Source organism: Faecalibacterium sp. An58, assembly GCF_002161515.1.
Classification (GTDB): Bacteria; Bacillota; Clostridia; order Oscillospirales; family Ruminococcaceae; genus Faecalibacterium; species Faecalibacterium avium.
Map to the genome: position 1 here is coordinate 56631 of NZ_NFHX01000002.1, position 56320 is coordinate 112950.

Consider the following 56320-nt stretch of genomic DNA (forward strand, 5'->3'; position numbering starts at 1 on the left):
AATATGTACTGAGAGCGTTCTGAAAGGAGAAGGGCAATGGATTATCCGAGCTTTTACACCGAACAGATCACCCTGCAGGAGGGAGACGTGGATTACCGGGGCCTGATGCGGCCTTCGGCCCTGCTGCGCCATGCCGAGCATATGGCCACAGCCCACGCCGTCACCCTGGGGATGGACAAGGCCTTTTACAGCCAGCGGAACCTGGTCTATCTGGTGGGGCGGCAGGCCTTCCGGTTTGTGCGGGTGCCCGCCATGTATGACAAGGTGGTCCTGGTCACTTACCCCGAGCGCAACCGTCGGGGCGCCAACAAGCGCGTGATGGTGATGCGCACACCGGAAGGGGAGGAACTGGCCTGGGTGGATACCCGCTGGACCCTGGTGGATACCACCTGCGCCAAGATCGTCCGCCATGTCCCCGAGGAGATCGACCGCCACTGGAACCCCGAGGTGGAGTGGGAGCTGTCCCAGCTGGTGCCCAAGGCCGAGACCCTGACCCCGGCCGGGATACGGAAGGCGGGCTACTCCGTCTGTGACACCAACCGCCATATCAACAACGCCGCCTATCTGGATGTGGCCTGCGACGCGCTCCCCCTTGCGCTGCTGGACCAGGGCCCGATCCGCAGTGCGGCCATCAAGTACCACCGCCAGGTGCCGATGGGGGAGGAAATGGAGCTGTTCTATGGCCCCGCCGCCGGCAAAGACGGGGATGGCTGGTATGTGATGGGCCGCCGGGAGGACAAGGCCGCCTTTGAGCTGTTCTGCCAGTTCTGACCGGGGTGGGGAGGGGCGCAGAAAGTTTTTTGAAAAATTACAAAAAAATTACAAAAAGGTATTGCAAAATGGAGACAAAAGAGTTACAATACAGTTACAGCAGGGAAACGACCCGGCGACTGTGAAATCTTTTTCTTCTTGCTTCTGAGGTATCGGGCGCCTGCCTGCCCCTCCTCCGGCTGTTCTCCTTCTCAGCTGTTGGCAGACGCCACACAGGCGATACCTCACTTCGTGTACAAAAAAGCTCGTCCTTTGGGATGGGCTTTTTTGTTTTGCCGGCCGGCGGGCACAAGGGAAGGATGTTGCAGCTTTTTCATGCTTGGACTATACAAAGTGACTGTTTTTTCAGATCACTTTTTGGAAAAGTTTGTCGGCTGAATATTTTGTATTCCATCTGCAAATGTGGTATTATTATATCCAAGCATCAGTGACCTCTGGCCGCGGCCGCAGGCCCCCGCACAGGCCGGGACAATCCACACGGGCCCTGAAGAAAAGGAGATTGTGCAATGGCGTATTATTATGAAGAACCCTCCCGCACCTTTGGCGAATATCTGCTGATTCCCGGCTATTCCTCGGCTGAGAATGTGCCTGCTGCGGTCAGCCTCAAGACCCCGCTGGTCAAATACCGCAAAGGGGAGGAAAAGTGCCCCCTTGAAATGAACATCCCCATGGTCAGCGCCATCATGCAGTCAGTCTCGGGTGATAAGCTGGCCATTGCCCTGGCCCGCCAGGGGGGCGTCTCCTTCATCTACGGCTCCCAGAGCATCGAGGATGAGGCCGCCATGGTCCGCCGTGTCAAGACCTACAAGGCCGGCTATGTGGTTTCCGATTCCAACCTCTCTCCCAGCGCCACCCTCCACGACGTGCTGGAGCTGAAGGCCCGGACCGGCCACTCCACCATCGCCATCACCGACGACGGCACCGCCAGCGGCCGCCTGATGGGCATTGTGGCTTCCCGCGATTACCGGATCAACCACACCCCCGATGACGCCCCGGTCACCGATTTCATGACCCCCATGAGCAAGCTGGTCACCGCCCCCGAGAATACCTCCCTGCATGACTGCAACAACATCATCTGGGACAACAAGATCAATACCCTGCCTCTGGTGGACGAAGAAGGCCATCTGAAATACTTTGTGTTCCGCAAGGACTACAACTCCCACAAGGAGAACGCCAACGAGCTGCTGGACGCCCGCAAGAGCTATGTGGTGGGCGCCGGCATCAACACCCGCGACTATGCCCAGCGGGTGCCTGCTCTGGTGGAAGCCGGCGTGGATGTGCTGTGCATCGACTCCTCCGAGGGCTACTCGGAGTGGCAGAGCCGCACCCTGGGCTGGATCCGCGAGCACTATGGCGACAAGGTGAAGGTGGGCGCCGGCAACGTGGTGGACCGGGACGGCTTCCGCTTCCTGGCGGAGGCCGGGGCCGACTTTGTCAAGATCGGCATCGGCGGCGGCTCCATCTGCATCACCCGCGAGACCAAGGGCATCGGCCGCGGCCAGGCCACCGCAGTCATCGAGGTAGCCAAGGCCCGGGATGAGTACTACAAGGAGACCGGCGTTTACATCCCCATCTGCTCGGATGGCGGCATCGTCCACGATTACCACATCACCCTGGCTCTGGCCATGGGCGCGGATTTTGTGATGCTGGGCCGCTACTTTGCCCGCTTTGATGAGAGCCCCTCCAACCGGGTGCGCATCAACGGCCAGTACATGAAGGAGTACTGGGGCGAGGGTTCCAACCGCGCCCGCAACTGGCAGCGGTATGACCTGGGCGGCGCCACCAAGCTCTCCTTTGAGGAAGGCGTGGACAGCTATGTGCCCTATGCAGGCCCCCTGGCCGACGGCGTCCAGACCACCCTGTACAAAGTCAAGAGTACCATGTGCAACTGCGGCGCTCTGACCATCCCGGAGCTGCAGCAGAAGGCAAAGCTGACGGTGGTCTCCTCCACCTCCATTGTGGAGGGCGGCAGCCACGATGTCCTCCTCAAGAACTCCACCCCCAATATCATGAACGGCTAAAGCTGTTTTGGAATGCAACAGGGCCCCGGCACTTTTGCCGGGGCCTTTTCTGCACACAGGGTCCGAGAGGGGAGGGTGTTGCAAGATGCTGTCGTCGATCCTGGATGTTTTGGTCACGGCCGGCCTGCTTGTCGTGCTGGTCGGCATGATTTTCCGCGGCATTCGCCGGTTTTTCCGCAAGTTCCGCGGCTGAACCATATCCCAAGAGGCTGGCAATGGTTGTGCCGGCCTCTTTGTGGTTTATCCGGAGAGGCGCCGGAACAGCCGGACCCAAAAGGGTACCGAGAAAAGGATACAGCCAAGCGCCACAAAAAGCAGCGTGACCCAAATGCCCGGAGGCTGGGGCTTGATGTGGGGCTGCCCGGTGTGGATGTCCAGATAAAGGGTCAGGGTCTCGGCGCGGGTGGTGGCGGGGCCTACATAACGCTGCTGCCGGCTGCCGTCCCAATACTGGTAATAGGGATAATAGACGATGTCGCCCTCCGTGTCCCGGGTGCGGCAGAACCCGATCTTTTGGGCAGTGACGGTGCGGTACTGCCCCTGCCGGAAGGCGGCGCTGGTCTGGATAAAGTCATGCCAGATGCCGATGGGCGCGCCGACGGCAAAGGCCAGCCCGGCCAGAAAGAACAGCCCTGCAAAAAGATGGTTGACCAGGAACGGCCCCAGCCTGGGAAAGAGCTTGCAGGCACAGGCCAGACAGAAAAGCAGGATCAGCAGCAGGGCAAAGCTCAGGATGACCGCCTTCCGGCTTTGCAGGGCCGAGACCGGGTACCAGTGCTCGGTTTCCGGGTCGAACAGGATCTGTACCTGTCCCCAGGGCCGGTCGGTGAGGGGGCCCCACGGCTTGACATAGCTGCGGCCCTCGCAGCGGAAGGCGAGCTGTGCCTGGTATTGGGGCATTTCCCAGGTGGAAGGGCCGATCTGCTGCTCCAGGACCTCCACCCGCACCGTCTGGGCGGTGACGAGCTGGTAGTGTCCGCCGGGCCTGCCCAGGCGGCTGCTCCAGAGGGCGTAGGCAAAAAAGGCGGCGAATGCCAGGACGATGAGGAACAACTGCATGGCGCGACTCCTTTCCGGCGGTGTGGGATCTGCTATGTTTATTGTACCGTGCCGGGGGCAGATGGACAACAAAATCGGGGTAAAGGAAAGGTAAAACCTGCATGGAGACAGCGCCTTTCCCAAAAATCCGGAAATGACGGGCACCTGTCATGACAGATGGTCGGATTTGACCTGAATTTTTCAAAAAAACTTGCGCCCAGGCCCAAATGATGATATCATTACGGTAATGTGCCGGCCTGTCCTGTGGGAGGCCAGGAGAGCCTGAGCTTTTTGAGAAAAGAGAGGGACTGTTCCAATGGAGAATAAGATCGAAGTCATTCCTTATATACCCGACGAAGATTATGACAACCCTGCCATGGTGGTGGATTTTTATGAGTTCACCATGGCCAACTGCCTGTTCCTGCATGGCTACAAGGATACCCGGCTGGTTTTTGATATGTTTTTCCGCAAGAATCCGGATGGCCAGGGGTATTCCATCAGCGCCGGCCAGCGCAAGCTGACCCGCTTTTTGATGAACTACCATTTCAATGCGCAGGACATCTGGTGGCTGCGCACCAAGGGCATGAGCGAGGAGTTCTGCGAGTACCTGCGCACCTATCAGTGGAAGGGAGATATGTACGCCCTGCCCGAAGGCACGGTCTGCTATCCCAATGTGCAGATGGTGCGGATCGAGTGCGATATGGTGGGGGCCATCCTCATTGAGACCTATCTGCTCCAGACCATCAATTTCCACAGCCTGATCGCCACCAAGGCCACCCGGGTGGTGGGCCTGAATACCCACACGCCCCGCAGCGTCATGGAATTTGGCACCCGGCGGGCCCAGGGGGAGAGCGCCGGCAACGATGGCGCCTACGCCGCTGTGCTGGGCGGCTGCATCGGTACCGCCAACTGCCTGGCCGAAATGAAGTTCGGTGCCGAGGTCAAGGCCGTGGGTACGGTAGCCCACAGCTTCATTGAGTTTTTCCCCACCGAATTTGAGGCCTTCAAAGCCTATGCCGACACCTATCCCGACTCGGTCAGCCTGCTGCTGGATACCTACAACATCATGGAGAGCGGCCTGCCCAACCTCATCAAGCTGGATGATTACCTGATCGAAAAATATCCCGACGATCCTGGCAAGCGGGTCAAATCCGCGCGCATCGACTCGGGCGACCTGGCCCGGGGTTCCAAGCGGCTGCGCAAAGCGCTGGACGCCGCAGGCAAGCCCTACATCAAGCTGGTGGCCTCCAATGCGCTGGACGAGAAAAAGATCGCCAATATGGAGCTGTATGAACACGCCCACTTTGACTCCTACGGCGTGGGTGAAAACCTGATCACATCTGCCTCCGATCCTGTGTTCGGGGGTGTGTACAAGCTGGTGGCGGTCAAACTGGCGGACGGCAGCTATCAGCCCAAGATGAAGATCTCGGACAGCGTCAGCAAGGCCATTATCCCGGGCAAAAAGATGCCCTGGCGTCTTTACGATGCCAACGGCCAGGCTCAGTGCGACCTGATCGCAATGGACGGCGAGGTGATCGAGGCAGGCAAGCCGGTCACCATGGTCAACCTGGACCCCGACGCAGTGGAACGGGTCATCACCTTCACCCCCACCCAGGTCAAACAGCTGCTGGTGCCCTATATTCTGGACGGGCAGCTGGTCATTGACCTGCCCAGCATCAGCCAGCGCCGGGAATACGTGGCCCGGCAGCTGACCAGCGAGGTATGGGAGAGCGAACTGCGGGTGGAGTGCCCCCACAAGCACTACGTCAACATGACCCCGGCCGTGGCCGAATGCCGGGAGAAGATGTACGCCGAGTACCACGGCGGCCGGGCCTGACCGGGCCGGCAGGTTGACAAAAAGCCGGATCTATTGTATTATAGAATGCGTCCTGAGCCGCCGGGCTGCAAGTTCTGCCCGGCGGCCTGACGGGCCGCTGTGGTGAAATTGGCAGACACGAGGGACTTAAAATCCCTTTCTGGAGACAGAGTACGGGTTCGACCCCCGTCGGCGGCATTGCAAAGCCTGTGGAGCGCGCTGCGCTTCGCAGGTTTTTTATTTGGCTTTGCGGGGGCATTTGGGGCGGCCGGCCGCTGGAACGGCGCGCCGGTGCACAGCGATTTCACAAAATGTTCGCTTGCTTTACAACAGTAAAGAATCTATACTGAAGAAGTACGGATTCCAAATTTTTCTTGCCATGCAAAGGGGGAAAGCTGCAACGATGGATGCAACGAAAAAAAGCGGCGGGCGGTACGCTCTGCTGGATGAACTGCGGGGATTGAGTCTGATCGCCATGATCGGCTACCACGGGATGTGGGATCTGGTCTATCTTGCCGGTATACGGGCCGCCTGGTATGAGGGTCTGCCGGGCCGCCTCTGGCAGCAGACCGTCTGCTGTATCTTTATCCTGCTGTCCGGATTCTGTCTGGCCCTGGGCCATGCGCCGGTGCGCCGGGGACTGATCGTGTTTGGGGGCGGCGCGCTGGTCACCCTGGTGACCTGGGCTGTTTTGCCGGAGGACATCGTCCTGTTCGGTGTGCTGACCTTTTTGGGCAGCGCCATGATCTTTACCGGCTTGCTGCGGCCCTGGCTGGACCGTGTGCCCGGCTGGGCCGGCCTGGCAGGCAGCATCCTGCTGTTTTTGCTGGCCTACCATGTAAACGCAGGCTATCTGAGCTTGGGGGGCCTGTACCTGGGGCAGCTGCCCGACAGCCTCTACGCCAATCTGCTCACCGCCTATCTGGGCTTTCCGGGTCCGGGCTTTTACTCCACCGACTATTTCTCCCTGATCCCCTGGCTGTTTTTGTTCTGGGCAGGGTTTTATCTATACAAGGTGGTGGGCCGGCCCCGGATGGAGCCGCTGCGCCGTTCCATCTGTCCGCCTTTGGGCTGGATCGGCCGCCATTCGCTGGTGATCTATATGCTGCACCAGCCGGTGCTCTATGGGCTGCTGATGGTCTGGAACGCCCTGCACTGAACAAAAAGCCCTTGACAACCTGCCCGCCGGGTGGTATCATGTTGATGCTGGTTATAAATAACTAACCACTTGCTGCTGCGCTGGAAGTCCAGCGCATTTTCAGGGGATCGAAATTAGTTATAACTAACTTTGTTCCCCATCAACATTCAGAAAGAAGGTTACATCGCATGAACAAGGTTGCAATCGTATACTGGAGCTCCACCGGCAACACCGAGACCATGGCCAACTGCATTGCGGAGGGCGCAGGCGCCAGCGCTACCCTCCTCAGCTGCGCCGATGTGACGCCCGATGTGCTGTCGGGCTATGACGTGGTGGCCTTCGGCTGCCCGGCCATGGGGGCGGAACAGCTGGAGGAGGGGGAGTTTGAGCCCATGTTCTCCTCTGTGGAGGGGGCGCTGAACGGCAGGAAGGTGGCCCTGTTCGGCTCGTATGGCTGGGGCGACGGCCAGTGGATGCGGGACTGGTGCGAGCGGGCCAAGAGCGACGGCGCCGTCCTGTACAGTGAGGAGGGCCTGATCTGCAACGAGGCCCCCGACGAGGACGCGCAGGCTGACTGCCGCAAACTGGGCGCCGCCCTGGCCGCCTGGTAAAAACCAGAAGTGCGGCTTGTGTATAAGCGCCTTTCTTTGCGGGCATACTGCTTGCAAAGAGAGGTGATAAACGATGGAGAACAAAGGTGTTATCTGTGATGTCAGCGAGTGCCGCTATAATGTGGACTGCTGCAAGTGCAATCTGCCCCAGATCAAGGTGACCGAGCACTGCACCTGCGGCACCCAGCAGATGGACAACCCGCACTTCTGCCAGAGCTACGAGAAAAAGTAACGCCTGCGGATCGTAACTCCTGCAAAAAAGCTCCCCCGCTGCCAGCCTGTTATGGGCCGACGGCAGGGGAGCTTTCCTTTGGGCTGTCAGCGCAGGGTCACATTGCAGGTGGCCAGGCTGCGCACCAGGGTGTCCACGCTGTCTTTCATCTGGATGCTGTTCATCCCCAGCTGGAAGGCAGTCTGGACATTGGCCCGGCTGTCATCGATGAAAATGCATTCACTGGCATTCAGGCCATACTGGTCCAGCAGACATTTGTAGATGCGGGGGTCAGGCTTGTTGATGTGCACATGGCAGGAGGCGACCCCTCCGTCAAAGACCCCTTCCAGACCGCGGCTCATCAAAAGGTCCAGGGTGTCTTCGGGAATGTTGCTGAGATAGTATACGCAGTAGCCGTGGTTTTTCAGCCGGCGCACCAGCTCCACCATCCGGCGGCGCAGATGCAGGATGCTGGTCCAGTTCTCCAGCACTTCCTGGACCTCGAATACACAGTGCTCGGCCTGGGCGGCGGTCAGCATAGCGTGATTGCCCTCGCTGCGGGTGCACAGCCCTGCGTCCAGCTGCTGCCAGGTCTTGCTGCCAAAGGTCAGGCGGTAGACTTTTTCTTCGACGGCCGTGTTGCAGAACCGCTCCAGCAGAAAATCCTTGGGCGCAAAATCCACCATCACGCCGCCCAGATCGAAAATAACGTTCTTATACATACGATGCTCTCCATCAAGCCCGGCGGGACCGGGCGCAATACACATTTTACTTCGTACTGCATAGTATAACACATCGGGACCAGGGATTTCCACTGGTTTTTCTTGCGGGGTCTCCGCAGGCGGGAAGGGGGAGCATGGTATGACATTTCGTGAACTGAGCAAAAAAGAAGTCGTGCAGGTAGATGAAGGGCAGTGCCTGGGCAAGATCGACGATCTGGTCATCGACGACAAGAGCGCCCGGGTGGAAAAACTGCTGATGCTGGGCAGGCCCAAACTGTTCGGCCTGCTGGGCAGGGGAGAGTCCCTGGTGATCGACTGGGACGAGATCCAGAAGATCGGGGCCAATGCCATTCTGGTCAACACCCCTCTGCCCGAGGAAAACGCACAGGAGGTGAAAAAGCCGGGTCTGTTGGGCAGGCTGCTGGGGCAGGGCTGACCCTGCGGGAGCCTGCGCGGCAAACAGGCCGGTCAGCGTGTAAATTTTCACAGTAAAACAGGTAGACTTTATGTCAAATCGCGCTATAATAAAAAGCGTATCTGTCCCGGCGGGGGATACGACCAACCCTAGAAACAGGAAGTGAACTGCAATGAATCCTAGACAGAAGGCGGCCTCCCTGGCCGTCCAGCTGGCCCGGGGCCTGTTCCCTGCGGCGGCGACCCTGGTGCTGCTGATTTTGACCGAATGGGTGGCCCGGGGTGAGCTGACAGGGGAGACCTGGGCCGAATACATCCACCCGCACATCGAATCCTATCTGCTGTCCTGGCTGTTCCTGCTTTTGATCTGGATCGCGGCCGATACCCTCACCCGGCTGGCCCCCCTGGCTACTTTGGCGGCGGGGGCGGCGGGCCTGGTGCCGGCTGCGGTCAACTTTTACACCTTGCAGCTGCGGGGAGAACCGTTCCTCCCCTGGGACTTGACCCAGATCAAAGAGGCGGCAGGGGTGGCTTCCGCTGCGGGTCTCAAGATCCAGACCAGCATGGTCTGGTCCATCGTACTGCTGCTCATCCTGCTGGCGCTCTCGTTTGTGCTGTACCACAGGCGGCCCCGCCTGCCGGTGCCCATGCGGCTGGCGGCCATTGCTGCGGCCATCGCCGCGCTTCTGGGGCTGGTGTTCGGCGTTTACCTGCAGCCTGCGGTGACCCAGCGGCTGGGCATCTACTCCGACGCATGGATGCAGGACCGCTACTACCGCTGGTATGGGGTCATCACCGGCTTTATGACAAACCTCACCAACCTGGAGATCGACCAGCCGGAGGGGTATTCCCAGGAGGCGGTGGACGCTGTCCTGGATCAGGTGGAGGCGGCCGGCCGGTTTGAGACCGGCCCCAACTTCTCGGAAAGCTACGGGGCGGTGACAGACCCCAGGGAGATCCACAAAACGCCCACCATCATCTATGTGATGGACGAATCCTATTGGGATGTCAGCCAGCTGGAGCAGTATGGCGTCACCTTTGACACCGATATCTCGCCCAACCTCCACGCTCTGCAGCAAACCAGCGCCTATGGCAGGGTGTACAGCCCCAGCTTCGGGGGCGGGACCTGCGATGTGGAATTTGAGGCGCTGACCGGCCATTCGGTGGGCTTTCTGCCCTCGGGCTGCAAACCCTATCAGCAGCACGTGACACGCCCCATGTTCGCCCTGCCCTCCTACCTCAGGAGCAAGGGCTACCAGACGGCGGCGGTCCACTGCTACTATGCCAAGTACTGGAGCCGGAACACCGCCTATCCCAACCTGGGCTTTGATGATTTCATCAGTCTGGAGGATATGCACGGGGTGGACAAGGTGCGGGACTATTACTGGGCCGGCGGGCTGGTCACCGATGCGTCGATGGGCCAGCAGATCATCCAGGAATACGAGGCGCTGAAGGCGCAGTCGGACGCGCCGGTCTTTCTGCATGCGGTGACCATGCAGAACCACACCAACTACAACGCGGCCAACTATCCCGACGAACGGCGGGTGCACATCACCAGCTCCCCGGCTGGGCTGTCCCAGAGCACCATCGGCGCTCTGGAGGACTTCGCCACCGGTGTCCGGGATGCCGACGCGCTGCTGGGACAGCTGGTCAGTTACTTTTCCCAGGTGGAAGAACCGGTGATCCTGGTCTTTTGGGGAGATCACTACAATCCCATCGATTCAAGCTACGACGTCTACACTGCCACCGGCTATGCCAGCGCCAACAGCGCCGATCCGGCCCTGCACCAGACCACCCTGCTGATGTGGTCCAATTACAGTAGCATCCCGGTGGACCTGGGCACCATTGCAGCCTATGAGGTGTCGCCGGTGATGATGGACATTTTCGGTCTGGAGCAGCCCCTCTACTTCCAGTATCTCAACCGGCAGCTGCGCTATGGATACCGCAGTTTCACCGGCGGGGTGGCGGTCAACTGGGACGGGTCGATGGCCGGCAGCCTGACGGCCCGTCAGGAGACCTGGCGGCAGGACCACTGGCTGCTGCAATACGACCTGATGTTCGGGGACGGATACGCCGCACAGCGTATGGGCCTGGACTTCGACGAAGAAGGATAAAAACCGCCCCGGAAAGTAAAAATCGGTCTTGCATCCGGGCTGCGGCTGTGGTATTATAACAAGGGTGTGTCCGACCTGGCTCAAAATGGGCGGCCGGATGCGCCGAAGAAACATCACACACGCATCACTATGCTCTTTTGTGCCCCTGCGGGGGTGGAGAGCAGTCTGCACGCCTGTACCATGCGGGCGGTGCGGATCACGGTGTGCGGAGGTAAAAACAATTTGGAGGTAACAATCATGGCAGTCATTTCTATGAAGCAGCTTCTCGAAGCAGGCGTGCACTTCGGTCATCAGACCCGCCGCTGGAACCCCAAGATGGCGAAGTATATCTTCACCGAGCGCAACGGCATCTATATCATCGACCTGCAGAAGACCGTCAAGAAGCTGGATGAGGCTTACAACTACGTGAAGGAAGTCGCAGCCGAGGGCGGCGAGATCCTGTTCGTGGGCACCAAGAAGCAGGCTCAGGAGTCCATCCGCGACGAGGCTACCCGCTGCGGCATGCACTATGTCAACGCCCGGTGGCTGGGCGGCATGCTGACCAACTTCCGCACCATCCGCAAGCGCATCGACCGCATGGAGCAGCTGAAGAAGATGCAGGAGAACGGCACCTTCGAGCTGCTGCCCAAGAAGGAAGTTGCCAAGCTGGAGCTGGAGATGGAGAAGCTGGACAAGTACCTGGGCGGCGTGAAGAACATGAAGACCCTGCCCAAGGCCCTGTTCATCGTTGATCCCCACAAGGAGCGCATCGCCGTGTCCGAGGCCCGCAAGCTGCACATCCCCATCATCGCCATCGTGGATACCAACTGCAACCCCGATGAGATCGACTGGGTCATCCCCGGCAATGACGACGCCATCCGCGCTGTCAAGCTGATCGCCGGCGCCATGGCTGACGCTGTGCTGGAGGGCAAGCAGGGCAACCAGGAAGCTGTCCCCGCTGAGGAAGCAGCCAACGCCTGAGTTCTCCGCCCGATACCCAACGATAGAATAGGAGAGGATTAAAATGGCTATTTCTGCAAAGGACGTTATGGAGCTGCGCAAGCAGACCGACTGCGGCATGATGGAGTGCAAGAAGGCACTGACCGACGCTGAGGGCGATTTCGCCAAGGCTGTCGAGCTGCTGCGCGAGCGCGGCCTGGCCACTGCCGCCAAGAAGGCCAGCCGTGTGGCTGCCGAGGGTATGGTCTACGCCGATTACTGCTCCGCCTGCAAGGTGGGCGTGGTCATCGAGGTCAACGCCGAAACTGACTTCGTCGCCAAGAACGAGAAGTTCGTTGAGTTCGTCAAGGAAGCCGCCAAGGTCATCATGCAGCAGAACCCCGCCGATGTGGATGCTCTGATGAACTGCAAGATGGGCGACAGCACCGTGGATGATGCGCTCAAGCAGCTGATCCTGGTCATCAAGGAGAACATCAAGGTCCGCCGTTTCGTCCGCTACGAGGGCCCCTGCGCCGCTTACGTGCACGGCGGCGGCACCCATGCCGTCCTGGTCAACTTCGAGACCTCCGACGAGATCGCTGCAAAGCCTGAGTTCACCACTTACGGCAAGGATATCGCCATGCAGATCGCCGCTGCCAACCCCAGCTATCTGGATGAGGCCAGCGTCCCCGCCGAGGTCGTCGCCAAGGAGAAGGAGATCATGCTGGTGCAGATGTCCAGCGATCCCAAGACTGCCAACAAGCCCGAGGCAGTCAAGGCCAAGATGATCGAGGGCAAGATGAAGAAGTACTACAAGGAGAACTGCCTGGTAGACCAGGAGTTCGTCAAGGACAGCGACCTGACCGTGGCTCAGTACACCGCCAAGGTTGCCAAGGAGCTGGGCGGCGATATCAAGATCGTCAAGTTTGCCCGCTTCCAGAAGGGCGAGGGCCTGGAGAAGCGTGCCGACGACTTCGCATCCGAAGTGGCCAGCATGGTGAAGTAAGCTCTTTGCCCAGCAAAGTCTGACTTGTTAAGAAGAGCGCGGCGTCCGGTGGGATGCCGCGTTCTTTTTGCCTGGAGCAGACCTGGAGCAGAAAAGAGGAAAATGCCTCTTGACTTTCGCGCTTTTAGGTGCTAAAGTGGATAGGTAACCACCCGCCAGGAAGTACAGGAGGCATTTATGTTTGAAAAGAACCCCAGACACAACGCTATGACCGACGCGCTCTTTGACGCCATCCTCAGCCTCGAGACGCGGGAGGAATGCTATCAGTTTTTCGATGACCTGTGCACGGTGAAAGAGATCGCCGATATGTCCCAGCGGCTGGAAGCCGCCAAGCTGCTGCTGCAGGGCAAGACCTATGAGCAGATCGTCAAGTCTGCCGAGATCAGCACCGCCACCATCAGCCGGATCAACCGCTGCATCCAGTACGGCTCGGGAGGCTACCAGGCCATCATTGAGCGCGTCCAGGAGAAGGAAAGGAACGGCCGGTGACGCACATCCGGGCGGCGGGCGGCATAGATTGACGTATCCCACGAGAGGAAAGGAAGGGTACCCGCCTATGAACACCACCCCGACCGCCCCGTATCCCGGCAGCCAGGCCGCCTCGATGGACCAGGTCGTTTTGGATCTGCTGGAGGGCATCGCCATGCAGGAGATGGCCCTGAGCGGAATCCTCAACGCCGAGAGCCAGAAGATGGTCACATCCTTCACCATGGAGGGCATGGACCTGAACCGGCTGCTGGAGCTGAACGATTCGGCTGCCAACATGATCCACGCCGCTGCAAATCTTGGCCTGGTGCTCAAGGATAAGCTGGAGTTCGTCACCAACAACCTGCCCTATACGGGCAACAGCGGCATTGCCGACGGTGGCAACCCTGCCGGCTGACCGCCCGCTTGGCGCCGCAAGTGCCCGCCCCATGTGCTGGGACGGGCGCTTTGTGTTGCTTGAAGGCGTGTAAACAGGCGGATTTTGGAGGCGAATCAGGGTAAAAATGGAAAATTCGTTAAATCATACGCTTGGAATTGCCCCCCGGGGCAAATTGTGCTATACTACCTACTGTATATCTATGCAATAAAGGAGGAGCGCCGTTTGTTATCTTACGATGCTGTCCTGTTTGATGTGGACGGGACGTTGCTGGATTCGGCCCCGGGCATCCTTTCCACCTTGCGGGAAGTCTTTTGCAAGATGGGCACAGACATCTCGGGCGTGGATCTGATGCGCTATGTGGGGCCGCCCCTGCGCAGGACCTTCGGTGAGTATTCCACAGACGAGGCCTGGATCGAGCGCGCCACCGACCTTTACCGCGACAGTTATGCGGTCCGGGGCTGCCATATGTGCAAGCCCTATCCCGGCGCGGCAGAAATGCTGCGCCGTTTGAAGGACGCAGGGCTGATCCTGTGTACGGCCACATCCAAGCCCACGCAGGTGGTGACTCCCATTTTGGAGGAACAGGGACTGGCGCCCTGGTTCGACCTGATCGCCGGCGCCTCGATGGACAAAAGCCGGGATACCAAGACGGAAGTGATCCAGTATGTGCTGGACCAGCCTCTGCTGCAGGGCAAACGGGTCCTGATGGTCGGGGACCGGCACGATGACATGAGGGGCGCGGCGGCCTGCGGTTTGGACGCGGCGGCGGTGCTCTATGGCTATGGCAGCCGGGAAGAGCTGGCGCCCTTCAAGCCCAGACTGTATGCCGAAAGCTGCCAACAACTGGCGGACCTCCTGCTGGGGGCGCCGCTTTGACGGAGAGATGGGGAAGATAGCATGAGTCGAAATTCACAGTCAATGACACCGATCCAGAAGCAGGCGGTGCTGGTGTGCGCCATCTGTGCTCTGGCTATTTTGATCACGGCCAGCGTCACCTATGTGCTGCTGGCCACCAAGGGCAGCGGTGCTTCCAGCACGGTCACCCAGGTTGAGGAGCCCAGCGACCTGGCGACCCATTACCAGGTGGACACCCAGTCGGCCGCCCTGTTGACCGAGACCGCCGACGCAGGGGAAGCCTATCTCAACGACACCCTGTTTCTGGGCGATTCCAACACGGTGCGCCTGTACAACAACGGCCTGATCTCGCTGCAGCAGTTCTGCGCCAAGGAAGGCATCGGCATCCAGAGCGCCATTTCGGAGCAGCTGGTCACCTTCAAAGGCACCGATCAGCGTTATACCATGGCGGAGGCGGTGGCCATGATGAAGCCCCGCCGGGTGGTCATCACCCTGGGCACCAACGACAACGGGATGGATGTGGATACCTTCATCAACTACTACACCCAGTTTGTTCAGAGCATCCAGGCCAGCTATCCCTACACCGATATCATCGTCAATACCGTTCCGCCGGTGCCGGAGAACCACTCCAACTACCCGGACACTTCCCAGGAAAAGATCGACGACTTCAACATGGCCCTGCTGACCATGTGCGAGAATCTGGGGGTCAAGTTCCTCAACAGCGCCGAGGTGCTCAAGGATCCCTCCAGCGGTTTTGGACTGAGCGATTATTTTATCGACGGGGACATCCATCTCAAGAGCAGCGGCCTCAAGGCAGTGCTGAACTATCTGACCACGCATGCCTATGAGACAGAAGACCGCCGCCCGGATACCAGCAACATCCCCACCCGTACCCTGGAGTACACCAGCAACCCCAGCGACCCCGTAGCGCCCAGTTCTTCGCAGGCAGAGGCCGGCGAGACCTTCCAGGCCCGCTACCGCATCGACCAGACCGGCGGTACCCTGACCAGCGGGGATGTGTCGGGCGAGACCTCCCTCAGCTTTGACGTCACGGCGGACGATTCGGTCACCGTGACGGCGGTGCCTGCGGAGGGCTACTTCTTCGTCAACTGGAGCGACGGTGTCACCACCCCGACCCGTACCGACAGCGGCTTCAAACAGAATCTGGATGTGACCGCTGTTTTCTCCCGGGCCTCTGTGGAGATCACCGGCGAGGGCAGCGGCATCCTGGGGATGAACTATACCTTCCGTGCCAAGCTCAGCGGCCAGTATGCAAATGCCGAGAACCTGCGCTGGTATGTCAACGGCGTGGAGTCCAGGGACGCGGCCGGCAGGACCTCCATCACCTTTATCGTGGACCCCATCCTGGCCAATCAGACCTATACGGTCTACGCGACGGTCAGCTACAACGGCAGCCAGGTGGTCAGCAATACCTTGACCGTCTCTTTTGAGGGCGGAGTTTCCTCCGGTTCCTCCAGCTCTTCCAGTTCCTCGGAGAGTTCTTCCAGTGAGAGCGCTTCCGGATCTTCCAGCTCTGCCGTCAGTTCGTCCGGCGCTTCTTCGGAGGACGGTTCGCAGGAAGTTTCGGCTTCGTCCAGCAGCTCGGCTTCCACAAGCCGTCCCAGCTCTGGATCTTCCAGCAGCAGGCCGTCCTCTTCCGGCAGCTCTTCGGGAAGCTCCTCCAGTTCTTCGGGCAGTTCCTCCAGTGCCAGCAACTCCTCCAGCAGCCGTCCCGCTTCTTCGGGCAGTTCCTCTGCTTCGGGCAGCTCTTCCAGCTCCCGTCCGAGCAGCTCTTCCAGTGAGGCGCCAGCCTCCTCCTCCAGCTCTTCCAGCGAGGAAACAGGCAGAGGCCAGGCGCTGGACTCTCTGATGGATACCATCTACGGCACAGGCGACTGACGAGGGAACCTTCTCCCGCCGACTGCATAAGCTGGAAAGAGAGGAGGAGAGAGCGATGCATGTTCCTGAAATGCATGAATACACCCTCTCCCTGCCAGGCGCAGGCGACGTGACCAATGGCAGCGTCGATTACTACGACATGGACTGGGAGATCACCGGAGGGCCCGGACCTCTGGAAGAGAAAGGCTGGATGGCAGACAGCCATCCGGAAAGCGCGCCGCGCCCCGCCGGCAGCGGCACAGATCCAAAAGAATGAAGGACAGGGCCAGCTCTGCACGGGCGGGGCTGGCTTTGTCTTGTATACGTTGAGGGAAAGGGAAGGACCATGGCAAAATACTATTGCATTTTGTTTGACGCAGACAACACTCTGCTGGACTTTGATGCCGCCGAGAGCAAGGCCCTGGCTGAAACGCTGGTCCAGTATCACATCGAGCCGTCCAACGAGACGGTGCATAAGTACCGCGAGATCAATGAGGCCCTGTGGCGGCAGCTGGAAAAAGGCCAGATCCGCCGGGAGAAGCTGGTGAACGAGCGCTTCACCCGGTTTTTGAAGGAGATCGGGGTTTCGGGCAACGGTGCGGAGATGAACCGCTATTACCTGAACCAGCTGTCCAGCCACCCGGACCTGATGGCGGGCAATGTGCTGGATGTGCTGCATGAGCTGGCCGAGGTGGCCACCATGGCCATCGTGACCAACGGCTTTGACCGGGTCCAGAGCCGCCGGGTGAAGGAATCGGGCATCGCCGCCTACATGGAAGATGTCTTTGTGTCCGAGCGGCTGGACAGCGAAAAGCCCAACCGCAAGATCTTCGACACCGCGCTGCGCACCCTGGGCGTTGAGAACCGGGAGCACGTGCTGGTGGTGGGGGACAGCCTGACCAGCGACATCCAGGGCGGCATCAACGCCGGTCTGGATACCTGCTGGCTCAACCGGGATCATGCGGAGAACCCGGGCCAGGTGAACCCGACCTATGAGATCGACCAGCTGGAGCAGCTGTACCAGATCGTGATGGAACCGGACGAGCTGGCCCGCGTGGGCCAGAAGAACCGGCGGCATCAGGTCTGAACCGAGCTGCCCCGGCCATGAATACAGTGTGGGGAAAAGAATATGTTGATGAACCTGGAACAGATCGGCAAGAGCTTTGGGGAGAAAGTGGTGCTGCAAAACGTAACGGCCAGCGTCGAGCGGGAGGACCGCATCGGCATCGTGGGCCAGAACGGTGCAGGCAAGACCACGCTGCTCAAGATCCTGACCGGTGAATATACCGATTATGCCGGCGAGTTCAGCCTGACCCACGGGGTCACCCTGGGGTATCTGGCCCAGAACGCCAAGCTGGACGTGACCCTGGACGTATACGGGGAGATGCGCTCTACCTTTGCACCGGTGCTGGATGCAATGGCACAGATGCAGGTGGTGGAGAAAAAAATGGCGGCCCATCCTGCCGACCCGGCCCTGCTGGAGCAGCACGCTGCGCTGCAGGCGGTGGTGGATGCCGCCGACGGCTACAACATGGATGTGAACATCAAGAAGGTGCTCAGCGGCATGGGCTTCCCCCAGGATACCTGGGAGAAGGGCGTGGGGGTGCTTTCGGGGGGTGAGCTGACCCGGCTGCGCATCGCCAAGCTGCTGCTGGAAAAGCCCGATATCCTGATCCTGGACGAGCCCACCAACCACCTGGACTTCACCACCATGGAGTGGCTGGAAAATTATCTCAAGACCTATTCTGGCGCGGTGCTGGTGGTCAGCCACGACCGCTACTTCCTGGACAACGTCTGTACCAGGATCTGGGAAGTGTCGGGCCAGACCATGACCGTCTACAAGGGCAACTTTTCGGCCTATCTGCCCCAGAAGGAGGCGGCCGACGCCCTGCGGCAGAAGCAGCACGACGCCGATGTGGCGCTGGCTGAAAAGCTGCAGGACTACATCGACCGGAACCTTGTGCGGGCTTCCACCACCAAGATGGCCCAGAGCCGGCGCAAACAGCTGGAAAAGCTGGAGATCACCGAGGCGCCCAAAGATGAGACGAATAAGCTCAGCTTCCGGTTTGAGTATGACATCGAGCCCTGGAACGAACTGGTCATCATGAAAAACCTGACCATCAGCGTGGGGGGCCGGGTCCTGCTGGAGCCCTTTACCCACACCGTCTGCCGGGGGCAGCGGCTGGTGATCGCCGGCCCCAACGGCGCCGGCAAGTCCACCCTGATGCAGGTGCTGGACGGCAAGCGCCGCCCCTCGGGCGGGATGGTGCGGCTTGGCACCGGGGCACGTCCCAGCATTTTTGAACAGCAGCAGCACCGGGTCGGCGCCGGCCGGGTGATCGACGCCATCTGGGACAAATACCCCCAGATGACCGAACTGGAAGTGCGCAGCCATCTGGCGCGGCTGGGTTTCCGCGGGGAGACGGTGTTCAAGGACTGCAGCTCCCTGTCGGGCGGCGAACTGGCCCGGCTCCGCTTTGCGGAGATCGTGCTGGAGCGCCCCAACCTCCTGTTTCTGGACGAGCCCACCAACCACCTGGACATCTACACCCGTGAAAATCTCACCGAGGCGCTGATGGCCTATACCGGTACTCTGCTGCTGGTCACCCATGACCGGCATCTGATGAATAGCCTGGCCTGTCCCATCCTCTATCTGGAGGACGGCAAGGCGTCCATCTATCCCAGCTACGATGCGCTGATGGGACGGTCGGCTCCTGCCGCGCCGGCAGCGGAAAAAAGCGACGCTGCCGCAAAGGCCGGCTATGGCAAGGAACAGCGCCGCCGCCGGGCCGAACTGCGGGCCAAGATCAAGGCCTGCGAGGAGGAAATGGAAAGGTGCGGCGCCCGGGAAGTGGAGCTGGACAACGAGATCAACTCCCCTGAGGTGTACAACGATCCCCAGCTGCTGCGCCAGAAAAGCGACGAGCTGGAGGATCTGCGCTTCCATCAGGAGGAACTGTTTGCCGCCTGGGAGGCCGCCGTCGAGGAGCAGGAACAGTATGAGCGGTCCCTTGAGGACACGGAGAACACCGGGGACTGAACCCCGGGCAGGAGGCAGATATGCAGCAAGGCAACCGTCGCCCTTCCAAAGCAAAACAGACCGCCCTTTCGGGGATGCTGTTCGCCCTGGCCATGGCCCTTTCTTTTGCAGAAGGCTCTCTGACCATACCCGGCCTGCTGCCCGGCATGAAGCTGGGCCTGGCTAATGTGGTGGTGATGTATGCGCTGCTGTTCATGGGGGCCGGGCAGGCTCTGATCCTGGATCTGCTCAAAGCGCTCTTTGTCTTTTTGGTGTCCGGCCCCACGGCGGGCTTCCTTTCCCTGTGCGGGGGGATGCTCTCGCTGCTGGTGATGTGGCTGCTGTATGATGTGCTGCCGGTGCGTCCCACCTGGTTCATCCTGTCGGTCAGCGGGGCCTTTGCACACAACATCGGCCAGCTGCTGGGGGCAGCCGCGATCATTTCCTCGTCGCTGTCCTTTTACTACGCGCCGGTGATGCTGGTGCTGGGGCTGGCCATGGGCGCTTTGACCGCCCTGGTCCTGCGGGCCCTGTTGCCGGCACTGGACAAGCTGGGGTATAATATAAGAGAACGACATCAGTAAAACAGCTTTTGCGGCACAGACTGCCGAAGCTGGAAAACTTTCGCTGCCTGGCAAAAGCAGTGGGACCCATTGCAACAGCCGCGGCAAGCAGCTATAATACAGGGACGGGGCCTGCAAGGCCGGCCCTTTCTCGAGAACAAAGGCTGTGCCCTGCGCGATACTGGGGCCGCAGCCTTGGGAGGTTCACACAATGTCTGAGAAAGTTACGATCAAGGTGGAGCGGCAGGTGCTCCATCTTCCTGCCATTGCCCTGCGCGGGCTGGTGGTCTTCCCAAACAACCTGGTCCATTTTGAGGTGGGCCGTGAAAAGAGCATCGCCGCCATCGAATGGGCGATGAGCAACAATTCCAACGTGTTCCTGGTGGCCCAGAAAAAGATGGACACCGACGAACCCGGCTGGTCGGACCTGTTTACCTATGGCGTTGTGGCCGAAATCAAGCAGGTGCTGCGGGTCTCGGACGAGCTGGTGCGGGTGCTGGTGGAGGGCAAGTACCGCGCCCGTATGACCCAGCTGGACAACGAAGGCAAGTTCCTGCTGGCGGCGGTGCAGCCTGCGCCCGTACAGAGCGTCCGGGAGGAGGAGACCCTCCAGGCGGACGCTCTGGTGCGCAGCCTCAAGAGCGTCTTTGACGAATACCTCGCTTTGAACCAGCGTCTGGCCAAGGATGTGGTGTTTGCCATCGTGTCCAGCGATGACCCTGTCTTTTTGAGCGAGTACATCCCTGCCAATCTGCTGCTGCGCTATGAGGACAAGCAGGCGGTGATGGATGAGAACACCCTGATGGGCCGACTGGAAAAACTGATCGAGCTGCTGCGCCGGGAGTGCCAGGTCATGCAGATCGAAAAGGAGATCAGCGACAAGGTCAACGAGTCGATGGACAAAAACCAGCGGGACTACTACCTCCACGAACAGCTGAACATCATCAGCAGCGAACTGGGGGAAGGGGATGACACCCACGCCGAGGCAGAGGACTACCGCCGCCGCATCCTGGCCCTCCAGCTGGGAGAAGAGAGCGAGCAGAAACTGCTGAAGGAAGTGGATCGTCTGGCCCGGATGCAGGGCAGCAACCAGGAGGCCACGGTGATCCGCACCTACCTGGATACCTGTCTGGACCTGCCATGGAATACCTTCACCGAGGATGATCTGGATATCGTCAAGGCTCAGGAGATCCTGGACCGGGACCACTATGGCCTGAAAAAGGTCAAGGACCGCATCCTGGAGATGCTGGCCGTCCGCAAACTGGCCCCCGATGTCAAAGCCCAGATCATCTGCCTGGTGGGTCCTCCGGGCGTGGGCAAGACCAGCATTGCGCGTTCCATCGCGGCCTGCCTCCATCGCAAGTACGTCCGGCTCAGCCTGGGCGGCGTACGGGATGAGGCGGAGATCCGGGGCCACCGGCGCACATACATCGGCGCTATGCCCGGCAAGATCATCAGCGCCATGATCTCGGCCAAGAGCCAGAACCCGCTGATCCTGCTGGACGAGATCGACAAGCTGGCAGGGGATTTCCGCGGCGACCCCGCCGCCGCCCTGCTGGAGGCGCTGGACCCCGAACAGAACAATACATTCAAGGACCATTTCCTGGACATCCCCTACGATCTGAGCCACGTCCTGTTCATCACCACGGCCAACGACCTGGGCAGTATCCCGGCGCCTCTGCGGGACCGGATGGATATCATCGAGCTGCCCAGCTATACCCGCGTGGAAAAATACAACATTGCCCGCCAGCATCTGCTGCCCAAGCAGCTGGAGCTGTGCGGCCTGACCGGCAAGGTAACTTTGTCCAAGGGAGCCCTTTACGGCCTGATCGACGGCTATACCCGGGAGGCAGGCGTCCGCAGCCTGGAGCGCATCATCACCAGTGTGCTGCGCAAGTGCGCCCGCAAGATCGCCGCCGGCGAGACGGAGAAGGTGTCGGTCACCGAGTCGATGCTGGAAGAACTGCTGGGTCCCCGTGTGGTCAAGCCGGAGTTCCTCAACCGGGACAATGCTGTGGGCATCGCCAACGGCCTGGCCTGGACCAGCGTAGGCGGCGAGACTTTGCCCATCGAGGTGCAGGTGATCGAGGACGGTTCGGGCAAGATCACCGTCACCGGCTCTCTGGGCGACGTGATGAAGGAGAGCGCCCAGCTGGCCATCACCTATGCCCGGGTCCATGCGGCGGAATACGGCATCGACACCGAAAAGCTGAAAAAGTGCGATCTGCACATCCATGCTCCGGAAGGCGCCATCCCCAAGGATGGCCCTTCGGCCGGTGTCACCCTGACCACCGCCCTGATCTCCTGCCTGTCCGGCCGCCCCGTGCGGGGAGATGTGGCCATGACCGGTGAGATCACCCTGCACGGCTATGTGCTGCCCATCGGCGGCCTGCGTGAAAAGAGCATGGCGGCTTACCGGGAGGGGATGAAGCTGGTGCTGATCCCCAAAGACAACGAGAGCGACCTTTACGATGTGGACGAGGAGGTCAAGCAGAACCTGACCTTCATGCCTGTTTCCACTTTGGAGCAGGTGCTGGATACGGCGCTGCTCAAGCCTGCCAAGTCCATGCCCACTCGGCGCACCCGGGCCAGAAAGCCCAAGACCAGCGACGCCATCCTGCCGCCGCCGGCCGAAAAAACGCCGCAGCCGGGGGTCGTCTGCTGAACCGATCCAAAGGGGGAAACCATGAATTACAACAAAGCGGCCTTTCTGGCAAGCTATGGCATTTCCAGCCAGCTGCCCGACAGCGGACGGCCTGAGATCAGTTTTTCGGGCCGGTCCAATGTGGGCAAGTCCAGCCTGATCAACAAGCTGTGCAACCGCAAGAACCTGGCCCGGGTGTCCAGTACGCCGGGCAAGACCGCCACCATCAATTTCTATGAGGTGGACAGCTGCTATTTTGTGGACCTGCCCGGTTACGGCTATGCCAAGGTCAGCAACGCCGACCGCCAGCGCTGGGATGAGCTGATCAACAGTTATTTCGATGCCCAGCGCAACCACACCCTGCTGGTCCAGCTGATCGACTGCCGCCACGACATCAGCGCCGACGATGCGCAGATGCTGCGGTATCTGCACTATCACCAGATCCCCTATGTGGTGGCTCTGACCAAGGCCGACAAGCTGAAAAAGAGCCAGCTGGAGCAGACCCGCCAGGCCTTTGAGAAGGTGTGCCTGACCTTTGGGTGCAAGGCTGTGGTGCTGACCAGCGCCGAAAGCGGCTATGGCATTCCTCAGCTGCAGGCCATCCTGGACGCCGCCGTTGCGGGGGCGCCGGGTGAGGGAGAACAGACGAATGGCTTATAACGAATTTGCCTATTTTTACGATTCCTTCAATGAGGATGCAGATTACGAGGCGCTTTACCGCCATGTCAAAGGCCAGCTGGACGCCCATGGCATCACGGACGGCATTCTGGCCGATCTGGGCTGCGGCACCGGTGAGCTGACCCTGATGCTGGCCCAGGCCGGTTACGATATGATCGCCATTGACCAGTCGGAGGAAATGCTCTGTGTGGTACGGGACAAAGCCGACCAGCTGGAGCTGACCGGCAGGCTCCTTCTGCTGCAGCAGGATCTGTGCGATCTGGATCTCTACGGCACCATTCGGGGGGCGGTGTCTACCTTTGACACCTTCAACCATCTGCCTGAGCTGGACAAAGCCATCGCCAACGCCGCTTTCTTTATGGAAAAGGGCGGAGTGCTGCTCTTTGATATGAATACGCCCTACAAACACCGGGAAGTGCTGGGCAACAACACCTTTACCTTTGCAGCGGACGAGGCGGACTGCGTCTGGAAAAACCATTTGGAAGAGGACGGGCGAAAAGTCCGCATAGCCCTGGATGTGCACGACCACGAAACAGGGGAGCGTTTCCACGAGGAATTCTGTGAGTATACATATCCGCTGGACCAGATCCGCGCCTCGCTGGAGCGGCACGGCTTCACTTTGGAATCCGTCTGCGATGGAGAGACGTTTGGCCCGCTGACCGACACCAGCGAGCGGTATTTCTTCTGTGCGGTCAAAAATTATACACAGCTGGAAGGAGAACAAAATGGCTGAATTGATCCGCGGTCTGTCCGAAAATGGCGGGATCGTATTTTGCGGTATAAATTCCACCGATATCGTCTGCAAAGCGGAGCGGCTGCACAAGACCAGCGCCACCTGCAGCGCGGCTCTGGGCCGGCTGCTGACCGGCGCGGCCTTGATGGGTTCGATGTTGAAAGATGACCGCGACCGCATCACCCTGCGTGTGAACGGCGGAGGGCCTGCCGGTCTGCTCATTGCCTGCACCGACGGCACCGGCAATGTCAAAGGCTGCATCGACCATCCGCTGGTTGAGATGCCCCCCCGGGCCGACGGCCATCTGGATGTAGGGGGCGCAGTGGGCAGGGACGGCGTCCTGACGGTGATCCGGGACAATAAGCTCCAGAAGGAGCCGACCGTGGGGCAGGTGCCCCTGGTATCGGGTGAGATCGCCGAGGACCTGACGGCCTACTATGCTTACAGCGAGCAGATCCCCACGGTGTGCGCCCTGGGCGTTTTGGTGGACCCGGATCTGAGCATCCACTGCGCAGGCGGATACCTGGTGCAGCTGCTGCCCGGAGCCACCGATGCGGAGATCACCCGGCTGGAGGCCAACATCGCCGCCATGCCCTCGGTGACCGAGATGCTGCAGGCCGGCGCCACCCCGCGGGATATGATGGAAAAGGCGCTGGCCGGATTTGCACCCTCGGTGCTGGAGACCCGGCAGGTCTTTTACCGGTGCGACTGCAGCGAGGAGCGTACCCGGGAGATGCTGCTCAGTTTAGGCCGCAGGGAACTGGAAAAGCTCCGGGATGAGGACCCCCGGTGCGAGGTGGTGTGCCATTTCTGCCACAGCAAATATGAGTTTGACCTCAACCGGCTGCTGGCCGAACTGCCGCCTCAGGAGGAAGCTCCTGCCGCCCCGTGACGGCGTCTTTCCCGAAACAATGCTGCATATGAAAAAGCTGGCCGCGCTTTGGGGCACGGGCCAGCTTTTTTGTGCGGTCTAACGCTGTACGATATCTGCCAAAAGGGTATAGGTGACGGTATAATCCAGGCTGCCGGCCCGCATTTTCACTTGCTCTTTTCTGGCTGCGATCCGGGCGCCGGGCCATTCGGCCTCCAGCGCCTGGAGACAGTGGAGGCGTGCCATGGCCAGAGCCAGCCCGTCGGGGTAGTCGGTCTGTCCCGCTTCCGTTTGATATACGGTGGTCTCCTCGATGGAGACCGGCAGGGGAAACCCCGCAGGGGCCAGCTGGATGTGGCGCGTGACGGCACTGCCCTCTGCGCCGGAGCCCCAAAGGTTTGGAAGGGCAAGCTCCAGACCGCCGCAGCGCAAAAGCAGATGGATGCGGGTGGCGCCGGTCAGCAGCGGGACCTGAGCGGAGAGGGGCTGCTGCCAGGCGGCCGTCCACTCGAACCGGGCGGTCACAGTGCCGGCGGCCGGGGCAAAAATAGGGGTGCCGTCCCGCTCGGTGCGGGATGTGCCGATCAAAGGCTGGCCTGCCTCCACCTGCTGGCCGGGGGTCACAAGGGCGGTGCCGCTCTGCAAATCCACCGCCTCTACCGTGCCGCCGGTCCTGGCACACAGCGTCTGCCACTTGCCCGAAAAGATGGCGGGGACCGGTTTGGCAGGAGTGACCTCCACCTGCAGCCTGCCCCCGAAGAAATTAAGGCTGGCCCATGAGAATTCCCCGCTTTGCAGCAGGGCGTATTCACCGGCGGCCAGCCGCTCCTGCGTGACATATGCGCCGGGTTCCAGTCCGGCTCCGGTCCGCAGCACGATGGCGGCGCGAGCCTGCTGGCCGGTGGACAGGGCGCCGTAATCCACAGCCCAAACCAGGCTGCGGCTCCAAAGCAGAAGGGGCACAAAGAGGGCAGCTCCCACCCAAAGGCCGGTGCGCCGGAACAGAGGGCGCAGGCAGAAGAACAGCCCCATCCGTTTTTGGATGCGCAGCCGCACACGACGCCGGCGCGCCATGGAAGCCAGCCGCCGGTAACGCCAGGCGGCACACTGTCCCGCAAAGCCGTCCGGCCGGGCTGTGAGCCGGGAGAGATGGAGCCCGCCGCTGGCGGCTGCATTCAGCAGACCTTCGGTGTTTCCGCCGCGGGCCGTGAAGGATACCATGGCCCAGAGCTGCAATGCGTCCATCCGCCCGCCTCCTTTTATGTTCCGTCCGAAAAGTCGGTCCGCACAAACCGGCCCTGGAGTGTGATCCGGTGGGCTGCGAGGGACAGGATCTGCATCTCGTCCCCATACACCGTAAAGATGCCGCCGTACAGCTCCAGGCAGAGTTTGCTGCTGTCATAGGTGCGGATCTGCCGGAAGTTCTGGATCTCCATCTGGGTGCCGGTCATATAGACAGACGGCTGGCGGTAGATCCCCGCAGGGGGCTGGCGGAACAGCAGCTTGAGCCAGCCCTGCGGCGTAAGCCGCCTTTTGTGTTGTTTCGACACCGTTTTCCCTCCTGTTGGCAGCCCTGCGGCGGTGTGCGGACAGGCGCTCCGTTGGCCGGAATGCCGCGCCGTCCCTGTCCATATATATGGAAGCAGGGGGGCTGCTTATGTATTGCCGCTGCTTTTTTCAACGATGGGTGCTGGTCCTGCTGGCGCTGCTGACCGCGGCGCTGCCCTTTGCCGCGCCGACGGCCTGCGCCCAGGCTTTGCGACAGGGACTGGTTCTGTGCGGGGGACCGCTGCTGCTGTCGCTGTTCCCGTTTTTGATCGTATCCACCCTGATGGTGCGCAGCGGCGGCGGGGACCTTTTGGGCCGCCTGCTGGCGCCCGCCGCCCGTCTGGCCGGCGCTTCCAGCCCCTGTGCCGGCGGTGTGCTGCTGATGGGGCTGAGCGGCGGCTTTGCCCCTGCGGCCAACGCCGCGGCCCAGGCAGTCCGCGCCGGGCAGCTGGACGCCCGGGAGGCAGCCTGTCTGCTGCCCGCCTGCATTTGTTCAGGCCCTTCCTTTGTGATCCTGACGGTGGGGCAGGGGATGCTGGGCAGCATGGCACTGGGCGTGCGGCTGTTTCTGGCACAGGCGGTGGCTGGGCTGGCCTCGGCGGCATTTCTGCGCTGTGCGTGCCGGCAGCGACGGCAGCCTGCCTCTGCCGGGACACCCCAGCAGCCTGTATGGCAGCCGGTACGGCTGGATGCGGTCATTGCCGAGGCTGCTGTGACGTATTGCAAGCTGTGCGGCTTCATTCTGTATTTTCGGCTGCTGGCGGGAGGATTGGGGACATTGCTGCCCGGCAGCAGCCTCCCTGCCGCCATGCTGCTGGAGGTGTGTTCCGGCTGCGACCTGGCCGCCCGGAGCGGGCGGTGGGCCAGCTGGCTGTGCTGCGCAGCCATCAGTTTGCAGGGCCTTTCGGTGCTGCTCCAGGTGCGGACCATCTGCCCGCCGGAGATATCCTTCCGGCCTCTGCTGCTGGCGCGGGCGCTGCATCTACCTCTGTCTTTGGGATTGTTTCGCCTGCTGCTCTGGCTGCCGGGCGGGGAACAGTCTGCCGCTGCTGTGCTGCACAAGTCCCCGGCCATCCTGCGCCGGGTGCCGCCGGACTGTGCGCTGCTGGCCTTTCTGGGATGCTGTCTGATCCTCTGCCAGCTCTGCCGCAGCCTGCCGCCTCAAGAATGACGGAGATAAAACAGAAATCCCCGGGACCGTTTTCTACGATCCCGGGGATTTGGATGGAGCTACTGATCCGATTCGAACGGACGACCTGCTCATTACGAGTGAGCTGCTCTACCGGCTGAGCCACAGTAGCATACCACGTTTGCTGCAACGCAACTTATTTTATCACAAAAGACGCCGGGTGTCAAGCGATCCCCTTTGCCCTGCGGCGATGGAGAAAGCACGGGCCGTTTTGCCGGAAGGCAGCGGGCTGTGCCTACATGGTAAACCGCTTGAATACGTATCAAAAATTTTGTGTGATTTTCACAGTTTCCACTGTAAAGTTTTGGTGATATAATAAAGCATAGAATTATAGTCTGTGTTAAACTGGGCAGGTGTGCGGCACCTGCGCAAAATCCGATCCATCATTCAGTGCGGGAGGGAACCCATGGCAGAAAAGAGCATCGAACTGGACAGTGTAGAGATCGCCGCCGCAGTGTTTGGCAACTGCGACAGCAACATCCGCCTTCTGGAAAAAGAGTTTTCCGTCACGGCCACTTGCCGGGGCACCATGCTGCGCCTGGCCGGGGAGGAGGAGAATGTGGCGGCCGCAGCCCGGGCGGTGGAAAGTATGCTGCTCCTGATCGAGAATCACACGCCGTTGGAGGACCAGACCGTGCACTACTGCATGAGCCTGGCCCACGACGGCGAGGAAAAACGGGTCCGGGAGCTGACCGAGGACTTTGTGGCGGTCACCGTCAAAGGCCGGCCCATCCGGCCCAAGACGCTGGGGCAGAAGGAATATCTCAACGCCATCCGCACCCATCCCATCACCTTTGGGGTGGGGCCTGCCGGTACCGGCAAGACCTATCTGGCGGTGGCGATGGCGGTCAAAGCCTTCAAGGCAAAGGACGTCTCCCGCATCATCCTGACCCGGCCGGCTGTGGAGGCCGGCGAAAAACTGGGTTTTCTGCCCGGCGATCTGCAGCAGAAGGTGGACCCCTACCTGCGGCCTCTGTATGACGGCCTGCTGGATATGCTGGGCGCCGAGAGCTTTGAGCGTCTGGTGGAAAAGCAGCTGATCGAGGTGGCCCCCCTGGCCTATATGCGGGGGCGCACCCTGGACGACTCTTTCATCATTCTGGATGAGGCCCAGAACACCACACCGGAGCAGATGAAGATGTTCCTGACCCGGATGGGCAACGGTTCCAAGGTGGTGGTGACAGGGGACGTGACCCAGATCGACCTGCCCGACCGGACCCGCAGCGGCCTGGTGGATGCTTTGCAGGTGCTCAAGAATATTTCCGGGATCGCACAGTGCTATTTCAACGAAAAGGACGTGGTGCGCCATCGTCTGGTGCAGGAGATCATCAAAGCCTATGAGGCTGCCGCGCACCCCGCGAAACGCTGATGGTAAAGCGCCGCCAAAAGAAAGGAGCGGACTGACAATGTCCAATAAAGTTCTTATCACCAACGCGCAGAAGGCAGTCAAGGTACCATCCGGCCTGCGCATCCTGATCCGCCGGGCCTGCAACGCTGTGCTCGAATATGAAAAGTTTGAGGGGCCGGCCGAGATCAGCGTCACCTTCGTGGACAACGCGGCCATTGCGGAGCTGAACAACCAGTACCGCAGCAAGCCCATGCCCACCGATGTGCTCAGCTTTCCGCTGGGCGAGGGCGGCCAGTACGACGTGGACGGCAACAACGGCTGCAAGATGCTGGGGGACATCGTCATCAGCATGGAGCGGGCCATGGAACAGGCCAACCTCTACGGCCATTCGTTGCAGCGGGAAGTGGCTTTTTTGACGGTCCACTCGATGCTGCATCTGCTGGGCTATGACCATGAGAACGGCGGCCTAGAGGCCGTCCGTATGCGGGAGCGGGAGGAAGCCATCCTTTTGCAGCTGGGACTGCCCCGCACGGTCAGTTATACCGAATGAGACCCGCAGCCGGGAAAGCAGGATGTGGAACAGCCCAACCCGGCAGATTGGCGGCTATACACCGAGGATGGAAAGAGAGTAAGACTTTTGAATCATACCGAGAATAAAACAACCGAACATACACACGAGGCGCGGACTGCCTCGGTCTTTGTGGCGGTGATCGGCCGGCCCAATGTGGGCAAATCCAGCCTGACCAACCTCCTGGTGGGGGAAAAGGTAGCCATCGTCACTTCCAAGCCCCAGACCACCCGCACCCGCATCACGGGTGTGATCACCAGAGGACCCTTGCAGTATGTCCTGCTGGACACCCCGGGCGTCCACAAGGCCAAGAACAAGCTGGGCAAGCGGATGGACAAGACCGCCAGCGACTCGGTGGGGGATGTGGATGTGTCCATGATGCTGTTTGAGCCGCATCCCGGCCTGAACGAGTCGGAGCAGATGCTGATCGACGCGCTGCGCCGCAGCGGGCCTGCCATTGCGGTCATCAACAAGATCGATCTGGTCAAGGACCCTGCCGAGCTGGAAGCACGCAAAGCGGAGCTGGAAGCGCTGGGCGTATTTGACCAGGTCTGCACCGTCAGCGTCCGGGACAACCGCAACTGTGAGCAGCTGTTTGAGCTGCTGAGCCGCTATGCGGTGGAGGGGCCTCATTACTTTGACGATGACGCCTACACCGATATGCCCGAAAAAGAACTGGTGGCCGAGCTGATCCGGGAAAAGGCGCTGCTGTTCATGCGGGATGAGATCCCCCATGGGCTGGCCGTGGTGGTAGAGCGGTTCAAGGAGCGCCCCGGGACCGACCTTGTGGACATCGATGTAAACATTTACTGTGAGCGGGAGAGCCACAAGGGAATGGTGATCGGCAAGGGGGGCGCCATGCTCAAAAAGATCGCCAGCGCCGCCCGGGTGGACTGCGAGGACTTTTTGGGCTGCCGGGTCAACCTGCAGTGCTGGGTCAAGGTCAAGCCGGACTGGCGGGACAATGAGTTCCTGCTCAACAGCTTCGGTTTCCGGCAGGACCCCGGCCGCAAGTGACCCTTTGCACGGTCAGGCCGCCGCGACAGAAACGAGAAAGCGGGTGCTGACATATGGATGCTGAACGCTGCTGGCAGCGGTTTGCCCGGACCGGACGGATCGACCACTATCTGGATTACAGACGGGCCGCCGCCGCGGCGTCTGCCGGAGGAGGGTACGATGGACGAGTTTGTGATCATGGGGCTGGTGCTGCAGGAGATCGAGTACGGCGAGTCGGACCGGATCATCAAGATCCTGACGGCTGAAAAGGGGCTGATCTCGGCCTTTGCCAAAAACAGTATGCGACTGACCAGCCACCTTTTTGCAGCCTGCGGCCAGCTGTGCTATTCGGAATTTGTGCTGCGGCCCGGGCGGAACGCCGATGACAAAATGTACACCGTTGTGGAAGCGGGATACGAAACGGATTTTCGGGATATCATTTACAGCTTTGAGGCCCAGGGTGTCGCCATGTATATGGTGGAATACACCCTCGGCCTTTCCTTGGCGGACCAGCCCGCCGAGAAAGAACTCAAACTGCTGATGAACTGCCTGTATATGATCTGCAAGAAAAAAGCCGACCCCAAGATCGTCAAGGCGGTGTTCGAGCTGCGGATGTGCTGCGAGTGCGGCTTTTTGCCCCAGCTGCTCTGCTGCAGGGATTGCGGCGCTTATGACGGGGAACGCTTCTACCTGGATATGGAGGACGGCCATCTGCTCTGCGAGGACTGTGCAGCCAAAGCAAAGGTGACCTGCAACCTGGATAAGGGGGCGCTGTTCGCGGTGCGTTACATCTGTCTGACAGAGGATAAAAAGCTGTTCGGTTTCCGGATCTCGGCCAGCAGCGCCGGATATCTCTTTGCTGTGGCCGAGCAGTACGCCCTGGCTCACATGGACAAGCCTCTGAATACCCTCAAGTTTTTGCGGTCCCTGTCCTCCTGGGACCCGGATCAAAAGCAAACAAAGGATTGAACCAATGGATACAAGTTTTTTTAAAACACTGGAGCTGAATAAGATCATCGAGCGGGCTGCCGCCGGATGCGTCTGTCAGGAGGCCAGGGCGAAGATGCTGGAGCTGACGCCCCAGTGCGACCCGGACGAAGTCCGCTATGCCCTGGAGCAGACCGACGCCATCAACACCCTCCTGATCAAAAACGGATCGCCCCGTTTTGGCGGCGTGGAGGGGGTCAGCGCTCTGGCCACCCGTGCCGTCAAGGGGGGCGTCCTGTCGATGGGTGAGCTGCTTTTGGTGGCGGGCACCCTGCGCAACTTCCAGAATCTGAGCAGCTGGTACGGTTCCACCGACCACGATATGCTGCCCACCGACGATCTGTTCTACGCCCTGGCTCCCCAGCCCGGTCTGGAACAGCAGATTTCGGCCGCTATTCTGGCGCCTGACACCATGGCAGATACCGCCTCCCACACCCTGAACGATCTGCGCAAAAAGATCCGCGCCACCGAAAACGCCATCCGTGACCGTCTGGAGAATATGGTCCACAATATGGAGTCCTCCAAATATCTGCAGGAGGCGGTGGTCTCGATCCGCAACGGACGGTATGTGGTGCCCGTTAAAAGCGAATACAGGGGCGAGATCAGCGGTATCATCCACGACGTCTCCTCCACCGGCGCCACCGTTTTCGTGGAACCCCAGGCCGTGGTGGAAGCCAACGCCCGCATCCTGCAATACCGGGCCCAGGAGGCCCAGGAGATCGAGCGGATCCTGACCGCTTTCACCAGCCAGGTGGCGGCCATCGAGCCCCAGTTCCAGTACAGCTACAAGGCCATGCTGGAGATCGACATCCTGCTGGCCAAGGCCCGCATGGCTCTGGAGATGAAGGCTTTCAAGCCCGCCGTCCGGTATGACGCTTCGTTCTCGCTGGTGCGCGCCCGCCATCCTCTGATCGACCCGGCCAAATGTGTGCCGGTGGATATCGCGCTGGGGCAGGACTATGACGCGCTGATCATCACCGGCCCCAACACCGGCGGCAAGACGGTGACCCTGAAAACCGCCGGCTTGCTGTGCGCCATGGCCCAGTGCGGTTTTTTGATCCCTGCGGATGAGCGCAGCGAGGTCTGTGTCTTTCAGGAATACCTGGTGGATATCGGCGACGAGCAGAGCATCGAGCAGAGCCTTTCCACCTTCTCGGGCCATATGACCAAGATCACCGGCATTCTTGAGCTGGCCGGCCCCGGCACCCTGGTGCTGCTGGACGAGCTGGGCGCAGGCACCGACCCCGCCGAGGGCGCCGCCCTGGCTGTGGCCATCATCGAGGAACTGCGCCGCCGCAAGGTGCTGCTGATGGCGACCACCCATTATGCCGAGCTGAAAGTGTTTGCCCTGGAGACGCCCGGTGTGGTGAACGCCAGCTGTGAGTTCGATCTGGAGACTTTGCGGCCCACATATAAGCTGAGCGTGGGCGTGCCGGGTAAATCCAATGCATTCCTGATCAGCGAAAAGCTGGGCATCCCCGAGCGGGTCATCCAGGCCGCCAAGCAGCATCTGTCTGCCGATGACAAGCGGCTGGACGCCGTGCTGGGGCAGCTGGACGATCTCAAGCTTCAGCTGAAAGAGAGCCAGGACCAGGTGGAGCAGCTGCGCCACGAGGCGGCCCATCAGCTGGAAGACGCCCAGAAAAAGAAAGAGGAGCTGATCCGCCAGGGTGAAAACGAGCTGGAAGCAGCCCGGGCCAAAGCCCGCACCCTGGCCCAGCAGGTGGAGAACGAAGCCTACAATCTGACCGAGGAGCTGCGCCGCATCCAGAAGGATGAAAAGACCAGCGCCCAGCAGCGTGCCCAGCGTGCGCGGGAGATCGCCAAGAAAGAGTCGGCCAAGCTGTTTGCAAACTCGGACGTGGTCCACAACCCGGTGCGGGAATTTGTGCCCCTGAAAGAGGTGCGGGTGGGCCAGGAGGTCTGCATCGCGGAGCTGGGCCAGCTGGCTACCGTGCTGGCTCTGCCGGACCGCAACGGGGACGTCCTGGTGCGGGCGGGCATCGTCAAAACCAAGGTGCCCCTGAAGGGCCTCAAGCAGCCGGACAAGATGGAAAAGACGCCCGCCGCCCCCAAGACCAAAGCCCAGCAGCGCTACACCCGCCAGACCGGAGATGGCAGCCGTTCGGGCGGCGGCCATGTGGAGCGGGTGCGCAGGGATGCCAAAATGGAATGCAACCTGCTGGGACTGACGGTGGATGAGGCGATCCAGGAAGCGGATTCCTTCATTGACCGGGCGATCCTGAACGGGCAGTCCACGGTCTACCTGATCCATGGCAATGGCACCGGCGCGCTGCGCAATGCCATCCAGAAGCACCTGCGGGGGCACCGGATGGTCAAGAGTTTCCGTCTGGGCCGTTACGGCGAAGGCGAAAGCGGCGTGACCGTCGTGGAGCTGAAGTAAATCGGGCCTTTTGTGAAAAATACAAGAAAACGACCGCCCGTCTGTCATTTTGGGGCGGTCGTTTTCGTTTTGAAGTGAAGGGAGACCAAACAGGGAGGGAACGAAGGCACAGGATGAGAAAACAGCGCAGAAGGATCGCATCGAAACACAGCAGGCCGGTCCGCGTCGGCTGGCAGGCTGTCGCCCTGGCCGCCGCGGTGGCACTGGGCCTTGCTTTACGCATAGGCAGCGCACTGTACGGCGCACCGGATACCTACCGGGAAGCCAGTGCCGTGGAGGAGCCGGGACCGGATTTCCGTCCCGAAGTGGGGGACCCGCCCTATGTGGTGGCTGTGGATGCAGGGCATGGGGGCAGTGACCCCGGCGCCACCGGGGTGGTGGTGGAGCGGGACATGACCGCTGCCACGGCCGAGGCGCTGCTGGCCTGGCTGAGGGCAGACCCCAATTATCAGCCGGTCACCACCCGTGCGGGGTATGATGTCACAGCCACCCCCACCGAACGGGTGCAGCAGGCCAACCGGCAGCGAGCCGACCTGCTGCTGTCCATCCACGGAAATTCTGCCGCCACCGAGGCAAGCGGCTTCGAGTGTTACCCCATTACGCCGGGGCGCACCTGGCATAGGGAGAGCGTTTATTTTGCGCGGCTGCTGGCGGAAGGGATGCAGGCCGCCGGCAGCACCCTGCGGGGGCAGGGCGGGGTGCGCTACATCTATTACCAGCAGGGGCAGAAGGTGCTGGCGGAGGCCAACGACCTGCAGATTCGGGACGAGGAGACTTTCACTGTGCTGGAGCAGGCGGACTGTCCGGCTGTGCTGGCGGAACAGTGCTTTGTGACGAATGCCGGGGATGTGGATCGGTTTGGAGACACCGATGGCTGTCAGCTGGCCGCCAGAGTCTACTACCAGGCCATCTGTGCCTATTTCGGCACCACGCCTTTGGAACAGGCCGCGCCGTAAAAGAATGGCCGCTGCGCACAGGCAGCGGCTTATTTTATCCGCTGCAAAAAGCCGGACGGCTGCGCTCATACGCGGTTTTCCGACAGAAAGGGATAAAGAATGAAAGGATTTTCACACAACTGCTTGACAAGTGAAAAAAACATGATACAATAAACTCGAAATGTGTGCGTTCCATGCACGCAAATAGATTAGGCCGGGCACCCATCCGGGGTGCCTAAAGCTCATCGGACAGGGCTGGCCGCTGCCGCGTGTGGCGTAAAGCGCCACAACATTATTGAACGGGCCGTGTGCCCGGAAATTTTATAAGTTGGTCCTTTTTGTAACCCCGTGCGGATGCGCACACCACTTGTGAAACGTCAATAAGAGCAGCAGAACAGCCCCTCGATCTATTTGCTGAAGCCCTCTTTGCAAGGTATGGCCCGGCGCCTGGCGCGCCATGTCCCACCAGATGGGACGGCGGCCCCTTTAGAATGTTTCCACAAGCAGTGTGCCTGCAAGGGTGCGCTGCTTTTTATTTTGCGGCGCGGCAGGGAATCTATGCAGGAGAGGGAGATGTTCATTGGATCGGGAGCGTCAAAAAAGAGCGCCTATCTACGAGGCGCTGGAAAGGTTCCGACGGCAGAGGGTAGTACCCTTTGACGTGCCGGGACACAAGAGAGGGCGCGGCAACCCGGAGCTGGTAGAGCTTTTGGGAGAGCGCTGCGTCGGGATCGATGTCAATTCGATGAAACCGTTGGATAACCTTTGCCATCCGGTTTCGGTCATCAAGGAGGCAGAGGAGCTGGCCGCCGACGCCTTCGGCGCAGCCCATGCGTTTTTGATGGTGGGCGGCACCACCAGCAGTGTGCAGGGCATGGTGCTGACCGCCTGCAAGCCGGGGGATAAGATCATCCTGCCCCGCAACGTGCACAAGAGCGCCATCAATGCGTTGGTGCTGTGCGGGGCGGTGCCGGTCTACATCGACCCCAAAGTGGACACCGACCTGGGCATTCCGCTGGGGATGGAGGTGGAAGACGTGCGGGCCGCCATCGAGGCAAACCCCGATGCTGTGGCCATCTTCATCAACAACCCCACATACTACGGCATCTGCTCCGACCTGCGCAGGCTGGTGGAGCTGGCCCACAGCCATGGAATGCTGGCCCTGGTGGATGAGGCGCACGGCACCCACCTGTATTTTGGGCCGGCCCTGCCCCTCAGCGGCATGGCAGCCGGCGCGGATATGGCGGCCGTCTCGATGCACAAATCGGGCGGCAGCCTGACCCAGAGTTCGCTGCTTTTGTGCGGTCCCGGGGTCAATGTGGGCTATGTGAGCAATATCATCAACCTGACCCAGACTACCAGCGCTTCCTATCTGCTGATGTCCAGCCTGGATATCAGCAGGCGCAATCTGGCCATGCGCGGCAGGGAGAGCTTTGCCAAGGTGGTGGACATGGCCGAGTATGCCCGGCATGAGATCAACGCCATCGGGGATTACTACGCCTTCGGTTCCGAACTGATCAACGGCGGCAGCGTCTATGACTTCGACGTCACCAAGCTGGCGGTCAACACCCGCGGGATCGGGCTGACCGGCATCGAGGTTTACGACCTGCTGCGGGATGAGTACGATATCCAGATCGAATTCGGGGATCTTTCCAACATCCTGGCCTATATCTCCATCGGGGATCGCATCCAGGACATCGAGCGGCTGGTGGGCGCGCTGGCAGATATCCGACGCCTCTATTCCAAGCCCAAAAGCGACCTGTTTACGGCAGAATATATCACGCCCCAGGTCAAGGCCACGCCCCAGCAGGCGTTCTATTCGCCCAAGGAGAGTCTGCCCCTGCGCCAGACCGCAGGGCGGATCTGCACCGAGTTCGTCATGTGCTATCCGCCGGGGATCCCCATTCTCGCCCCCGGCGAAGTGATCACCCCGGAGATCATCGATTACATCGAGTTTGCCAAGGCCAAGGGCTGCTCGATGCAGGGGCCCGCAAGCGAGGATATCTCTGAACTGAACGTTTTGGCCTGAAAGGAGGATACATCCCATGCAGGAGATGGATTACTGGTTTGGCGAACTGCACACCGCCAACGTCAAGACCTGTATCCGGGTGGACCGGCAGCTTTACAGCGGCACCAGCGATTTTCAGCGGATCGACGTGTTTGATTCCCCCGAATTCGGCCGGTTCCTCACCTCGGACGGCAGCGTTATTTTTTCCGAAAAGGATGAGTTCACCTACGACGAGATGATCGTCCATGTGCCCATGGCGGTCCACCCTGACGTCAAGCGGGTGCTGGTCATCGGCGGCGGGGACGGCGGCGTCGCCCGGGAACTGTCCCACTACCAGGAGATCGAAGTCATCGATGTGGTGGAACCGGACAAGATGTTTGTGGATGTCTGCCGCAAATTCTTCCCCGACAACGCCTGCGGCCTGGATGACATCCGTGTGCGGGTGTACTACGAGGACGGCCTGCGCTTTTTACGCGGCAAAGAGGATGAGTACGACCTGATCATCAACGACTGCACCGACCCTCTGGGCCATGCGGCCGGCCTGTTTACCAAAGAGTTCTACGGCAGCTGCTACAAGGCCCTGCGCGAGGACGGCATCATGGTCTATCAGCACGGCAGCCCCTTCTTTGACGAGGATGAGGAGACCTGCCGCGCCATGCACAAAAAGGCATACCGCTCGTTCCCCATCAGCCGGGTATACCAGGCCCATATCCCCACCTGCCCGGCAGGGTACTGGCTGTTTGGCTTTGCCAGCAAAAAGTACCATCCCATCAAGGACTTTGACCCCAAGCGCTGGAACAAGCGCAACATCAAGACCTGGTACTATACCACCCACCTGCACCGCGGCGCCTTTATGCTGCCGCGTTATGTCGAGGACCTTTTGAAAGAGGAAGAAGATTGATCCAGGGCCTGACCCTGGCGTTTGAGGATGAAAGGAGATCAACTATGAGCAAACTGCTTGTCATTGGCTGCGGCGGCGTCGCCTCGGTGGCGATCCAGAAGTGCTGCCAGAATTTCGAGACTTTCCCTGAACTGTGCATTGCCAGCCGCACGGTTTCCAAGTGCGATGCACTGAAGGCCAAGCTGGAGGCCGCCGGCACCCCGGTGAAGATCACCACCATGACCGTCAATGCCGACGATGTGGAGGACATCAAGCGGGCGATCAACGCGTACCAGCCCAACCTGGTGCTGAACGTGGCCCTGCCTTACCAGGATCTGGCCATCATGGACGCCTGCCTGGCCTGCGGTGTGCACTACATCGACACCGCCAACTATGAGCCCGAGGATACCGACGATCCCGCCTGGCGCGCTATCTACGAAAAGCGCTGCAAGGAGGAAGGCTTCACCGCCTACTTTGATTACAGCTGGCAGTGGGCTTACAAGAAAAAGTTTGAGGAGGCCGGCCTGACCGCCATCCTGGGTTCCGGCTTTGATCCGGGCGTCACCAGCGTCTTCAGCGCCTATGCCCTCAAGCACTACTTTGACGAGATCCACACCATCGATATCCTGGACTGCAACGGCGGCGACCACGGCTATCCCTTCGCCACCAACTTCAACCCCGAGATCAACCTGCGTGAAGTGTCGGCCAACGGCAGCTACTGGAAAGACGGCCACTGGGTGGAGACCAAACCCATGGAGATCAAGCGGGAGTACGATTTCCCCCAGGTGGGCAAAAAGGATATGTACCTGCTGCATCACGAGGAGATCGAGAGCCTTGCCAAGAATATCCCCGGCGTCAAGCGGATCCGCTTCTTCATGACCTTCGGCCAGAGCTATCTGACCCACATGAAGTGTCTGGAAAACGTGGGTATGCTGTCCACCAGCCCCATCAACTTTGAGGGGCATGAGATCGTACCCATCCAGTTCCTCAAGGCGCTGCTGCCCGATCCCGCTTCGCTGGGGCCCCGCACGGTGGGCAAGACCAACATCGGCTGCATCTACACCGGCGTCAAGGATGGCAAAGAGCGTACCATCTATATCTACAACGTCTGCGACCATCAGGAGTGCTACAAGGAACTGGGCAGCCAGGCCATCAGCTATACCACCGGCGTGCCCGCTATGATCGGCACCGCTCTGGTGGCCAATGGCCAGTGGCGCAAGCCCGGCGTCTACAACCTGGAGGAGATGGATCCCGATCCCTTCATGGAGATGCTGAACCAGTACGGCCTGCCCTGGGTGGTGGATGAGCATCCCGCCACGGTGGAGTGATGGACCGCCAGAATTGCACCGAGCCGGGGCTGCGCACCCCGGTATATGTGGTGGATGAAAGCGCGCTGCGCCGCAATCTGGAGATCCTGGCCGGGGTGCAGCAGCGCACCGGCTGCCGCATCCTGCTGGCTCAAAAGGCGTTTTCCATGTTTCGGGTCTACCCGCTGATCGGACAGTATCTGGCGGGCGCCACTGCCAGCGGCCTGTTCGAAGCGCAGCTGGCCCATGAGGAAATGCCCGGCAAGGAAAACCATGTTTTCAGCCCGGCCTTTACGCCGGAGGAAATGGCCCGGATCGTTCGGATCTGTGACCACATCAGCTTCAATTCCATCGCGCAGCTGGAGGCACACCGCCCGGCCTGGCAGGCGGCGGGGGTCAGCGTGGGACTGCGGGTCAACCCCGAGCACTCCACCCAGGAAGGCCATGCCATCTATGACCCCTGTGCGCCGGGCAGCCGTCTGGGCATCCGCAGGCAGGATCTGCCCGACACCCTGCCGCAAGGGGTGGAGGGCCTGCACTTCCACACCCTGTGCGAACAGGATGCCGCTCCGCTGGTAGAGACCTTTGCCGCGTTTGAAAAGAGCTTTGGCAGCTATCTGCCCGGTCTCAAATGGCTGAACCTGGGCGGCGGGCATCACATCACCCGGCCGGGGTATGACATCGCGGCCCTGGAGGATCTGATCCGCTCGATCCGGGAAAAATACGACCTTGCGGTCTATCTGGAGCCGGGGGAGGCCATCGCCCTCCAGGCTGGCACCCTGATCACCACCGTGCTGGACGTTGTTCAGGCAGCCGATATGCCGGTGCTGATCCTGGACACTTCGGCCGCCTGCCATATGCCCGATGTGCTGGAGATGCCTTACCGTCCGCCCCTGTACGGCGCGGGGCTGCCGGGTGAAAAGCCCTGCACCTGCCGCCTTGGCTCGCGCACCTGCCTGGCCGGGGACGTGATCGGTGAATACAGCTTTGATGTCTGCCCAAAGGTGGGGGACCGGCTTGTGTTTGGCGATATGGCGATCTATTCCATGGTCAAAAACAACACCTTCAACGGTATGCCTCTGCCGGATATCGCCCTGCGGCATCCGGACGGCAGCTGTGAGGTGGTGCGCCACTTTGATTATCAAGATTTCAAGATGCGGCTGTCCTGACAGCCCGAAAGAGGAGTTTGCACATGTACAAAATGCCGGCTGAATATGCGCCCCACCGGGGCACCCTGATGATCTGGCCGGTCCGTCCCGGCAGCTGGGGAAAAGATCCCCGCGCCGCACAGGCGGCCTTTGTCCGGGTGTTCGAGGCGATCACCCGCAGCGAGGAACTCTACCTGCTGGCCGGCCCCGACCATTTCAGGGAGGCGCAGGCGGCAGTGGCCCGCCTGGACCGGGTGCACCTGCTCTGCATCGATTCGGATGACGCCTGGGCCCGGGATGTCGGCCCCACCTTTGTCAAGGAGGGGGACAGCATCAAAGGGATCAGCTGGAGTTTCAACGCCTGGGGCGGCACGGTGGACGGTCTTTATGCGGATTGGCGCAAGGACGACGCCGTGGCCCGTGCCTTCTGCGAGGCGGTTGGCCTGCCCTGTGAGGATGCCGCGCCTTTTGTCCTGGAAGGGGGCAGCATCCACACCGATGGAGAGGGGACGGCCCTCGTGACCGAGAGCTGTCTGCTTTCAGCAGGGCGCAACCCCGCCATGAGCCGGCAGGAGATCGAAGCGGAGCTCTGCCGGCGGCTGGGGGTGGAAAAGGTACTCTGGCTTCCCCGCGGCATCTACAACGATGAGACGAACGAGCATGTGGACAATGTCTGCGCCTTTGTAGGGCCTGCCCAGGTGGTGCTGGCCTGGACCGATGACCCGTCCGACCCGCAGTATGCGCTTTCGGCGGCTGATCTGGACTACCTGCAAAGCGTCACCGATGCCAGGGGAAGGCGGCTGACCGTGCACAAGCTGCCCATCCCGGATCATCCCATCCTGTGCAGCGAGGAGGATTGCAGCTCCTATGCCTTTGAGCCGGGAGAGGATACCCGGGAGCCGGGGGAGCGCCTGGCTGCCAGCTATGTCAATTTCTATTTTACCAACGATGCTGTGCTGGTGCCGCAGTTTGGGGGCGAGAACGCCGCCAGCGATGCCCGGGCCTGCGCCATCCTGCAAGAGCTGTGCCCGGACCGGCAGGTGATCGGCCTGCCCGCCCGGGAGATCCTGCAGGGCGGAGGCAATATCCACTGCATCACCCAGCAGATACCGCTGTCATTGTAAGGAGGGGAATGCGATGCCTCAGACCATTGTTGCGGCCATCCAGATGACCTGTGCCGCCGACCCGGCCGAAAATCTGGCCCGCGCCGAGGAACTGGTGCGGCAGGCCGCCGCCCAGGGCGCTCAGATCGTCCTGCTGCCGGAACTGTTCGAACGCCCGTACTTCTGCCAGGAGCGCAGGTACGAATACTACGACTACGCACTGCCTGTTTCGGAAAATCCTGCGGTGCAGCGCTTTTCTCAGGTGTGCCAGGAGCTGGATCTGGTGATTCCTGTCAGCTTTTATGAAAAAGACGGCACCAGGCTGTTCAACAGCGTCGCCATGATCGATGCGGACGGCAGCATCCTGGGAGTTTACCGCAAGACCCATATCCCGGATGACCACTACTATCAGGAGAAGTTTTATTTCACGCCCGGCAACACCGGCTTCAAGGTGTTTGATACCCGGTACGGCAGGGTAGGCGTGGGCATCTGCTGGGACCAGTGGTTCCCGGAGACGGCCCGCTGCCTGGCTCTGGCCGGGGCGGACGTCATCTTGTATCCAACAGCGATCGGCAGCGAACCCATCCTGGATGTGGACAGCGCAGGCCACTGGCAGCGCACCATGCAGGGCCATGCGGCGGCCAATGTGATCCCGGTGGCGGCTGCAAATCGCTATGGCACCGAAGTAGTGGTGCCGTGCAGGGAAAACGGCGGCCAGCACAGCGCGCTGCGGTTTTATGGCACCAGCTTCCTGACCGACGAGACGGGGGCTGTGGTGGCACAGGCTGGCCGGGATCAGGATGAAGTGCTGACTGCCAGCTATGACTTTGCGGCCATCCGGCAGGCCCGTATGGAATGGGGGCTGTTCCGGGACCGCCGGCCTGCGTGCTACGGGGCCATCTGCGACTTGCGCTGATGCGCTGCGAGCCTTTGGAAAAAAGATAAGATCAGGAACAACGCATCCTTACATCTGTGCGGGGCACAGGTGAGGGGATGCGTTTTGCATTGGCCGCTGCACAGGCCGCGGCGCAAAATCCCGGGCGGATGGACAAGAGAGGAGAAGCTTTTTTGCCTATGTATATATTTCGTATAATGCACGTTATACGAAAAATGGGGAAGCGAAAAAGCCCTTTTCGGCCACTTTTGGGCCTTTTGGCCGGTTCCGGCGGTTTCCGGACCCGCTGGGTCTGGTTTTGGTACGGCTGCATGGATCTGCATTTTATGTTCCAAATTTGCTTGTTTTTCGATCAACGAAAAAACTCCCGGTCATTCTATCCGGGAGTTTGCCTTTGAGCTTTGGATCCTGTTTGGTTTCGTTTGTCCACGCCTGCCAGCGCCGTGCTGTAATGTTAAGGATTCCTTGCAAAGTAGTCGCTGCAAAACCCGAACCATTGTTCCTGGTAGTCCTGATGCCGCAGCGGCAGAATGTCTTTGGGGCTCCAGACACCTCTGCGCTTGGCTTCCTTTGCAAAGTCCCAAATGTACGCGCCCGCCTTGCTTTCATAGACCTGTACCGTCTGCCAGCCCTGCGCCGCCGCTGCATACATCCGGCTGTGGCCGTCCAGCGACACCCAACGGCCGCTTTGGGGATCGCGAACCACCGGGACGATCACGTCATCACTATTTCGTATAAAATGTGAGACCGCCTCTACCTTGTCGATATCTACAAAGAATTGAGACGGCTGGATGCTCTGAAGGCTTGCACGCTGCAGCAGCACCGGCGGATATTCTGCGATGATCCGTCCATCTGCATCGTAAAACACAGTGATATGCTCCGCATAGTCGCGAAACACGTCAATGATTTCGGAAATATTCGTATCATCGTCAAAGAACACAGACGCGGCGTTTGGACCGCAAATTTTGAAGGCACAAGGCCTCGCACCATCGATCAAAAAGGCGCCGTGTTCCCATAAGACTTCCTGCGGAAAGCGGTTGTCCGTATAGTCATGGATGCGCTCGATCTGCATATTTGTGTTACCTTTCCAGCGCCTTGCGCAGGTCTGCCGCAAACTGCGTCTGGTGCCGTTTCAAATACAGCTTGACAAAGGGCTTCATCCACAGCTTTTTTGCCGTGACCTGCTCGGTGAAGTCGATGACGGTACCAGCGCCGCGCTGCCGGAACACACCGGTCCAGTGGCCGGTCATGTGGCTGCTCTCCATATCAAATTCCCAGCGGGCATAGGGGTCTACCCTTGTGACTGTGAATTTTGTAACTGCGCCGTCCCTGGCATACTCCATAAACACGGTTCGGTTCAGCACCTCTACCCGGTCCAGATCGCTGCGCCATTGGGGATACCGGCCCACGTCGGTGACCAGATCCCAGACCTGGCGCAGATCCGCAGCCAGTGCGGTTTTCAGTTTGGAAGTTGTCATATCGTCGCCTTTCTTGTTATCATAGGAAATGTCCGGTGTCAGACAGTATATGCAGCGCGCCGTCAAAGGGTTCCATTTCTCAGGCTTCTGACTCTCCGTCGTAGCGCGCTTTGACCCTTTGGATGTCCTCGCGGTCGATCCATTCTTCCGTATAACCGCAGCCGCAGCAGACATACCGGTACACCGGCGCGGTAGAAAAAATGGTCATGCCCAGCGGGATGTAGTTGCCTGAGCCATAGGCGCCTGCTTTGCCCGGTACGGTGATGATATCGCGGCTGCCGCATTTGGGGCAGGTATGGGAATATCTCATAACCATCCTCCTTTTCCGACACAGAACAAAATCAGATATTCGGGGATCCAGGTGAACACGGCGACCAATACGCACAGTCCTATGCAGAAAAGAAGCCATATGACCTGCCCTATCCGCGCAGCGACAATTGGATCCTGCCGAGCGGGCATAAGCCGGCCGGCGCCATAGGCGCAGCCGGTCTAAGACCATTATAGCCTCTCCGGCTCAGCCGGGCAAGTCCCATTTGCAGGGCGGGCCGCTGCGGATCACCGCCACCGCTTATAGCAGATGATCTCCGGGTCAGCGCCGTTGCAGCCATACGTACACACCAGAAGATGGTGTTCGTCTCCCACAACGCCATAACAGCGTTCGCTGCCGGACTGTTCGATCTGGTTGCCCAGATACACCTTGTTGTCTTCCAGCAGCTTGACGGACTGCCCATTGGGCAGATGGTACTCCAGGTTGACATAAAAACCGTTCAGCAAATTCAAATCATCCACACGCAGCCCCGGTATGGCAAGGCTATTGAACGCTTCGGCCATCGACTCTTTCATGGCTGAAAAGCCTTCATGCCCGGCGCTTGTGATGCACTGTGCGGCGACACATTCCCCGCCAAAGGGGTAACCGCCTGTTTTTTGGCAGCCGCCGCAGTCGGCCAGCCTGGGGCAGACTGCACAGCAATCCGAACCGCAGATGGAAACCATAGGAATCGTTCCTTTCTTTATCTTGTATACTTCATGGGCGTATAGCGGATGCCGTCTGACACCTGTTCTGTGCCGGTGTCCACAAAGCCCAGTTTATGATACACCGGGACGGCATAGGGCGAGGAATGCACGGTGAAGCATTCCTCCCGGCTGTTTGCGAGCAGGTATTCCCACAGCTTTCTGCCTATCCCCTGCTTTTGCTGCTGGGCGCGGACAAAAAAGCAGCAGATATGCCTGCGGCCCTGGCTGACGGCAAGGACCCCCAGCAGCTCCTCTTCGTCCAGGGCGCCGAAAAACTCCAGCGTGGCGATCGTGCTGCGGTCATCTAGGAAAGCCTTGAAGGATTGCACCCCCTCTGCGGCGTAATCGGGCGCTTCAAATTGCAGAAAGGTCTCCCAGATCAGGTCGAGGGCGGATGGAAGCTCGTCGGGCGTCAGTTTGCGGATCTCCATAGCATACGACCTCACGGATGTTCTGCGGCATACTGCAAAAACGCGGGTGTTTTGGACCAGTATTGGATGCCCCAGTTTTCAAAGTTCCATTCCGGCATATAGTTGTTGCACTCATAGTCCACATAATAGAGGACCCCATCCTGCAGGATGAAATTGGTGGGAAAATAGTCGATGTTGGTATTTGCCTGGTAGAGGAGCCTGCACATAGCCTGTACCTGTTCCAGACAGGCGGGCGGCAGGCGGTCCTGCAAAACCAGCTGATAGACCGTGTCGCCCCGGATGTATTCTTTGACCAGACACTCGGCCTGCCGGTCTGCGTCCAGCAGCCTGGGCATGGAGATGCCGATTTTTTGCAGCTTTTGATAGTCGTGCAGTTCGGCCGCCATCTTGTCCCCAAACTGGTAGTAATCGCAGGGCTCGTGGTGGATCTGCTTGACCACCACCAATCCGCCTTCTGCCTGGGCCAGGTAGGAATAGCCGCCCTTGCCTTTGCCCAGCAGCTTGAGGATCTGGTAGGGTTTGCCATTCACCCATTTTGTTTCTTCCATCATGGACCCTCCTTGTAGTCACTCGGCGGCTTCCCGGTAGGCTTTGGCGGCATACCACACCACACCGGCCGTTATAACGGTGAACACCGCCTCGGTGAGAACCACCGACACGCCGGACAGCAGCACGGCCACAAAGTCCGCTGCAAAATGGGCGCCAAAGGTAGCCCAGAACCAGCGCGCGGTTTTGTCCTTTACCGCACGGTAGACCAGCACCGAGAGGGCGATGTGCAAAGCCATGGTGACCAGCCTCTCATAACCGGCCACAAAGAAGAGATAAGAAGGAGTCTCCCACAGGGCAATGAAGCTCTGGGACACCATCTGACGGGTGGCGTCGTCCAGGGAGGCCAGAGTTCCCTCCATCGTGCCGCTGTTGATCATGGTAGAATTGATGAAGTTGTTCAGTGAAGTCAGGCCCAGGATCAGCATGGCTTCGGTGCCTCCATGGCCCACGCCGTACATCAGGGCGTTCTGCTTGGTCTGGTGGCGGCGCAGGACAAAGCGCATGGCCACAAGCCGCCCGCACTCCTCAAAGGCGGCGGCCATCAGGCCCCCATAGAGGGCGTACAGCAGCAGATTGCCGGTGATGAGACTGCCGGTGGCGGTCAAAATGACGGCGTGTGCCATGGATTCCAGGAACATAGCAAACAGAATGAACACCGTCATACCTGCCGCGTAGCTGAACCAGCTGGCTTTTTCTTTGCGCCAGAGGGCTGCTGCCAGCCCCAGCGGCACAAGAAAGGATATGAGCATCGAAAAGAGCATACCGGCAACGCTGCCGAAGGGGACGGTCTGGAGCTGTTCCATGATATTGTACCTCCTTGGATCGCAGAACATATTGATTAACATTTTGTTTAATTGTTAATCTTTGACTGCATTATAGCAAAACCCCTCCGCCCTGTCAACAGAAGGGCGGGCAGGTCAGCTTTCCGGGTCAAAGTCCTCCGCCAGGGAGGGCAAAATGTCGGGCAGCACTTCCCCGGCTGCGGCGCTCTCCCCTTCTTCGGCGGGGATATCCGGTCCTGCAGCCGGTGTGCTCGGCGAGCCGGCGCCGGGCTTGCCCTGGGCCGCCCCCAGCGGGTTCGCCTCGATGGCCGCCCGCACCTGGGCGTCCTGCAGATGGGTATAGATCTGGGTAGTGCCCACATTGCTGTGCCCCAGCAGTTCCTTGAGGGTGAGAACATCTACGTTCCCGGTCTGATACATCAGGGTGGCGGCGGTGTGGCGCAGTTTATGGGTGGAAAACCCTTTCAGGCCGGCGGCCTTCATGGCGCCGGTGATGAGCTGCTCCACCCGCCGGTTGGAGATCCGGTCTTTGCGCCGCCGGGTGATAAAGACCGCCGGCTCTTTGGGAGACAGACCTTCGACGCAGCCCCGCTTTTGCAGGTAGAGGTCCAGCGCCTCCACACAGGCGTCGTTCAGATAGACCATCCGCTCTTTGTGGCCCTTGCCAAACAGCCGGATCTGCCGTCCGGCAAGGTCGATGTCCTCCATGTTCATGCCCACCAGCTCGGCCAGGCGCATCCCGCAGTTCAAAAACAGCACGGCCATGCAGTAATCACGCTCGGGAAAATCGCTGGAAGTCCGGGTGGCCTCCAGCAGGGCCCGGGCCTGGTCGGCGGTCAGATACTTGGGCAGGACCTTGTCCAGCTTGGGCGGGCTGACCGCCGCAGTTGGGTCCTGTTCCAGGCGGCTTGCGTGGTTGACCATGTAGTCGTAAAATCCGTGAAGGCTGGCCAGCCGCCGGGCGGTGGATGACTTTTTGTTGCCGCAGGTCTGGTTGAGGAAATACAGATACTCGTAGATATCCTCTTTGCTTACGCTGCCCCAAAAGGCGGTGTCCAGCCCTTTGGGGTCGATGTCCTTCATTTCGGCATCCTCCGGCACAAGGCCCCGGCGCTGCTTCATAAACCGGCTGAAATTGCGCAGGTCGCAGTAGTAGTTGAAAGCGGTGTTGGCGCTCTTGCCTGCGATCACTTCCAGATACCGCACATAGTCTACAATGTCCGGCGATGCATCCTGAAAGGGTTTGTGCCTGGATGGATTCTTTTCGTCCAGATAGATCGACATATCGTCTCCTTCCCTTTTATGGGCGGCGGTCCGCGCGGCTAAAGGGCGCATGGATCGCCGTATCGGTCAGCAGACCATATTTTTCCGGCCGCCGGTAGGCGTTGCCGTGCACCTCGCTCTGACGGTAGCGGCGCAGCTGCTCCAGATCCAGGCTGGCCACAAAGATTCCTTCTTCCTCCCCTGCCTGCAAAATACAGGTATCGCGGGAGCCCTCCGTATCGGCGGTATAGGCCACCCCGTCAAACACGGTGGAGCCGCCGTTGCAGTCAGGCACGCCGGCGGGATAGTTGCAGGTGGCGATGGCCACCATATTTTCAAAGGCCCGGGCCCGCAGCTGTGCCAGGCGGTTGATCTCCATCGGGCAGGCGTTGGGCACCAGGATCAGCTCGGCGCCCTGCAGCATCAGCAGCCTGGCGCTTTCGGGAAATTCCCTGTCGTAACAGATCATGGCCCCGACCTGCACCGGTCCGCAAGCCGTGTCAAGGACCGTCACTGCAAACCCTTCCCCGGCTGTCAGCGCGCGTTCCGGGCCGAAATCACAGGTGTGCACCTTGGCATAGAGCAGCCTGCGCCGGCCCTGCCGGTCAAAGAGAGCCAGACTGTTGCGCGGGCCGCCGGGATACGCCTCCAAAAAAGTGATCCCGATGGCCATATCCAGTTCGTTTGCCAGGGCGCCAAAAGCCTGTACAAAACGGCCATCCGCCGGGACGGCCTGCGCTGTCCATTGGCTGGCAGGCAGCCCGTCGATGCCATAGCCGTTGCTCCACATTTCCGGAAAGAGAGCGATGTCTGCTCCCTTTTCCCTGGCCTTCCGGCAGGCGTCCAGCCCTTTTTGCAGGTTTGCCTCCTGTGTCCCGCCGGGCGCGATCTGCAGCAGGGCGATCTTCAGATGATCCATTGTCGTTCCTCCCGGGCGTTAGTCCGCCCGCTTTTGAAAGATGTCCAGCGCGTGACTCACAGCTTTTGCCAGCCAGCGGTTCAAAAAGGCCAGCTGCGACTCGGTGTGAAACCAGTGTTCTCCACCCTGCATCATGGTGAGCTCTGTACATGGATGGCTGGCGACAAACCGGTCCACCGTCTGGCGGGAAATAAGTTCATCCTTTTCTCCGTAGAGGATCTCGGTGGGGACATTCCACTGGATGGGATGTTCCCGCACATAGACAAGGTACTTCCAGGAAAGTGTCTGGCCAAAACTGGTGGCGATTTCCCCGCGGGCCTGCAATTCTGCCTCAGATACGCCGGCCCAAGACATCATATCCAGAATCAGACGCTCCATATCCAGGACCGGTGAAATCAGCAGGGCTTTTTCGATGGGACGGTCTTGCAGCGCCAGCATCCCAAAATAGGCCCCAATGCTGTTGGCAAGCAGCCAGATTTGGCTGTGTGTGCGGCGGGCTTCCTCATAAGCAGCCTGGATAACAGGCAGGGCGTCCCATGGGTATTGCTGGGGATATTCCACCCCGATCAGGTCCAAGTCAGGGCAGATGGCCCGGTATTGCTCCGCTTCCTGCGGGTTGCCGCCCTGGCCATGGATATACAAAATGGCTTGTGTCATACGCTGTTTCTCCTTTGTTTGACGTCTGCGCGCCGTTTATCCGTCTTTTTTTCGCAGCTCGGCCATGGCCGCATAGTGCTGCACTTCAAAGGATGCGGGGGCGATTTGGGCAAGCAGCGCCAGATGCTCCTTTTCCCACTGCGCAACGGCCTCGGCGGACAGGGATGCGCCCACACCGCGGCAGGATCTCATCCGTCCGTGCCAGCTCTCCCGGGTAAAGGGCAGGCGGAGCCTGTATTCCTCGTGGCTGACCAGATCAAACGCATCCCGATAGCACGCAGGGATCGGGATGGGGCGGACGGTCTCCCCTGCACCGCTCCACTGGGGACAGATGCTCTGCCCCAGTCAAAAGGGCGCCCGCCGTCAATGCTCGGGTTGACGATCTCCATACCGGTCACCCCGCCTTCAAAACAGCGATGGCGTCCGCGACATAGGCGGCGCCAAGGAGCTGCAGCCCCGGATAGTCCGCCGGGTCGATGTGGCGGAGGCTTGGCTTGGGGATGATGGCCTGTTCAAATCCGATCCGCTCCGCCTCCCGCAGACGCTGCTCGATGTTGGGCACACTGCGTACCTCGCCCCCCAGTCCCACTTCACCGATGGCGATCAGCTTGTCGCTGACCGGCCTGTCCAGCAGGGACGAGATCATGCTCAGGCAGACGGCCAGGTCACAGGAGGTGTCCCGCAGGGCGATACCGCCGACGATGTTGACATAAACGTCCAGGTTGCCAAAGAAATACCCGGCCCGGCGCTCCAGTACAGCCAGCAGCAAGCTGATCCGGTTGTAATCGTAGCCGGTACAGGCCCGCCGGGGCGAAGGAAAGGTGGTTTTGGCGGCCAGGGCCTGGATCTCACTGAGGATGGGGCGGGTGCCCTCTATGGTGCAGGCTACGCAGTTGCCCGACACTCCCAGAGGCCGTCCCTCCAGCAGCATCTGGGAAGGGTTGGCGATTTCGGTCAGGCCCTTGCCGGTCATGTCGAACATGCCGATCTCATTGGTGGAGCCGTAGCGGTTTTTGGCTGCCCGCAGGATGCGGTAGGGCAGCATCTTGTCCCCCTCAAAATAGAGGACTGTATCCACGATGTGCTCCATCACCTTGGGGCCGGCAATGCCGCCGTCCTTATTCACATGACCCACCAGGAAAAGCGGGATCTCCTGCTTTTTGGCCACCGCCAGCAGCCGTGCGGTGCTCTCCTTCACCTGGCTGACGGTGCCGGCCGACGAGGAGATATCGGCGCAGCGCATGGTCTGGATGGAGTCGATCACCACCAGATCGGGACGCTCTTTCTCGATCAGGCCGCAGATCTCATCCACATCGTTCTCGGCAGCCAGATAGATGTTCTGCTGGGGGATGTTCAGGCGGGCTGCCCGCAGCTTGACCTGGCGCACCGATTCCTCTCCTGTGATATACAGCACCGTGTAGCGGTCCGAGATAGCCCCGCAGAGCTGGAGCAGCATGGTAGACTTGCCCACCCCCGGTTCGCCGCTGAGCAGGACGACCCCGCCCAGCACGATGCCGCCTCCCAGCACCCGGTCCAGCTCGGTGATGCCGGTGATGATGCGGCTCTTTTCCTCGGTGGTGCTGATATCGGCCAGCCGCCGGGCGGTCAGGCTGGTAACTCCCTCCTGCCGCGGTGGGGCTTTGCCGGCGGGGGTCCCCGTTTTGGGCGCCTCGGCCACGACGTCTTCGCTCATGGTATTCCAGCTGCCGCAGCTGGGGCAGCGGCCCATCCAGCGGGGGCTGGTCTCGCCGCAGCTGGAGCATACATAAATGGTTTTCAGTTTGGGCTCTTTCATGTCTGGTCCTCTTCATTTGCTTTATAGAAACAGCGATATTGCCCTTATGATACCACGGCCGGACCGTTGCTGCAAGCGCAGAGCCAAACAGCCCCTCTCCTGAGCCGAAAACCCGGGAGAGGGGCTGTGTTCAAAGCTGTCCCAGCTGTCCGGCAAGGCAGGCCAGGGCGGTGGATAGCCCGCAGACCGGCAGGAAAAACACGTTCAACGCCAGATATTGTCCCAGCAGCCGCCTGGCCCCGGCGGCGTGCGGGCCGCTTTTGGTCCCGAAAGCGGCACGCTGCAGCCGACCGCTGACACGGAGGGCCGATGCTCCAAACAGGCACAGGCAGGTGACGGCGGCAGCGGTGGGCAGTCCGGCCAGGGCCAGGGTGGCCACCGCCTGCTGCCAACTGGCCTGCAGGACCAGTTCCAGCCCGATGATCCCCGCGCCCAGCCCAAAGAGCATGGCAAACAAATAGATCATCAGGGGGCCGAAGGCGGACAAGCCCAACAGCAGCAGGACGGTGGCGCCCCCCGCCACGGTGAGATACTCGGCCCCGAACAGGCGCCAGACCGCCCCCGGCTCGTCCAGGGTGAAAAGGCCCTTCCAGCTGTCCAGATAGGCCGACACCAGCAGCTGCTCGCTGCTCTGGCAGCGGGCCAGCACCACACCGGCCAGCAGGGTGCCAAAAAGATAGGAGGCCGCCAGCACGGCGCAGTCCCGCGGCAGGGTCCTGCTGCGGGCAGCGGCTTTGGCGGCGCCGGGGCAGCCGTCCCGCCCCGGCCCGGACAGCGTGCCGGAGGGCGAAGCGCTCTCCTTTCGGAAGGGCGCTGTATCCCGGAGCGCGGCGGCAGGCTGGGCCGCCGGCAGTGCGCCCGGCGGCGCAGTCAGAGCGTTGGGAACGGATTCCTGATAGACCCACATAGAACTTGTCCTCCTGGCTGAGCCGGGCTGCCCAAGGGGCCCGGCCGACTGTTTTCTGATCCATGGCCGGGCCCGGGCTCACCGGCGGCGTCTGGGGGCGGCGCACAGGATGCCGGCATAGCCGCCTGCACCGCCAAAGAACAAAAGCAACAGCAGCCGAAGCAGCAGGCCGAGACCGGGGGCACTGCCGCTGATCAGCCGGATGCACAGCAGCACCAGGCCGTAAAGCAGCCCCAGCAGCCCGCCCCAGAGCAGGCCGCGGCTTTTTTGCAGCAGGCCCAGCACCCAGCCGCCCAGCAGGCTGCCTGCGCAGACCGCTGCGGTGGCAAAAGGCCAGGCAGCCGGCGGACCAAGCCCCCGGGAAACCATCAGGGATGCCAGGGCCGCCCCACAGGCGGCAGTCCCAGCCAAAGCGGCCCCCAAAGCGGCCAGCAGATGGAACAGTACGGACAGACGGATGGTTTTTGCAGACATAAAAACGCGCCTCCCTGCACTATCTCTATGCAGAAAGGCGCGCTGTATATGCCTTGGGACCGTTTGCAAAGGGGTGGAGATTACTTTTTGGCCTTCTCAGACTTGGAAGCCGATGCAGGGGCGTTGTCCATGTTCAGCTTTTCCACAGAGCCGATGGCCGTCTTGGTGAAGCGGATCTTGACGCGGTCGCTGCCGGTCTCCAGGACAAAGGTGTCGTCCTTGATGGCGACCACACGGCCGATGACACCGCCGATGGTGGTCACCTGATCACCGATCTCCAGGCTGTTGCGCATGGCTGCGTCTTTTTTCTCCTGCTTCTTCTGAGGACGGTAGATCATGAAGTAGAGCAGGACCACCATCAGTGCAAGAGTAAAAAACAAGCTGAGCATACTTTCTGTGCCAGTCATTCCAAAAATTCTCCTCTCAAAATTCGTTTATCGTTATTATACCGGTTTATGCGGCAGGATGCAAGGCCAAAACGGCAAATCCTTGCAAAATCAGATACGGGTATCCAGAACCTTGACATACCGGTCATGGAACTGGGTGAAGGTGCCGGCGTCCAGTTCGTCCCGGATGCGCTCCATCAGATGGTTGTAGAACCAGAGGTTGTGCATGACCGCCAGCCGCATCCCCAGCAGCTCCTCCGCCTTGAACAGGTGGCGGATATAGGCCCGGCTATAATTGCGGCAGGCCGGGCAGCCGCAGGCCGGGTCGATGGGGCGCTCGTCCCTCTCGTACTTGGCGTTTTTGATGTTGATGATGCCGCCCCAGGTGTTCAGGTGCCCATGGCGGGCGTTGCGGCTGGGCATGACGCAGTCAAACAGGTCCACGCCCCGTGCCACCGCCTCGATGATGTTGCCGGGGGTGCCCACCCCCATCAGATAGCGCACTTTGTCTTTGGGCATATAGGGTTCCACCTTGCTGATGATATCGTACATCACTTCGGCGGGTTCGCCCACCGCCAGCCCGCCGATGGCGTAGCCGTCCAGGTCCATCTCGGCGATCTGCTTCATATGCTCCACCCGCAGATCCGGGAAGGTGCAGCCCTGGTTGATGCCGAACAGCAGCTGGTGTGGGTTGACCGCTTTGCCTTCCTGTTTCAGGCGGGCCATCTCGGCCTGGCAGCGGGCCAGCCAGCGGACGGTGCGGTCACAGCTGGCCTTGGAATAGGCGTGCTGGGCCGGGTTCTCGACGCACTCGTCAAACGCCATGGCGATGGTGGAGCCGAGATTGGCCTGGATCCGGATGCTTTCCTCGGGACCCATAAAGATCCGATGGCCGTCCAGATGGGAGGCAAAGGTGACCCCCTCCTCGGTGATCTTGCGCAGCTTGGCCAGGCTGAACACCTGGAATCCGCCGCTGTCGGTCAGGATGGGGCCATCCCAGCGGGTGAACTTGTGCAGGCCGCCCATCTCTGCCACCAGCTTGTCCCCCGGGCGCAGGTGGAGGTGGTAGGTGTTGCAGAGCATGACCTGGGCGCCGATCTGTTTCAGGTCATGGGCGGACAGGCCGCCCTTGATGGCGCCGGCGGTGGCGACATTCTGGAACGCCGGTGTCTGGACGGTGCCGTGTACCGTGCGAAACTCGCCCCGACGGGCCGAATGCTCCTGCTTCAGGAGGCGGAAGGTGGTGAGTGATGCCATATTCGATCCTTTCCTTATGCGCGGAGAACAGCCGCGCGCTTATGCGGACAGAGCCGCATTTGATACATACTGCCATATTATACCTGCTGCGGACGGTTTTTGCAACCATCCGGCGGTATTTCCCGGGCCCGGGCGCGATATTCCCGGGGCGTACAGCGGTAAGCCCGGCGGAAAAGCAATGCAAACCGGGGCGCAGCACTTGGCAGGGCATGGCGCCGTTTTCCAGCACCGGCTGGACGAACCGCTGCTCCACGCAGGCCGAGGAGCACAGCAGGGCCGGATGGAACAGCACACATAAAAAGGTGCAGTCCCCGGCGCCGTTCCCATAGCCGAAATGGAGCTGCTTGCTGTTGACAAACAGCCCCTCCCCCTGCCTGAGGGTCAGGATCTCCCCGTTGACGTTGTACTGCATCTGGCCCGTTTCCACGTAGATCCACTCCAGGTCCTCATGCCAGTGGCTGAGAGCCTGGAAATCATGGTAGGCTGAAAGGGAGTCCTTGCGGATGTAGACCGGAAAGTCGGGAAGGTTGTAGACTACATTTTCCAGCCTGGTATGCGAATTATGGAGCCAGCCCGCCGGGCCGGCTTCCGACTGTCAAAAAAGGTCTCGACCGCGCGCATTTTTGCCGTCCGGCCGGGACCTTTTTGCGGCCTGCAGAGCGTGAAAGGCTTTCAACTTCCGCGGCACATGGCATAAGAAAAGTCAGCTCTGGTCAAACCGGCGGGTGTCCATTATAATAGGTGCATAGAACTGCGGCGCCTCTGACCGCCGCAGCGGATCTCAGGAGGTTGAACGATCCAATGACTGAAAAAGAAAAGATGCATTGTGTGGAACTGTACCTGCCGGGGGACCCCGAAATCGTCCGGGAACAGACCGCCTGTTTGGAAAAACTGCATGCATACAACCAGACCCGCCCCACCCAGTCTGAACTGCGTGCGGCCCTGCTGCAGGAGATGTTCGCTGAAGTGGGCGAAGGATGCTATATCGAGCCTCCTCTCCACGCCAACTTCGGGGGCCATCATGTCCACTTCGGCAAAAACGTCTATGCCAATTTCAACCTGACCATGGTGGATGATACCCACATTTACGTGGGGGACAATACGATGTTTGGCCCCAATGTGGTCCTGTGTTCGGCCAGCCACCCCGTCCTGCCCGGCCTGCGCCAAAAGGGCTATCAGTACAATGCGCCCATCCGCATTGGGAAAAACTGCTGGTTGGGGGCAGGCGCGATGGTCATGCCCGGGATCACCATCGGGGACAACACGGTGGTAGGCGCCGGCAGTGTGGTGACCAAAGATCTGCCCGCCAACGTGGTGGCCGTGGGCAATCCCTGCCGCATCCTGCGCCAGATCGGCGAGCGGGACCGGGAGACCTATTTCAGGGACCACAAGATCCCCGAGGAACTGCTGGCCCTGCTCTGACGCGCCAAAAAGCCCGTGTGCACACAGCACACGGGCTTTCCTGGCTTTTGGTCAGATGATCAGCATCGCGTCCCCGAAGGAGAAAAAGCGGTATTTCTCATCCACCGCGATCTTGTAGGCCGCCATGGTCTTGTCGTAGCCGTAGAAGGCCGACACCAGCATGATCAGGGTGCTCTCGGGCAGATGGAAGTTGGTGATCAGTCCGTCGATGCAGCGGAACGGCACGCCGGGATAGAGAAAGATGCTGGTGTTGCCGCTGCAGGCCCGGATCTCCCCATAGCGGGCTGCCACAGCTTCCAGGGTGCGGCAGCTGGTGGTGCCCACCGCGATGACCCTGCGGCCTGCCGCCTTGGCCTGCTGGATCTGCCGGGCGGTGTCCTCGCTGATGGAATACCATTCGCTGTGCATTTTGTGGTCGGTGATCTCGTCCTCCTGCACCGGACGGAAGGTGCCAAGCCCCACATGCAGGGTCACCTCTGCGATGCCGACCCCTTTGGCCCGGATGACGTCCATCAGTTCGGGGGTGAAATGCAGGCCGGCCGTGGGAGCCGCAGCGCTGCCCAGCTCTTTGGCGTAGACCGTCTGGTACTGGCTCTGATCCTCCAGCTGTTTGGTGATGTAAGGGGGCAGGGGCATTTTTCCAAAGAGGTCCAGCTTTTCATAGAGGGTCTCGGTATCGTACCGGAAAGTGACCAGCTTGTTACCGTCCTCCAGGGTGTCATCCACCGTGGCCGTCAGAGTCCCGTCGCCAAAGGAGATGATGTTGCCGGGGTGCATCCGCTTG

General features: G+C 60.5%; 58 protein-coding genes, 2 tRNA genes and 1 pseudogene (2 of these 61 only partly in view). 38 read left to right on the top strand and 23 right to left on the bottom strand.

Going from position 1 to position 56320, the window contains the following annotated elements; genetic code table 11:
- The 3 genes from B5G12_RS02670 to B5G12_RS02680 form a co-directional block, all read left to right on the top strand.
- Positions 1–12, top strand: the final stretch of a protein-coding gene (locus B5G12_RS02670; RefSeq protein WP_087323629.1) for an ABC transporter substrate-binding protein. The gene continues 1221 nt to the left of window position 1, outside the view; 12 of the gene's 1233 nt are visible here — the last part of the coding sequence; its start codon lies off the left edge, out of view; the stop codon is at positions 10–12.
- Positions 13–36: 24 nt separating this feature from the next.
- Positions 37–771, top strand: a complete 735-nt coding sequence (locus B5G12_RS02675; protein ID WP_087323632.1) for an acyl-[acyl-carrier-protein] thioesterase — start codon at positions 37–39, stop codon at positions 769–771.
- Positions 772–1277: 506 nt separating this feature from the next.
- A complete protein-coding gene (locus B5G12_RS02680) occupies positions 1278–2792 on the top strand; it encodes an IMP dehydrogenase (protein ID WP_087323634.1) in 1515 nt (504 codons plus the stop codon).
- 240 nt (positions 2793–3032) lie between these two features.
- On the opposite strand, the gene B5G12_RS02685 is transcribed toward B5G12_RS02680, so the two are convergent.
- A complete protein-coding gene (locus B5G12_RS02685; protein WP_087323635.1) occupies positions 3033–3851 on the bottom strand; it encodes a hypothetical protein in 819 nt (272 codons plus the stop codon).
- Between the two features lie 295 nt (positions 3852–4146).
- Between B5G12_RS02685 and B5G12_RS02690 the strand changes: the two genes are divergently transcribed.
- From B5G12_RS02690 to B5G12_RS02710, 5 genes are all read left to right on the top strand, one after another.
- On the top strand, positions 4147–5667 hold the full coding sequence (locus tag B5G12_RS02690; protein ID WP_087228498.1) for a nicotinate phosphoribosyltransferase: 1521 nt from the start codon (positions 4147–4149) through the stop codon (positions 5665–5667).
- A 93-nt stretch (positions 5668–5760) separates the two neighbouring features.
- A tRNA-Leu gene (locus B5G12_RS02695) sits at positions 5761–5844 on the top strand.
- Between the two features lie 205 nt (positions 5845–6049).
- Positions 6050–6805 carry a heparan-alpha-glucosaminide N-acetyltransferase gene (locus B5G12_RS02700; protein WP_087323636.1) on the top strand — a complete coding sequence of 252 codons (756 nt, stop codon included), beginning with the start codon at positions 6050–6052 and terminating at the stop codon, positions 6803–6805.
- Positions 6806–6972: 167 nt separating this feature from the next.
- Positions 6973–7395: a flavodoxin gene (locus tag B5G12_RS02705; RefSeq protein ID WP_087323638.1), complete on the top strand. Its 423-nt coding sequence runs from the start codon at positions 6973–6975 to the stop codon at positions 7393–7395.
- A 73-nt stretch (positions 7396–7468) separates the two neighbouring features.
- A complete protein-coding gene (locus tag B5G12_RS02710; RefSeq protein ID WP_087228505.1) occupies positions 7469–7627 on the top strand; it encodes a DUF1540 domain-containing protein in 159 nt (52 codons plus the stop codon).
- An 86-nt stretch (positions 7628–7713) separates the two neighbouring features.
- Here B5G12_RS02710 and B5G12_RS02715 read toward each other — a convergent pair whose 3' ends face one another.
- The gene (locus B5G12_RS02715) at positions 7714–8328 is read right to left on the bottom strand and encodes an HAD family hydrolase (protein WP_087228507.1); all 615 of its coding nucleotides are present in this window, start codon (positions 8326–8328) and stop codon (positions 7714–7716) included.
- 139 nt (positions 8329–8467) lie between these two features.
- Here B5G12_RS02715 and B5G12_RS02720 point away from each other — a divergent pair, with 139 nt between their 5' ends.
- From B5G12_RS02720 to hslO, 16 genes are all read left to right on the top strand, one after another.
- A complete protein-coding gene (locus tag B5G12_RS02720) occupies positions 8468–8764 on the top strand; it encodes a YlmC/YmxH family sporulation protein (RefSeq protein ID WP_087323640.1) in 297 nt (98 codons plus the stop codon).
- A 151-nt stretch (positions 8765–8915) separates the two neighbouring features.
- Positions 8916–10856: an LTA synthase family protein gene (locus tag B5G12_RS02725; protein WP_087323642.1), complete on the top strand. Its 1941-nt coding sequence runs from the start codon at positions 8916–8918 to the stop codon at positions 10854–10856.
- Between the two features lie 237 nt (positions 10857–11093).
- Positions 11094–11816 (top strand): 30S ribosomal protein S2, encoded by a 723-nt coding sequence (gene rpsB, locus B5G12_RS02730; RefSeq protein ID WP_087228514.1) that lies wholly within the window; start codon positions 11094–11096, stop codon positions 11814–11816.
- Positions 11817–11859: 43 nt separating this feature from the next.
- The gene (tsf, locus tag B5G12_RS02735) at positions 11860–12780 is read left to right on the top strand and encodes a translation elongation factor Ts (RefSeq protein WP_087323644.1); all 921 of its coding nucleotides are present in this window, start codon (positions 11860–11862) and stop codon (positions 12778–12780) included.
- Between the two features lie 177 nt (positions 12781–12957).
- Positions 12958–13269 (top strand): YerC/YecD family TrpR-related protein, encoded by a 312-nt coding sequence (locus B5G12_RS02740; RefSeq protein WP_087323646.1) that lies wholly within the window; start codon positions 12958–12960, stop codon positions 13267–13269.
- 67 nt (positions 13270–13336) lie between these two features.
- On the top strand, positions 13337–13663 hold the full coding sequence (locus tag B5G12_RS02745; protein WP_087228520.1) for an alpha-helical endospore appendage domain-containing protein: 327 nt from the start codon (positions 13337–13339) through the stop codon (positions 13661–13663).
- A gap of 204 nt (positions 13664–13867) precedes the next feature.
- A complete protein-coding gene (locus tag B5G12_RS02750; protein WP_242955902.1) occupies positions 13868–14521 on the top strand; it encodes an HAD-IA family hydrolase in 654 nt (217 codons plus the stop codon).
- Positions 14522–14542: 21 nt separating this feature from the next.
- Complete coding sequence (locus tag B5G12_RS02755; RefSeq protein WP_087323647.1) at positions 14543–16399, top strand: SGNH/GDSL hydrolase family protein; 1857 nt, start codon at positions 14543–14545, stop codon at positions 16397–16399.
- Positions 16400–16454: 55 nt separating this feature from the next.
- Positions 16455–16655: a hypothetical protein gene (locus tag B5G12_RS02760; protein ID WP_087228524.1), complete on the top strand. Its 201-nt coding sequence runs from the start codon at positions 16455–16457 to the stop codon at positions 16653–16655.
- Positions 16656–16724: 69 nt separating this feature from the next.
- Entirely contained in the window at positions 16725–17465 is a 741-nt protein-coding gene (locus B5G12_RS02765; RefSeq protein WP_087323650.1) for a YjjG family noncanonical pyrimidine nucleotidase, read from the top strand.
- Between the two features lie 42 nt (positions 17466–17507).
- Positions 17508–19418, top strand: coding sequence for an ABC-F family ATP-binding cassette domain-containing protein (locus tag B5G12_RS02770; protein ID WP_087323652.1), 1911 nt, complete (start codon positions 17508–17510; stop codon positions 19416–19418).
- A 20-nt stretch (positions 19419–19438) separates the two neighbouring features.
- Complete coding sequence (locus B5G12_RS02775; protein ID WP_087228530.1) at positions 19439–19981, top strand: Gx transporter family protein; 543 nt, start codon at positions 19439–19441, stop codon at positions 19979–19981.
- A gap of 190 nt (positions 19982–20171) precedes the next feature.
- The gene (gene lon / locus B5G12_RS02780) at positions 20172–22625 is read left to right on the top strand and encodes an endopeptidase La (protein ID WP_087228532.1); all 2454 of its coding nucleotides are present in this window, start codon (positions 20172–20174) and stop codon (positions 22623–22625) included.
- Between the two features lie 21 nt (positions 22626–22646).
- Positions 22647–23264, top strand: a complete 618-nt coding sequence (yihA, locus tag B5G12_RS02785; protein ID WP_087228534.1) for a ribosome biogenesis GTP-binding protein YihA/YsxC — start codon at positions 22647–22649, stop codon at positions 23262–23264.
- Positions 23254–24015, top strand: a complete 762-nt coding sequence (locus tag B5G12_RS02790; RefSeq protein ID WP_087323653.1) for a class I SAM-dependent DNA methyltransferase — start codon at positions 23254–23256, stop codon at positions 24013–24015. The genes yihA and B5G12_RS02790 overlap by 11 nt, the downstream gene beginning before the upstream one ends.
- Positions 24008–24907 carry an Hsp33 family molecular chaperone HslO gene (gene hslO, locus B5G12_RS02795; RefSeq protein WP_087323655.1) on the top strand — a complete coding sequence of 300 codons (900 nt, stop codon included), beginning with the start codon at positions 24008–24010 and terminating at the stop codon, positions 24905–24907. Before B5G12_RS02790 ends, hslO begins: the two co-directional genes overlap by 8 nt.
- A 78-nt stretch (positions 24908–24985) precedes the next feature.
- Here the strand turns inward: hslO and B5G12_RS02800 are convergent, their stop codons facing one another.
- Positions 24986–26131, bottom strand: coding sequence for a sporulation protein YqfD (locus B5G12_RS02800; RefSeq protein WP_087323656.1), 1146 nt, complete (start codon positions 26129–26131; stop codon positions 24986–24988).
- Positions 26132–26145: 14 nt separating this feature from the next.
- Entirely contained in the window at positions 26146–26436 is a 291-nt protein-coding gene (locus B5G12_RS02805) for a YabP/YqfC family sporulation protein (protein WP_087228542.1), read from the bottom strand.
- A gap of 107 nt (positions 26437–26543) precedes the next feature.
- Here B5G12_RS02805 and B5G12_RS02810 point away from each other — a divergent pair, with 107 nt between their 5' ends.
- Entirely contained in the window at positions 26544–27605 is a 1062-nt protein-coding gene (locus tag B5G12_RS02810; protein ID WP_087323658.1) for a hypothetical protein, read from the top strand.
- A 54-nt stretch (positions 27606–27659) separates the two neighbouring features.
- Here the strand turns inward: B5G12_RS02810 and B5G12_RS02815 are convergent.
- Positions 27660–27735 (bottom strand) — tRNA-Thr (locus B5G12_RS02815).
- 294 nt (positions 27736–28029) lie between these two features.
- Here B5G12_RS02815 and B5G12_RS02820 point away from each other — a divergent pair.
- The 12 genes from B5G12_RS02820 (at position 28030) to aguB (ending at position 42223) form a co-directional block, all read left to right on the top strand.
- Positions 28030–28992: a PhoH family protein gene (locus B5G12_RS02820; RefSeq protein WP_087228546.1), complete on the top strand. Its 963-nt coding sequence runs from the start codon at positions 28030–28032 to the stop codon at positions 28990–28992.
- A gap of 37 nt (positions 28993–29029) precedes the next feature.
- The gene (gene ybeY, locus B5G12_RS02825; RefSeq protein ID WP_087228548.1) at positions 29030–29521 is read left to right on the top strand and encodes an rRNA maturation RNase YbeY; all 492 of its coding nucleotides are present in this window, start codon (positions 29030–29032) and stop codon (positions 29519–29521) included.
- 87 nt (positions 29522–29608) lie between these two features.
- Complete coding sequence (era, locus tag B5G12_RS02830) at positions 29609–30556, top strand: GTPase Era (RefSeq protein ID WP_242955903.1); 948 nt, start codon at positions 29609–29611, stop codon at positions 30554–30556.
- Between the two features lie 159 nt (positions 30557–30715).
- The gene (gene recO / locus B5G12_RS02835; RefSeq protein ID WP_087323660.1) at positions 30716–31504 is read left to right on the top strand and encodes a DNA repair protein RecO; all 789 of its coding nucleotides are present in this window, start codon (positions 30716–30718) and stop codon (positions 31502–31504) included.
- A 4-nt stretch (positions 31505–31508) separates the two neighbouring features.
- A complete protein-coding gene (locus tag B5G12_RS02840) occupies positions 31509–33926 on the top strand; it encodes an endonuclease MutS2 (RefSeq protein WP_087228552.1) in 2418 nt (805 codons plus the stop codon).
- Positions 33927–34039: 113 nt separating this feature from the next.
- A complete protein-coding gene (locus B5G12_RS02845; protein ID WP_087323663.1) occupies positions 34040–34882 on the top strand; it encodes an N-acetylmuramoyl-L-alanine amidase family protein in 843 nt (280 codons plus the stop codon).
- 559 nt (positions 34883–35441) lie between these two features.
- Entirely contained in the window at positions 35442–36890 is a 1449-nt protein-coding gene (locus B5G12_RS02850) for an aminotransferase class I/II-fold pyridoxal phosphate-dependent enzyme (RefSeq protein WP_087323665.1), read from the top strand.
- A 25-nt stretch (positions 36891–36915) separates the two neighbouring features.
- A complete protein-coding gene (gene speE / locus B5G12_RS02855; protein ID WP_087228812.1) occupies positions 36916–37770 on the top strand; it encodes a polyamine aminopropyltransferase in 855 nt (284 codons plus the stop codon).
- 44 nt (positions 37771–37814) lie between these two features.
- Positions 37815–39077 carry a saccharopine dehydrogenase family protein gene (locus tag B5G12_RS02860; protein WP_087323666.1) on the top strand — a complete coding sequence of 421 codons (1263 nt, stop codon included), beginning with the start codon at positions 37815–37817 and terminating at the stop codon, positions 39075–39077.
- Positions 39077–40225 (top strand): carboxynorspermidine decarboxylase, encoded by a 1149-nt coding sequence (gene nspC, locus B5G12_RS02865; RefSeq protein WP_087323669.1) that lies wholly within the window; start codon positions 39077–39079, stop codon positions 40223–40225. Before B5G12_RS02860 ends, nspC begins: the two co-directional genes overlap by 1 nt.
- A gap of 23 nt (positions 40226–40248) precedes the next feature.
- Complete coding sequence (gene aguA, locus B5G12_RS02870; RefSeq protein ID WP_087228562.1) at positions 40249–41328, top strand: agmatine deiminase; 1080 nt, start codon at positions 40249–40251, stop codon at positions 41326–41328.
- Between the two features lie 13 nt (positions 41329–41341).
- A complete protein-coding gene (gene aguB, locus B5G12_RS02875; RefSeq protein ID WP_087323671.1) occupies positions 41342–42223 on the top strand; it encodes an N-carbamoylputrescine amidase in 882 nt (293 codons plus the stop codon).
- A gap of 433 nt (positions 42224–42656) precedes the next feature.
- Here aguB and B5G12_RS02880 read toward each other — a convergent pair whose 3' ends face one another.
- The 17 genes and pseudogenes from B5G12_RS02880 to B5G12_RS15200 form a co-directional block, all read right to left on the bottom strand.
- Entirely contained in the window at positions 42657–43274 is a 618-nt protein-coding gene (locus B5G12_RS02880) for a hypothetical protein (protein ID WP_087323673.1), read from the bottom strand.
- 7 nt (positions 43275–43281) lie between these two features.
- The gene (locus tag B5G12_RS02885; protein ID WP_087323675.1) at positions 43282–43680 is read right to left on the bottom strand and encodes an SRPBCC family protein; all 399 of its coding nucleotides are present in this window, start codon (positions 43678–43680) and stop codon (positions 43282–43284) included.
- A gap of 79 nt (positions 43681–43759) precedes the next feature.
- Positions 43760–43990 (bottom strand): hypothetical protein, encoded by a 231-nt coding sequence (locus B5G12_RS02890; RefSeq protein ID WP_087323677.1) that lies wholly within the window; start codon positions 43988–43990, stop codon positions 43760–43762.
- Between the two features lie 245 nt (positions 43991–44235).
- Positions 44236–44673 (bottom strand): hypothetical protein, encoded by a 438-nt coding sequence (locus B5G12_RS02895; protein WP_087323678.1) that lies wholly within the window; start codon positions 44671–44673, stop codon positions 44236–44238.
- A 17-nt stretch (positions 44674–44690) separates the two neighbouring features.
- The gene (locus B5G12_RS02900) at positions 44691–45125 is read right to left on the bottom strand and encodes a GNAT family N-acetyltransferase (RefSeq protein ID WP_087323681.1); all 435 of its coding nucleotides are present in this window, start codon (positions 45123–45125) and stop codon (positions 44691–44693) included.
- Between the two features lie 11 nt (positions 45126–45136).
- Positions 45137–45676 (bottom strand): BUD32 family EKC/KEOPS complex subunit, encoded by a 540-nt coding sequence (locus B5G12_RS02905; protein ID WP_343286620.1) that lies wholly within the window; start codon positions 45674–45676, stop codon positions 45137–45139.
- 15 nt (positions 45677–45691) lie between these two features.
- Positions 45692–46477: a YhfC family intramembrane metalloprotease gene (locus tag B5G12_RS02910; RefSeq protein WP_158099671.1), complete on the bottom strand. Its 786-nt coding sequence runs from the start codon at positions 46475–46477 to the stop codon at positions 45692–45694.
- A 114-nt stretch (positions 46478–46591) separates the two neighbouring features.
- Positions 46592–47740: a tyrosine-type recombinase/integrase gene (locus B5G12_RS02915; RefSeq protein ID WP_087323686.1), complete on the bottom strand. Its 1149-nt coding sequence runs from the start codon at positions 47738–47740 to the stop codon at positions 46592–46594.
- 16 nt (positions 47741–47756) lie between these two features.
- Positions 47757–48638, bottom strand: coding sequence for a carbon-nitrogen hydrolase family protein (locus B5G12_RS02920; protein ID WP_087323688.1), 882 nt, complete (start codon positions 48636–48638; stop codon positions 47757–47759).
- A gap of 18 nt (positions 48639–48656) precedes the next feature.
- Positions 48657–49295 carry an alpha/beta hydrolase gene (locus tag B5G12_RS02925; RefSeq protein WP_087323690.1) on the bottom strand — a complete coding sequence of 213 codons (639 nt, stop codon included), beginning with the start codon at positions 49293–49295 and terminating at the stop codon, positions 48657–48659.
- Positions 49296–49331: 36 nt separating this feature from the next.
- Positions 49332–49487 (bottom strand): hypothetical protein, encoded by a 156-nt coding sequence (locus B5G12_RS15155; RefSeq protein ID WP_158099672.1) that lies wholly within the window; start codon positions 49485–49487, stop codon positions 49332–49334.
- Positions 49488–49689: 202 nt separating this feature from the next.
- Positions 49690–51024, bottom strand: a complete 1335-nt coding sequence (radA, locus tag B5G12_RS02930) for a DNA repair protein RadA (RefSeq protein ID WP_242955912.1) — start codon at positions 51022–51024, stop codon at positions 49690–49692.
- A gap of 196 nt (positions 51025–51220) precedes the next feature.
- Entirely contained in the window at positions 51221–51997 is a 777-nt protein-coding gene (locus tag B5G12_RS02935; protein ID WP_087323694.1) for a hypothetical protein, read from the bottom strand.
- 78 nt (positions 51998–52075) lie between these two features.
- Entirely contained in the window at positions 52076–52471 is a 396-nt protein-coding gene (locus B5G12_RS02940) for a TIGR04086 family membrane protein (protein ID WP_087228592.1), read from the bottom strand.
- A gap of 80 nt (positions 52472–52551) precedes the next feature.
- Positions 52552–52878: a preprotein translocase subunit YajC gene (yajC, locus tag B5G12_RS02945; protein ID WP_087228594.1), complete on the bottom strand. Its 327-nt coding sequence runs from the start codon at positions 52876–52878 to the stop codon at positions 52552–52554.
- A 90-nt stretch (positions 52879–52968) separates the two neighbouring features.
- The gene (gene tgt, locus B5G12_RS02950) at positions 52969–54114 is read right to left on the bottom strand and encodes a tRNA guanosine(34) transglycosylase Tgt (protein ID WP_087323696.1); all 1146 of its coding nucleotides are present in this window, start codon (positions 54112–54114) and stop codon (positions 52969–52971) included.
- A gap of 280 nt (positions 54115–54394) precedes the next feature.
- Positions 54395–54661, bottom strand: a pseudogene (locus B5G12_RS15200) (cupin domain-containing protein); the annotation flags it as partial.
- Positions 54662–54915: 254 nt separating this feature from the next.
- On the opposite strand from B5G12_RS15200, the gene B5G12_RS02960 reads away from it, so the two are divergent.
- On the top strand, positions 54916–55536 hold the full coding sequence (locus B5G12_RS02960; RefSeq protein WP_087323700.1) for a sugar O-acetyltransferase: 621 nt from the start codon (positions 54916–54918) through the stop codon (positions 55534–55536).
- A 51-nt stretch (positions 55537–55587) separates the two neighbouring features.
- Here B5G12_RS02960 and queA read toward each other — a convergent pair whose 3' ends face one another.
- Positions 55588–56320 carry the 3' portion of a tRNA preQ1(34) S-adenosylmethionine ribosyltransferase-isomerase QueA gene (queA, locus tag B5G12_RS02965; RefSeq protein WP_087228603.1) on the bottom strand. The gene runs 296 nt beyond the window's last position, so only the last 733 of its 1029 coding nucleotides appear in the window; the start codon falls outside the window, past its right edge; the stop codon is at positions 55588–55590.

Bases quoted from the DNA above. Each gene is read 5' to 3' on its own strand.
- B5G12_RS02745 (WP_087228520.1), top strand. From the start codon at position 13,337: ATGAACACCACCCCGACCGCCCCGTATCCCGGCAGCCAGGCCGCCTCG.
- B5G12_RS02725 (WP_087323642.1), top strand. From the start codon at position 8,916: ATGAATCCTAGACAGAAGGCGGCCTCCCTGGCCGTCCAGCTGGCCCGG.
- B5G12_RS02890 (WP_087323677.1), bottom strand. From the start codon at position 43,990: ATGAGATATTCCCATACCTGCCCCAAATGCGGCAGCCGCGATATCATC.
- B5G12_RS02860 (WP_087323666.1), top strand. From the start codon at position 37,815: ATGAGCAAACTGCTTGTCATTGGCTGCGGCGGCGTCGCCTCGGTGGCG.
- B5G12_RS02755 (WP_087323647.1), top strand. From the start codon at position 14,543: ATGAGTCGAAATTCACAGTCAATGACACCGATCCAGAAGCAGGCGGTG.
- B5G12_RS02775 (WP_087228530.1), top strand. From the start codon at position 19,439: ATGCAGCAAGGCAACCGTCGCCCTTCCAAAGCAAAACAGACCGCCCTT.
- hslO (WP_087323655.1), top strand. From the start codon at position 24,008: ATGGCTGAATTGATCCGCGGTCTGTCCGAAAATGGCGGGATCGTATTT.
- B5G12_RS02790 (WP_087323653.1), top strand. From the start codon at position 23,254: ATGGCTTATAACGAATTTGCCTATTTTTACGATTCCTTCAATGAGGAT.
- B5G12_RS02845 (WP_087323663.1), top strand. From the start codon at position 34,040: ATGAGAAAACAGCGCAGAAGGATCGCATCGAAACACAGCAGGCCGGTC.
- B5G12_RS02715 (WP_087228507.1), bottom strand. From the start codon at position 8,328: ATGTATAAGAACGTTATTTTCGATCTGGGCGGCGTGATGGTGGATTTT.
- B5G12_RS02770 (WP_087323652.1), top strand. From the start codon at position 17,508: ATGTTGATGAACCTGGAACAGATCGGCAAGAGCTTTGGGGAGAAAGTG.
- B5G12_RS02885 (WP_087323675.1), bottom strand. From the start codon at position 43,680: ATGACAACTTCCAAACTGAAAACCGCACTGGCTGCGGATCTGCGCCAG.
- B5G12_RS02900 (WP_087323681.1), bottom strand. From the start codon at position 45,125: ATGGAGATCCGCAAACTGACGCCCGACGAGCTTCCATCCGCCCTCGAC.
- B5G12_RS02905 (WP_343286620.1), bottom strand. From the start codon at position 45,676: ATGATGGAAGAAACAAAATGGGTGAATGGCAAACCCTACCAGATCCTC.
- B5G12_RS02675 (WP_087323632.1), top strand. From the start codon at position 37: ATGGATTATCCGAGCTTTTACACCGAACAGATCACCCTGCAGGAGGGA.
- B5G12_RS02680 (WP_087323634.1), top strand. From the start codon at position 1,278: ATGGCGTATTATTATGAAGAACCCTCCCGCACCTTTGGCGAATATCTG.
- B5G12_RS02910 (WP_158099671.1), bottom strand. From the start codon at position 46,477: ATGGAACAGCTCCAGACCGTCCCCTTCGGCAGCGTTGCCGGTATGCTC.
- B5G12_RS02705 (WP_087323638.1), top strand. From the start codon at position 6,973: ATGAACAAGGTTGCAATCGTATACTGGAGCTCCACCGGCAACACCGAG.
- aguB (WP_087323671.1), top strand. From the start codon at position 41,342: ATGCCTCAGACCATTGTTGCGGCCATCCAGATGACCTGTGCCGCCGAC.
- B5G12_RS02940 (WP_087228592.1), bottom strand. From the start codon at position 52,471: ATGTCTGCAAAAACCATCCGTCTGTCCGTACTGTTCCATCTGCTGGCC.
- B5G12_RS02740 (WP_087323646.1), top strand. From the start codon at position 12,958: ATGTTTGAAAAGAACCCCAGACACAACGCTATGACCGACGCGCTCTTT.
- ybeY (WP_087228548.1), top strand. From the start codon at position 29,030: ATGTCCAATAAAGTTCTTATCACCAACGCGCAGAAGGCAGTCAAGGTA.
- yajC (WP_087228594.1), bottom strand. From the start codon at position 52,878: ATGACTGGCACAGAAAGTATGCTCAGCTTGTTTTTTACTCTTGCACTG.
- B5G12_RS02880 (WP_087323673.1), bottom strand. From the start codon at position 43,274: ATGCAGATCGAGCGCATCCATGACTATACGGACAACCGCTTTCCGCAG.
- B5G12_RS02925 (WP_087323690.1), bottom strand. From the start codon at position 49,295: ATGACACAAGCCATTTTGTATATCCATGGCCAGGGCGGCAACCCGCAG.
- B5G12_RS02810 (WP_087323658.1), top strand. From the start codon at position 26,544: ATGTATTGCCGCTGCTTTTTTCAACGATGGGTGCTGGTCCTGCTGGCG.
- yihA (WP_087228534.1), top strand. From the start codon at position 22,647: ATGAATTACAACAAAGCGGCCTTTCTGGCAAGCTATGGCATTTCCAGC.
- B5G12_RS02720 (WP_087323640.1), top strand. From the start codon at position 8,468: ATGACATTTCGTGAACTGAGCAAAAAAGAAGTCGTGCAGGTAGATGAA.
- B5G12_RS02800 (WP_087323656.1), bottom strand. From the start codon at position 26,131: ATGGACGCATTGCAGCTCTGGGCCATGGTATCCTTCACGGCCCGCGGC.
- B5G12_RS02700 (WP_087323636.1), top strand. From the start codon at position 6,050: ATGGATGCAACGAAAAAAAGCGGCGGGCGGTACGCTCTGCTGGATGAA.
- speE (WP_087228812.1), top strand. From the start codon at position 36,916: ATGGATTACTGGTTTGGCGAACTGCACACCGCCAACGTCAAGACCTGT.
- B5G12_RS02685 (WP_087323635.1), bottom strand. From the start codon at position 3,851: ATGCAGTTGTTCCTCATCGTCCTGGCATTCGCCGCCTTTTTTGCCTAC.
- B5G12_RS02960 (WP_087323700.1), top strand. From the start codon at position 54,916: ATGACTGAAAAAGAAAAGATGCATTGTGTGGAACTGTACCTGCCGGGG.
- radA (WP_242955912.1), bottom strand. From the start codon at position 51,024: ATGGGCCGCTGCCCCAGCTGCGGCAGCTGGAATACCATGAGCGAAGAC.
- recO (WP_087323660.1), top strand. From the start codon at position 30,716: ATGGACGAGTTTGTGATCATGGGGCTGGTGCTGCAGGAGATCGAGTAC.
- aguA (WP_087228562.1), top strand. From the start codon at position 40,249: ATGTACAAAATGCCGGCTGAATATGCGCCCCACCGGGGCACCCTGATG.
- B5G12_RS02840 (WP_087228552.1), top strand. From the start codon at position 31,509: ATGGATACAAGTTTTTTTAAAACACTGGAGCTGAATAAGATCATCGAG.
- B5G12_RS15155 (WP_158099672.1), bottom strand. From the start codon at position 49,487: ATGAGATCCTGCCGCGGTGTGGGCGCATCCCTGTCCGCCGAGGCCGTT.
- tgt (WP_087323696.1), bottom strand. From the start codon at position 54,114: ATGGCATCACTCACCACCTTCCGCCTCCTGAAGCAGGAGCATTCGGCC.
- tsf (WP_087323644.1), top strand. From the start codon at position 11,860: ATGGCTATTTCTGCAAAGGACGTTATGGAGCTGCGCAAGCAGACCGAC.
- B5G12_RS02895 (WP_087323678.1), bottom strand. From the start codon at position 44,673: ATGGTTTCCATCTGCGGTTCGGATTGCTGTGCAGTCTGCCCCAGGCTG.
- rpsB (WP_087228514.1), top strand. From the start codon at position 11,094: ATGGCAGTCATTTCTATGAAGCAGCTTCTCGAAGCAGGCGTGCACTTC.
- B5G12_RS02710 (WP_087228505.1), top strand. From the start codon at position 7,469: ATGGAGAACAAAGGTGTTATCTGTGATGTCAGCGAGTGCCGCTATAAT.
- B5G12_RS02935 (WP_087323694.1), bottom strand. From the start codon at position 51,997: ATGTGGGTCTATCAGGAATCCGTTCCCAACGCTCTGACTGCGCCGCCG.
- B5G12_RS02765 (WP_087323650.1), top strand. From the start codon at position 16,725: ATGGCAAAATACTATTGCATTTTGTTTGACGCAGACAACACTCTGCTG.
- nspC (WP_087323669.1), top strand. From the start codon at position 39,077: ATGGACCGCCAGAATTGCACCGAGCCGGGGCTGCGCACCCCGGTATAT.
- B5G12_RS02760 (WP_087228524.1), top strand. From the start codon at position 16,455: ATGCATGTTCCTGAAATGCATGAATACACCCTCTCCCTGCCAGGCGCA.
- lon (WP_087228532.1), top strand. From the start codon at position 20,172: ATGTCTGAGAAAGTTACGATCAAGGTGGAGCGGCAGGTGCTCCATCTT.
- B5G12_RS02690 (WP_087228498.1), top strand. From the start codon at position 4,147: ATGGAGAATAAGATCGAAGTCATTCCTTATATACCCGACGAAGATTAT.
- B5G12_RS02915 (WP_087323686.1), bottom strand. From the start codon at position 47,740: ATGTCGATCTATCTGGACGAAAAGAATCCATCCAGGCACAAACCCTTT.
- B5G12_RS02920 (WP_087323688.1), bottom strand. From the start codon at position 48,638: ATGGATCATCTGAAGATCGCCCTGCTGCAGATCGCGCCCGGCGGGACA.
- B5G12_RS02820 (WP_087228546.1), top strand. From the start codon at position 28,030: ATGGCAGAAAAGAGCATCGAACTGGACAGTGTAGAGATCGCCGCCGCA.